This is a genomic window from Hyphomicrobiales bacterium (assembly GCA_039973685.1).
In the GTDB taxonomy this organism is placed as follows: Bacteria; Pseudomonadota; Alphaproteobacteria; order Rhizobiales; family JACESI01; genus JACESI01.
On sequence record JBDWKL010000009.1, the window covers coordinates 1 to 57671 of the forward strand.

General features: G+C 49.4%; 56 protein-coding genes (1 of these 56 running past the window's edge). 20 read left to right on the top strand and 36 right to left on the bottom strand.

Translation table 11 applies throughout. The annotated features are described in order from the left end of the window. Together ABJO30_01295 and shc are read left to right on the top strand one after the other, a co-directional pair. Window positions 1-962 (top strand): histone deacetylase family protein (locus ABJO30_01295; protein ID MEP3231443.1); only part of this gene is annotated, 962 nt, incomplete at its 5' end. A 177-nt stretch (window positions 963-1139) separates the two neighbouring features. After that, a complete protein-coding gene (shc, locus tag ABJO30_01300; GenBank protein ID MEP3231444.1) occupies window positions 1140-3053 on the top strand; it encodes a squalene--hopene cyclase in 1914 nt (637 codons plus the stop codon). 65 nt (window positions 3054-3118) lie between these two features. On the opposite strand, the gene ABJO30_01305 is transcribed toward shc, so the two are convergent. The 4 genes from ABJO30_01305 to ABJO30_01320 form a co-directional block, all read right to left on the bottom strand. Further along, the gene (locus ABJO30_01305) at window positions 3119-3886 is read right to left on the bottom strand and encodes a 3-hydroxyacyl-CoA dehydrogenase (protein ID MEP3231445.1); all 768 of its coding nucleotides are present in this window, start codon (window positions 3884-3886) and stop codon (window positions 3119-3121) included. 154 nt (window positions 3887-4040) lie between these two features. Next, window positions 4041-4841, bottom strand: a complete 801-nt coding sequence (locus tag ABJO30_01310; GenBank protein MEP3231446.1) for a xanthine dehydrogenase family protein subunit M — start codon at window positions 4839-4841, stop codon at window positions 4041-4043. 11 nt (window positions 4842-4852) lie between these two features. Further along, entirely contained in the window at window positions 4853-7219 is a 2367-nt protein-coding gene (locus ABJO30_01315; protein ID MEP3231447.1) for a xanthine dehydrogenase family protein molybdopterin-binding subunit, read from the bottom strand. A gap of 45 nt (window positions 7220-7264) precedes the next feature. Further along, window positions 7265-7753 carry a (2Fe-2S)-binding protein gene (locus ABJO30_01320; GenBank protein MEP3231448.1) on the bottom strand — a complete coding sequence of 163 codons (489 nt, stop codon included), beginning with the start codon at window positions 7751-7753 and terminating at the stop codon, window positions 7265-7267. A 335-nt stretch (window positions 7754-8088) separates the two neighbouring features. Between ABJO30_01320 and ABJO30_01325 the strand changes: the two genes are divergently transcribed. Then, window positions 8089-8373 (top strand): hypothetical protein, encoded by a 285-nt coding sequence (locus tag ABJO30_01325; GenBank protein MEP3231449.1) that lies wholly within the window; start codon window positions 8089-8091, stop codon window positions 8371-8373. A gap of 93 nt (window positions 8374-8466) precedes the next feature. Here ABJO30_01325 and ABJO30_01330 read toward each other — a convergent pair whose 3' ends face one another. Continuing rightward, window positions 8467-10893, bottom strand: a complete 2427-nt coding sequence (locus ABJO30_01330; GenBank protein ID MEP3231450.1) for an FAD-dependent oxidoreductase — start codon at window positions 10891-10893, stop codon at window positions 8467-8469. A gap of 195 nt (window positions 10894-11088) precedes the next feature. Between ABJO30_01330 and ABJO30_01335 the strand changes: the two genes are divergently transcribed. Then, a complete protein-coding gene (locus ABJO30_01335) occupies window positions 11089-11991 on the top strand; it encodes a GlxA family transcriptional regulator (protein ID MEP3231451.1) in 903 nt (300 codons plus the stop codon). Between the two features lie 8 nt (window positions 11992-11999). On the opposite strand, the gene ABJO30_01340 is transcribed toward ABJO30_01335, so the two are convergent. Both ABJO30_01340 and ltaE read right to left on the bottom strand, forming a co-directional pair. Further along, window positions 12000-13631 (bottom strand): ABC transporter substrate-binding protein, encoded by a 1632-nt coding sequence (locus ABJO30_01340; protein ID MEP3231452.1) that lies wholly within the window; start codon window positions 13629-13631, stop codon window positions 12000-12002. 111 nt (window positions 13632-13742) lie between these two features. Further along, window positions 13743-14807, bottom strand: coding sequence for a low-specificity L-threonine aldolase (gene ltaE, locus ABJO30_01345; GenBank protein ID MEP3231453.1), 1065 nt, complete (start codon window positions 14805-14807; stop codon window positions 13743-13745). A gap of 376 nt (window positions 14808-15183) precedes the next feature. On the opposite strand from ltaE, the gene ABJO30_01350 reads away from it, so the two are divergent. The 12 genes from ABJO30_01350 to ABJO30_01405 all read left to right on the top strand — a co-directional run bounded on the left by ABJO30_01350 (window position 15184) and on the right by ABJO30_01405 (window position 25329). Continuing rightward, on the top strand, window positions 15184-15792 hold the full coding sequence (locus ABJO30_01350; GenBank protein ID MEP3231454.1) for a molecular chaperone TorD family protein: 609 nt from the start codon (window positions 15184-15186) through the stop codon (window positions 15790-15792). Window positions 15793-15886: 94 nt separating this feature from the next. After that, entirely contained in the window at window positions 15887-16078 is a 192-nt protein-coding gene (locus ABJO30_01355) for a twin-arginine translocation signal domain-containing protein (GenBank protein MEP3231455.1), read from the top strand. Between the two features lie 83 nt (window positions 16079-16161). Beyond that, the gene (locus tag ABJO30_01360; protein MEP3231456.1) at window positions 16162-19026 is read left to right on the top strand and encodes a formate dehydrogenase subunit alpha; all 2865 of its coding nucleotides are present in this window, start codon (window positions 16162-16164) and stop codon (window positions 19024-19026) included. A gap of 12 nt (window positions 19027-19038) precedes the next feature. Beyond that, a complete protein-coding gene (gene fdh3B, locus ABJO30_01365; GenBank protein ID MEP3231457.1) occupies window positions 19039-19635 on the top strand; it encodes a formate dehydrogenase FDH3 subunit beta in 597 nt (198 codons plus the stop codon). A gap of 182 nt (window positions 19636-19817) precedes the next feature. Then, complete coding sequence (locus ABJO30_01370) at window positions 19818-20969, top strand: formate dehydrogenase subunit gamma (GenBank protein ID MEP3231458.1); 1152 nt, start codon at window positions 19818-19820, stop codon at window positions 20967-20969. Then, window positions 20932-22368 carry a c-type cytochrome gene (locus ABJO30_01375; GenBank protein ID MEP3231459.1) on the top strand — a complete coding sequence of 479 codons (1437 nt, stop codon included), beginning with the start codon at window positions 20932-20934 and terminating at the stop codon, window positions 22366-22368. Before ABJO30_01370 ends, ABJO30_01375 begins: the two co-directional genes overlap by 38 nt. Continuing rightward, window positions 22365-22502: a hypothetical protein gene (locus ABJO30_01380; GenBank protein MEP3231460.1), complete on the top strand. Its 138-nt coding sequence runs from the start codon at window positions 22365-22367 to the stop codon at window positions 22500-22502. Before ABJO30_01375 ends, ABJO30_01380 begins: the two co-directional genes overlap by 4 nt. A gap of 25 nt (window positions 22503-22527) precedes the next feature. Next, window positions 22528-22722 carry a DUF6494 family protein gene (locus ABJO30_01385; protein ID MEP3231461.1) on the top strand — a complete coding sequence of 65 codons (195 nt, stop codon included), beginning with the start codon at window positions 22528-22530 and terminating at the stop codon, window positions 22720-22722. A gap of 3 nt (window positions 22723-22725) precedes the next feature. Continuing rightward, the gene (locus tag ABJO30_01390) at window positions 22726-23454 is read left to right on the top strand and encodes a biotin/lipoate--protein ligase family protein (protein ID MEP3231462.1); all 729 of its coding nucleotides are present in this window, start codon (window positions 22726-22728) and stop codon (window positions 23452-23454) included. Then, window positions 23451-23933: a DUF6505 family protein gene (locus tag ABJO30_01395; GenBank protein MEP3231463.1), complete on the top strand. Its 483-nt coding sequence runs from the start codon at window positions 23451-23453 to the stop codon at window positions 23931-23933. Before ABJO30_01390 ends, ABJO30_01395 begins: the two co-directional genes overlap by 4 nt. Next, a complete protein-coding gene (locus ABJO30_01400; protein MEP3231464.1) occupies window positions 23926-24966 on the top strand; it encodes a DUF6352 family protein in 1041 nt (346 codons plus the stop codon). Before ABJO30_01395 ends, ABJO30_01400 begins: the two co-directional genes overlap by 8 nt. Window positions 24967-24993: 27 nt before the next feature. Next, complete coding sequence (locus ABJO30_01405) at window positions 24994-25329, top strand: hypothetical protein (protein ID MEP3231465.1); 336 nt, start codon at window positions 24994-24996, stop codon at window positions 25327-25329. 123 nt (window positions 25330-25452) lie between these two features. On the opposite strand, the gene ABJO30_01410 is transcribed toward ABJO30_01405, so the two are convergent. The 3 genes from ABJO30_01410 to ABJO30_01420 form a co-directional block, all read right to left on the bottom strand. Then, on the bottom strand, window positions 25453-25878 hold the full coding sequence (locus ABJO30_01410; GenBank protein MEP3231466.1) for a desulfoferrodoxin family protein: 426 nt from the start codon (window positions 25876-25878) through the stop codon (window positions 25453-25455). Window positions 25879-26053: 175 nt separating this feature from the next. Further along, the gene (locus ABJO30_01415; GenBank protein MEP3231467.1) at window positions 26054-27202 is read right to left on the bottom strand and encodes an alpha-hydroxy acid oxidase; all 1149 of its coding nucleotides are present in this window, start codon (window positions 27200-27202) and stop codon (window positions 26054-26056) included. 314 nt (window positions 27203-27516) lie between these two features. Next, window positions 27517-29547 carry a 4Fe-4S binding protein gene (locus ABJO30_01420; GenBank protein MEP3231468.1) on the bottom strand — a complete coding sequence of 677 codons (2031 nt, stop codon included), beginning with the start codon at window positions 29545-29547 and terminating at the stop codon, window positions 27517-27519. A gap of 161 nt (window positions 29548-29708) precedes the next feature. On the opposite strand from ABJO30_01420, the gene ABJO30_01425 reads away from it, so the two are divergent. Further along, a complete protein-coding gene (locus ABJO30_01425) occupies window positions 29709-30269 on the top strand; it encodes a DUF3305 domain-containing protein (protein MEP3231469.1) in 561 nt (186 codons plus the stop codon). A 23-nt stretch (window positions 30270-30292) separates the two neighbouring features. Beyond that, window positions 30293-30982: a DUF3306 domain-containing protein gene (locus ABJO30_01430; protein MEP3231470.1), complete on the top strand. Its 690-nt coding sequence runs from the start codon at window positions 30293-30295 to the stop codon at window positions 30980-30982. 403 nt (window positions 30983-31385) lie between these two features. Here ABJO30_01430 and ABJO30_01435 read toward each other — a convergent pair whose 3' ends face one another. The 13 genes from ABJO30_01435 to ABJO30_01495 all read right to left on the bottom strand — a co-directional run bounded on the left by ABJO30_01435 (window position 31386) and on the right by ABJO30_01495 (window position 42072). Beyond that, window positions 31386-32396 (bottom strand): Gfo/Idh/MocA family oxidoreductase, encoded by a 1011-nt coding sequence (locus ABJO30_01435; protein ID MEP3231471.1) that lies wholly within the window; start codon window positions 32394-32396, stop codon window positions 31386-31388. A 65-nt stretch (window positions 32397-32461) separates the two neighbouring features. Then, on the bottom strand, window positions 32462-32902 hold the full coding sequence (locus tag ABJO30_01440) for a YqaA family protein (protein ID MEP3231472.1): 441 nt from the start codon (window positions 32900-32902) through the stop codon (window positions 32462-32464). Between the two features lie 30 nt (window positions 32903-32932). Beyond that, complete coding sequence (locus ABJO30_01445) at window positions 32933-33223, bottom strand: DUF3144 domain-containing protein (protein ID MEP3231473.1); 291 nt, start codon at window positions 33221-33223, stop codon at window positions 32933-32935. Next, entirely contained in the window at window positions 33220-34044 is an 825-nt protein-coding gene (locus ABJO30_01450; GenBank protein ID MEP3231474.1) for a substrate-binding domain-containing protein, read from the bottom strand. The genes ABJO30_01445 and ABJO30_01450 overlap by 4 nt, the downstream gene beginning before the upstream one ends. Further along, on the bottom strand, window positions 34044-34760 hold the full coding sequence (locus ABJO30_01455) for an ATP-binding cassette domain-containing protein (protein MEP3231475.1): 717 nt from the start codon (window positions 34758-34760) through the stop codon (window positions 34044-34046). Before ABJO30_01455 ends, ABJO30_01450 begins: the two co-directional genes overlap by 1 nt. Continuing rightward, on the bottom strand, window positions 34754-35458 hold the full coding sequence (locus ABJO30_01460) for an ABC transporter permease (protein ID MEP3231476.1): 705 nt from the start codon (window positions 35456-35458) through the stop codon (window positions 34754-34756). The genes ABJO30_01455 and ABJO30_01460 overlap by 7 nt, the downstream gene beginning before the upstream one ends. A 44-nt stretch (window positions 35459-35502) precedes the next feature. Further along, window positions 35503-35871, bottom strand: coding sequence for a hypothetical protein (locus ABJO30_01465; GenBank protein ID MEP3231477.1), 369 nt, complete (start codon window positions 35869-35871; stop codon window positions 35503-35505). 65 nt (window positions 35872-35936) lie between these two features. Continuing rightward, window positions 35937-36623, bottom strand: a complete 687-nt coding sequence (locus ABJO30_01470; GenBank protein ID MEP3231478.1) for a type 1 glutamine amidotransferase — start codon at window positions 36621-36623, stop codon at window positions 35937-35939. A 4-nt stretch (window positions 36624-36627) separates the two neighbouring features. After that, window positions 36628-37452 carry an ABC transporter permease subunit gene (locus ABJO30_01475; GenBank protein ID MEP3231479.1) on the bottom strand — a complete coding sequence of 275 codons (825 nt, stop codon included), beginning with the start codon at window positions 37450-37452 and terminating at the stop codon, window positions 36628-36630. Window positions 37453-37454: 2 nt separating this feature from the next. Further along, window positions 37455-38372 (bottom strand): ABC transporter permease subunit, encoded by a 918-nt coding sequence (locus ABJO30_01480; protein MEP3231480.1) that lies wholly within the window; start codon window positions 38370-38372, stop codon window positions 37455-37457. A 2-nt stretch (window positions 38373-38374) separates the two neighbouring features. Next, the gene (gene potA, locus ABJO30_01485; GenBank protein MEP3231481.1) at window positions 38375-39514 is read right to left on the bottom strand and encodes a polyamine ABC transporter ATP-binding protein; all 1140 of its coding nucleotides are present in this window, start codon (window positions 39512-39514) and stop codon (window positions 38375-38377) included. A gap of 58 nt (window positions 39515-39572) precedes the next feature. Then, window positions 39573-40667 carry a polyamine ABC transporter substrate-binding protein gene (locus tag ABJO30_01490; GenBank protein ID MEP3231482.1) on the bottom strand — a complete coding sequence of 365 codons (1095 nt, stop codon included), beginning with the start codon at window positions 40665-40667 and terminating at the stop codon, window positions 39573-39575. Window positions 40668-40752: 85 nt separating this feature from the next. Then, window positions 40753-42072: a glutamine synthetase family protein gene (locus ABJO30_01495; protein ID MEP3231483.1), complete on the bottom strand. Its 1320-nt coding sequence runs from the start codon at window positions 42070-42072 to the stop codon at window positions 40753-40755. 102 nt (window positions 42073-42174) lie between these two features. Here ABJO30_01495 and ccmA point away from each other — a divergent pair, with 102 nt between their 5' ends. Together ccmA and ccmB are read left to right on the top strand one after the other, a co-directional pair. Further along, a complete protein-coding gene (gene ccmA, locus ABJO30_01500) occupies window positions 42175-42807 on the top strand; it encodes a heme ABC exporter ATP-binding protein CcmA (GenBank protein ID MEP3231484.1) in 633 nt (210 codons plus the stop codon). Then, window positions 42807-43484 (top strand): heme exporter protein CcmB, encoded by a 678-nt coding sequence (gene ccmB / locus ABJO30_01505; protein ID MEP3231485.1) that lies wholly within the window; start codon window positions 42807-42809, stop codon window positions 43482-43484. The genes ccmA and ccmB overlap by 1 nt, the downstream gene beginning before the upstream one ends. A 9-nt stretch (window positions 43485-43493) precedes the next feature. On the opposite strand, the gene ABJO30_01510 is transcribed toward ccmB, so the two are convergent. From ABJO30_01510 to ABJO30_01570, 13 genes are all read right to left on the bottom strand, one after another. Then, complete coding sequence (locus tag ABJO30_01510; protein MEP3231486.1) at window positions 43494-43955, bottom strand: cytochrome c-type biogenesis protein; 462 nt, start codon at window positions 43953-43955, stop codon at window positions 43494-43496. Between the two features lie 8 nt (window positions 43956-43963). Then, the gene (locus ABJO30_01515) at window positions 43964-45949 is read right to left on the bottom strand and encodes a heme lyase CcmF/NrfE family subunit (protein ID MEP3231487.1); all 1986 of its coding nucleotides are present in this window, start codon (window positions 45947-45949) and stop codon (window positions 43964-43966) included. A gap of 28 nt (window positions 45950-45977) precedes the next feature. After that, window positions 45978-46430, bottom strand: a complete 453-nt coding sequence (gene ccmE / locus ABJO30_01520; GenBank protein MEP3231488.1) for a cytochrome c maturation protein CcmE — start codon at window positions 46428-46430, stop codon at window positions 45978-45980. 28 nt (window positions 46431-46458) lie between these two features. Continuing rightward, window positions 46459-47604 (bottom strand): c-type cytochrome biogenesis protein CcmI, encoded by a 1146-nt coding sequence (gene ccmI / locus ABJO30_01525; GenBank protein MEP3231489.1) that lies wholly within the window; start codon window positions 47602-47604, stop codon window positions 46459-46461. Between the two features lie 143 nt (window positions 47605-47747). Continuing rightward, window positions 47748-48716, bottom strand: a complete 969-nt coding sequence (gene denD / locus ABJO30_01530) for a D-erythronate dehydrogenase (protein MEP3231490.1) — start codon at window positions 48714-48716, stop codon at window positions 47748-47750. A 3-nt stretch (window positions 48717-48719) separates the two neighbouring features. Then, window positions 48720-49556, bottom strand: a complete 837-nt coding sequence (locus ABJO30_01535; protein MEP3231491.1) for an isocitrate lyase/phosphoenolpyruvate mutase family protein — start codon at window positions 49554-49556, stop codon at window positions 48720-48722. Between the two features lie 11 nt (window positions 49557-49567). Then, window positions 49568-51202 (bottom strand): AMP-binding protein, encoded by a 1635-nt coding sequence (locus ABJO30_01540; GenBank protein ID MEP3231492.1) that lies wholly within the window; start codon window positions 51200-51202, stop codon window positions 49568-49570. Between the two features lie 80 nt (window positions 51203-51282). Next, window positions 51283-51780 (bottom strand): hypothetical protein, encoded by a 498-nt coding sequence (locus ABJO30_01545; GenBank protein ID MEP3231493.1) that lies wholly within the window; start codon window positions 51778-51780, stop codon window positions 51283-51285. A 173-nt stretch (window positions 51781-51953) separates the two neighbouring features. Next, entirely contained in the window at window positions 51954-53657 is a 1704-nt protein-coding gene (locus ABJO30_01550) for a methyl-accepting chemotaxis protein (protein ID MEP3231494.1), read from the bottom strand. Window positions 53658-53829: 172 nt separating this feature from the next. Beyond that, a complete protein-coding gene (locus ABJO30_01555; protein MEP3231495.1) occupies window positions 53830-56142 on the bottom strand; it encodes a 3-hydroxyacyl-CoA dehydrogenase NAD-binding domain-containing protein in 2313 nt (770 codons plus the stop codon). Continuing rightward, a complete protein-coding gene (locus ABJO30_01560) occupies window positions 56139-56687 on the bottom strand; it encodes a hypothetical protein (GenBank protein MEP3231496.1) in 549 nt (182 codons plus the stop codon). The genes ABJO30_01555 and ABJO30_01560 overlap by 4 nt, the downstream gene beginning before the upstream one ends. Window positions 56688-56690: 3 nt before the next feature. After that, the gene (locus ABJO30_01565; GenBank protein ID MEP3231497.1) at window positions 56691-57479 is read right to left on the bottom strand and encodes an alpha/beta hydrolase; all 789 of its coding nucleotides are present in this window, start codon (window positions 57477-57479) and stop codon (window positions 56691-56693) included. Beyond that, window positions 57479-57671, bottom strand: the 3' portion of a protein-coding gene (locus ABJO30_01570; protein MEP3231498.1) for an O-acetylhomoserine aminocarboxypropyltransferase. It continues 1142 nt past the right edge of the window; 193 of the gene's 1335 nt are visible here — the last part of the coding sequence; the start codon falls outside the window, past its right edge — the gene reads right to left on this strand; its stop codon occupies window positions 57479-57481. The genes ABJO30_01565 and ABJO30_01570 overlap by 1 nt, the downstream gene beginning before the upstream one ends.

The following is a 57671-nucleotide window of genomic DNA, read 5'->3' on the forward strand; positions in this document are numbered from 1 at the left end:
AAGTAACGCGCTCTGCTGAACAGCCAGAACGCGCCGACCGCTTGAAGACAGCGCTCGACCGGCTTGATGTTCCGGTCCTACCTGCCAAAGATTTCGGCCCCGGCCCCCGCGCTGCGGTTCATACGCCTGACTATTTGAATTTCTTAGAAACAGCCAATGAAGAATGGCAACGCCTCCCCGGTGGCGCGTCCAAAGAGGTGACCGCGAACATTCATCCAACCCGCTATCAAGGCACTTACCCCAAAGGAGTAGTTGGCCGCGCGGGATGGCATATGGCAGATACCTCCTGCCCGCTTGGCGAGAACACCTTCAAAGCCGCTTGTGCCTCTGCCAACACAGCGCTTACCGCTGCTGAATTGGTACAATCGGGTGACCAACATGCCTATGCGCTTTGTCGCCCACCCGGCCATCATGCTTATGCTGATATGGCAGGCGGGTTTTGCTTTTTGAACAATTGCGCCATTGTCGCGCAGCAGTTGCGAAAGCATCACGACCGCGTCGCCATATTGGATGTTGATGTGCATCACGGGAATGGCACACAGGGCATTTTTTATAACCGCCGCGATGTGCTGACAATTTCAATGCATTGTGATCCCGCCAATTATTATCCATTCCATTGGGGACATACCAATGAGCGTGGCGCGGGTGATGGCGAGGGTTTCAACCTTAATTTGCCTATGCCACCACATTCTGAGGACGATGTTTTTCTCAGTACGTTGGAGCAGGCAAAACGGACGATTTCCGCGTTTGCACCCTCTGTTCTTGTGGTCGCACTGGGGCTTGATGCGTCAGAGAAAGACCCGTTGCGCGGCTTAAGCGTTACAACAAAAGGTTTTGAGCAAATTGGGCGTTCGGTTGCTGAAATTGGGCTGCCGACAGTTTACGTTCAAGAAGGTGGGTATTTGTCTGACATATTAACAGATAACCTTGCAGCTTTTTTGGCAGGTGCCACGGCGACTTAAGCAAAACGGCCACAAGCGTTGCCGTTGTTTACCCCAATTCACGAAATTGCTCCCTTTGCCATCAAAAAGCTAGAATTTGGTCGCCATTCTAAGTAGGCTAAAGCAACATTAAGGTTGCTTTTTGCATACCCGAAAGGTATGCGGCTTCATCGCTATTATTAGTGTAACAGGTTATCGATGACGATTCACATTCAAGAGATTGAGGCTGTAGTCACATCTCAGCGCGCTGCGCTGTTTGATGAGCAGAAGGACGACGGCCACTTTGTCTTCGAATTGGAGGCCGATGCCACCATCCCTTCTGAGTACATTTTGCTGCGCCATTTCCTTGGCGAAATTGATGCGGAACGGGAAGAAAAAATTGCCCGTTATATTCGCACAGTGCAAAATGAAAATGGCTCATGGCCACTCTTTCACAATGGTGAAGGAAACATCTCTGCCAGCGTAAAAGGCTATTGGGCCTTAAAACTAGCAGGCGATGATATAGACGCAGACCACATGAAACGTGCGCGCGAATGGATACTTGCACAAGGCGGTGCATCCACTGCCAATGTATTCACTCGCATCGCAATGGCCCTGTTTGGTCAAGTGCCGTGGCGTGCTGTTCCCACTATGCCGGTACAAATGATGTTGCAGCCGGTCTGGTCACCGTTTCACATTTCCAAAATGTCTTACTGGGCACGCACCGTTCTTGTGCCACTGCTCGTTTTGTTTGCCAAAAAGGCACAGGGCGACAACCCAACAGGCAGAGACATCCGCGAACTCTTCGTTACCCCGCCTGAAAAAGAGAAAGTCTACAATGTGAACCATACTGGTTCTTATTGGGGCACTGCGTTCTTGCAACTTGATAAGTTTCTTCGCTTCATCGAACCGAATGCTCTAAAAGCTGGCAAGAAAAAAGCGATCAACAAAGCAGTTGAATTCTTTACCGAACGGCTAAATGGCCAAGACGGCCTCGGAGCTATTTATCCTGCTATGGCCAACGCGGTTATGGCCTATCGTGCTCTTGGCTATGCTGATGACCATCCAGATATGGTGACCGCACGTGAAGCTGTTGAAAACTTGCTGACTGAGCGGGAAGATTCGATTTATTTCCAGCCTTGCCTCTCGCCTGTTTGGGATACATGTCTTGCCGCTCACGCGATCTTAGAATCAGGTGAGCGCGACGACCCAAAATTGAAAGCGTCGCTTGATTGGCTGAAAGAACGCCAGATTCTTGACCTTCGCGGTGACTGGGCTGTTCGCCGCCCTGACACACGACCAGGCGGCTGGGCTTTCCAATATGAAAATGCGCACTACCCTGATGTGGATGACACGGCAGTGGTGATCCTTGCGATGAACAGGCAAGGAAGTTCAGATTACAATGAAGCGATAGAACGCGGCTGTGAGTGGTTGCTTGGTATGCAATCAACATCCGGCGGCTGGGGTGCTTTCGAACCTGAAAACGAGCACTTTTATCTCAACCACATTCCATTCGCTGATCATGGTGCTTTGCTCGACCCGCCAACAGTGGATGTGACGGCGCGCTGTGTCGGTGCACTCTCTCAGGTAGACAGCAAACGCTACAAACGCGCTATTGCTAAAGGTGTCGAGTTTATCAAGCGCGACCAAGAAAAAGATGGCTCTTGGTTTGGGCGTTGGGGTGCTAATTATATTTATGGAACATGGTCCGCTCTTGTTGCGCTTAAAGGCGCTGGCGAAGACATGAACCAACCCTACGTTCAAAAAGCGGTCCAATGGCTAAAAGCACAACAGCGCGAAGATGGCGGTTGGGGCGAAGGTCTTGAAACTTATGACGTGACGAAAAAAGGCTACGGCGAAGCATCAACCGCATCACAAACCGCATGGGCGCTAATGGGCCTCATGTCTGCTGATGCCGTTGAAGATGAAGCTGTCCAAAAAGGCGTTAGCTACCTCACCCAAGCTCCAAAAGATGGCGCACGGTGGGATGAGCAAAATTGGTCTGGAACAGGCTTCCCGCGCGTATTTTATCTAAAATACCACGGCTATGCGTCCTACTTCCCACTATGGGCCGTTGCACGCTACCAAAACTTAATGGCGTCCAACGACCGTGAGGTTAAGTGGGGGCTTTAAGCAGGAATGCTTGAGGTTCACAAACGCGCGCGCTGATCTACCAAATTTATTCGCTCAAACAGACCCTATCTCGGTGCCATTCTGATCGCGCCGTCAAGGCGGATTGTTTCGCCGTTCAGCATTTCATTTTCTGCAATCGCCATCACCAAATTTGCATATTCTTCTGGCTTGCCGAGGCGTGAAGGGAATGGAACTTGTTTGCCAAGCGCATCTTGCACTTCTTCAGGCATAGCAAGCAGCATTGGCGTGCCGAAGATACCAGGTGCGATTGTCATAACGCGGATACCATCGCGTGAAAGATCGCGGGCCATAGGTAGCGTCATGCCTGCAACCGCTGCTTTTGAAGAACCGTAGGCCACTTGACCCACTTGACCATCGAAGGCTGCAACAGAGGCCGTATTGACGATCACGCCCCGTTCGCCATCAGCTGTTAGTGGATCGGCTTCAGCCATCAATTGAGCTGCTTGGCTTGCTACGTTGAAGGTGCCGACCAGATTGATGTTGATGACCTTCTGGAATAAAGCCGCATCGTGAACCACACCTTTTGAAACTGTCTTTTGGGCAGGCGCGACGCCAGCACAGTTTACGCAGATGCGCAGAGTGCCGCATTCTTCTTTGACCGTTACCATCGCCGCTGCAACGCTTTCAGGGCTTGATACATCGACTTCAATGAAAATGCCTTCAATATCTTTGGCAACGGCAACGCCAGCCTCTTTATTCATATCAAAGATCGCAACGCTTACGCCCTTTGCCGCAAGAGCACGCGCTGTTGCTTCGCCAAGGCCAGATGCGCCACCAGTGACAATCGCTGCCAATTCATTGTTCAGTTTCATGGTATTTCCTCAGTTATGTTGCCTGCATATTGCCTAGGCGCGACGCTTTAACAAGGTGCTAGAGCAGAAAACCAATTCGCAAAGCGGCAAAACCTTATGATCATAAAAAATCCCGACTTAAAGCCGGGATTTCGTTTTTGCTATTTAATCAAATCTAGCCAGCAGCTGAAACCGCACGGCCTGCCATTACTTTTACAATATTGGCCCGATAATCAGCCGATCCATGCATATCTTCCATGAGCTCGTCTGCATCAATGGAGATGCCTGCAATGGCATCAGCACTAAAGTTTGAACTAAGCGCTGCTTCCATCTCAGAAGCACGGAAGACACCGTCAGCGCCCGCCCCTGTTACAGCCACACGAACGGAGCCGTCTGCAAGTTCAGCTACGAAGGCACCTGCCAGCGCATAGCGTGAAGCAGGGTTATCAAACTTTGCGTAGGCTGCCCGTTTTGGTTTTGGAAAAGAGATTGAGACAATCACTTCATCATCTTCCAAGACGGTGCCAAACATGCCTTCAAAAAAGTCATCTGCGGCAATGGCACGGGTATTTGTGTTGACCGTTGCACCAAGCCCCAAAACGGCACTTGGATAATCAGCCGCCGGATCATTGTTTGCAACAGATCCGCCGAGCGTTCCCATGTTGCGCACCTGCGGATCACCGATGCCGCCTGCTAGAGCGGCAAGGGCTGGAATAGCGCTTTGCACATCCACTGATCCCGCAACCGTTGCGTGAGTGGTGCCAGCACCAATAGTGACACTATCACCGTTAACAGTGATGCCCTGCAATTCTGGCAGGCCAGCCACGCTGATCACATCAGTTGGAGCGGCAAGGCGTTGTTTCATGGTTGGGATGAGCGTTTGCCCGCCGCCTAGAAACTTACCGTCGTCAGAAGACCCCATCGCGGAAACAGCGTCTGCGAGAGAGGATGGTTTTTGATATTTTGTTTCATACATCTTTTTTGTCCTTACTCTGCTGCTTCAGCCGTGCTGGCTGCTTGTATTGCGGCCCACACTTTTTGTGGTGTTGCAGGCATGCTCAAATCATTGTTGCCAATTGCATTTGTGATCGCATTGATCACCGCTGGTGGAGAACCAATAGCCCCCGCCTCACCGCAGCCTTTAATGCCGAGCGGGTTGGATGGTGATAATGTTTCATGATGCGACACTTGGAACGACGGAAGGTCATCCGCGCGTGGCATACAGTAATCCATGAAGGATGCTGTCTCGAGTTGGCCGCTTTCACTATAGCTTGCCCCCTCAAGAAGTGCTTGGCCGATACCTTGCGCCAAACCACCATGAACCTGACCTTCAACAATCATCGGATTGATGATTTTGCCGAAGTCATCAGCTGCCACGAAATCAATGATATCAGTGACGCCTGTTTGCGGATCAACTTCTACTTCGCAGATATAAGTACCTGCTGGGAAGGTGAAGTTTGCCGGATCATAAAACGCGCCTTCTTTAAGGCCCGGTTCCATGCCCTCTGGCAAATTGTGCGCGGTGTAAGCACCAAGGCAGACTTCATGCCAGTCAAGTTTCTTATCCGTACCGGACACTTTCACTTCGCCGTCTTCGATGACGATGTCGCCTTCATCTGCTTCAAGCAGGTGTGCTGCGATTTTCTTAGCTTTCGCTTCCACCTTATCAAGTGCTTTGACGATGGCTGAAATACCAACAGCGCCAGAACGGGAACCATAAGTACCCATACCAAACTGCACCTTATCCGTATCGCCGTGGACGATTTGGATATTGTCTGTTGGTAGACCGAAACGATCAGACACCACTTGCGCGAATGTCGTCTCGTGGCCTTGGCCGTGACTGTGCGAGCCTGTCAAAATTTCGATGGTGCCGACTGGGTTCACGCGAACCTCAGCAGATTCCCAAAGACCAACACCAGCACCTAACGAACCAACAGCCGCCGATGGCGCAATGCCGCAGGCTTCGATGTAGCAAGAAAAGCCAATGCCGCGCATTTTGCCTTGTGCTGCTGAGGCGGCTTTACGGGCTTCGAAACCATCATAGTCAATCGCCCCTTTCGCAGCCTTCATCGACACGCCAAAATCACCGGCGTCGTAACACATGATAACAGGTGTTTGGTGCGGGAATTCTTGAATGAAGTTTGCTTCACGCAGGTCAGACGGATCAACGCCCAATTCACGCGCTGCAGTCTCCATCATGCGCTCAATGAGGTAGGAGGCTTCTGGACGCCCTGCCCCACGGTAGGCATCAACTGGCACTGTATTTGTGTAGAGCGTTTGCACATTCGCGTGGATGTTTGGAATGTTATATTGGCCCGACAACAATGTTGCATAAAGATAGGTCGGCACAGATGATGAGAACAACGACATGTAAGCGCCAAGGTTTGCTTTCGTCGTAACCTTCAGCCCTGTAATCTTGTTGTTTGCATCAAACGCCATTTCAGCCGTTGAAACGTGATCGCGACCGTGTGCATCCGTCAAGAATGCTTCGGTGCGGTCAGATGTCCATTTAACAGGCCGTCCGCCAATTTTCATGGAGGCCCAAAGACACACAATTTCTTCTGGGTAGATGTAAATCTTAGACCCAAATCCACCACCAACATCTGGCGCAATAACGCGCAGTTTATGCTCTGGTGCGACTTGATAAAACGCAGACAAAACAAGCCGTGCCACATGTGGGTTTTGGCTGGTTGTATAGAGCGTATAGTGCTCTTCTGCTGCATCGTAAGCAGCATTGGCAGCACGCGGCTCCATCGCGTTTGGCACCAAGCGGTTATTGGTGATTTCCATACGTGTTACATGAGAGGCTCCAGCGATCGCTTCATCAGTTGCGGCTTCTTCGCCGATTTCCCAATCATAGATCAAATTGCCTGCCGCTTCTGGGTGAAGCTGTGGCGCGCCATCTGCTTGAGCCGCCGCCGCTGTTATCACAGCTGGAAGCACGTCCCAGTCAACATTGACAGCTTCAACGCCTGCTTCCGCAATTGCCTTTGAGCGACCGATCACAACAGCGACAGCCTCACCAACAAACCGAACTGTTTCAGGTGCCATAGCAGGCCATGCGCCCATGTTCATTGGGGAACCATCTTTAGAATGGATCATCCAACCACAAATGATGTTGCCAATGCCATCACCAACCAATTGCTCGCCGGTCAAAACATCAATCACGCCGTCCATCGCTTTTGCAGCAGATGCGTCGATGGATTTTACTTTGGCGTGAGCATGTGGTGAGCGCACGAAACGGGCATAGAGTTGACCTGGCAAGGTGATGTCGTCCGTATAACGACCGCGCCCTGTGATAAATCTTTTATCTTCTTTGCGCACCACGCGTGCGCCGATACCTTGAGCTGACATTTTCGTTTCCTCCCGAAACTAAAGTCAAAAAATAGATGAGCAAAACTACTCGGCGGCTTCCGGCATACCTGCCATCGTTTCAGACGCGGCTTTAATCGCCTTTACGATGTTGTGGTAACCAGTACAGCGGCAAATGTTGCCTTCCAGTTCTGAGCGAATGGTCGCTTCATCAACAGGACCACCATGGCGTTTCACCATATCAACAGCTGTCATAATCATGCCTGGCGTGCAGTAACCGCACTGTAGGCCGTGATGTTCGCGGAACGCTGCCTGCATTGGATGAAGGTCCATCCCATCTGCCAAGCCCTCAATCGTTTTAACTTCCGCGCCTTCTGCGTGAGCAGCCAACATTGTGCAAGACTTAACCGCCTTGCCATCCACATGAACAACACAAGCGCCGCATTGGGATGTATCGCATCCAACGTGTGTGCCCGTTAATTCCAAATTTTCCCGCAAATAATCTACCAACAAAGTGCGGTCTTCGACATCTGCCGACCTAACCTCACCATTGACCGTCATCTTAACTGTGGTCATTTTCGATCCTCCTCCAAAACCTCGAAAGTAGAGTGTGGAACAAATTTAACCTTCATTGCAAGGGGTTGCGTGGTCTATTTATTCAAAGCCGATCAACATTGGCGTGAAGAGTGATGCTGGACCACGGTATAGTGGTGATCAATACCAAGCGTCTGCGCACTCTGACTTCTTACGTTTAATGGTGTCCTTCAAAGCATCATCAACAGCTGCATCAATGATAAATCCCTCTGGACCTGTATCAACACCACCAAGCATTTTTTGATAAACGACTGGACACGCCTCGAGATTGCATACAAAATAAGCATACAACTATAAATACATATCAGGGGACATCCATGGATCTTTCACTTATCATTCAGCTCGCATCTGGTGCTATTGGCGGCAACGTAGCAGGTAAACTTATTCCAAGCATCAACCAAGGTGGGTTGATCAACTCAATCGGCGGCATTGTCGGCGGTGGCGTGGGTGGCCAAATTCTAGGTGCAGTGCTTGGTGGGGCAGCGCCTGAAGCAGGTGGTGCTGACATTGGTGGCATTATCGGCAGCCTTGCAGGCGGCGGCGTTGGCGGCGGCGTGGTGCTTGCAGTCATCAGCTTTGTTCGCAACAAGCTTGGCAAATAAACCAACTCAGATTTAAACAAGAAAATGCCGTGGTGGACAGATATCCACCACGGCATTTTTGTCAGTAGACCTTACTAAGTAAGGGGCCGTAAGCTAGCCACGCATGCGCTCATAGTTTGCATCAAACAATGGCACGGTCTGAATAGTGGCTTTCAGCTTTTCTCCCAGCAATTCAATTTCAAAGCCGCCTGCTTCACTTGCAATCTCTTTCGGGATGTAACCCATCGCAACTGATTTTTGACTGTGATGAGCAAAACCGCCTGATGTTACCCAGCCTTTAACTTCGCCATTGTGATAGACAGGTTCGTCGCCAATCACATCCGCATTCTTTGCTTCAATAACAAAGGCACAAAGGCGCAGCTTACCGCCGTCCTCGCGCTCTTGAATTGCCGCAGCCTTACCAATGAAGTCAGCGTCTTTGCCATAAGCAACAAAACGATCAAGTCCCGATTCAAGCGGGCCATATACGGGGCGATATTCACGCGCCCATGTGCCGTAGTTTTTCTCAAGACGCATCGCATTCAATGCACGGCCACCGAACAAGGAAATACCAAGCTCTTCGCCTTCGCTCATCAACAGGTCAAAGACCATACGTTGATCTTCTGGCTTGATCCAAATCTCATAACCCATGTCACCGGTAAAGCTGACACGACCAACAAGACATTTCGCCATGCCGATATAAAGCTCACGAATATCCATAAACTTAAAGGCGGTTTTGGAAACATCCGCGTGTGTCACTTTCGCCAGCAGATCGCGAGCTTTCGGGCCAGCGATTGTGAGACCTGTTAAACTGACGCCAAGCGCCTCAACCACAACGGACCCATCATCTGGCAGGTGCTGTTCAAACCAGCGCATGTGGTATTCTTCCGCGATACCAGAACCAGCGATGAACCATTTGCCATTACCGAGGTTTGCAAGTGAGAAATCGCCAATCACTTTGCCGTTTTCTTTCAGCATCGGCGCCAATGTCATGCGGCCTTCTTTTGGCAGCTTGCATGCTAGAATGCGGTCAAGCCATTCAGCTGCCCCCGATCCTGTGATGGTGTAATTGGCAAAGCCTGAAATTTCACCAAGTCCAACGCCTTCACGCACGCCCTTCACTTCGTTGGCGACATGTTCAAAGTCGGTTGATCGGTGCCAAGAGAACTCATCCTTCACCCCTTCTGGCGCAAACCAGAGCGGAATTTCAAGACCATAGGCTTGGCCCCATTGTGCGCCATGCGCTGACAATTTGTCGTAGATCGCGGTTGTGCGAAGCGGACGGCCTGCTGGCAATTCTTCGTTCGGGAACTTGATTGAGAAGCGACGTGAATAGTTTTCCTGCACTTTTACATTGGTATATGCAGGTGTTGCCCAGTCACCATAACGGCCAATATCCATCGCAAAGATATCATAACCTGGATCGCCCTCGGTCATCCAATTTGCAAGGGTCAAACCAACGCCGCCGCCTTGGCTGAAGCCCGCCATAACCGCGCAGGCACACCAATAACCCGGTAAACCACGCACAGGACCAACCAACGGGTTACCGTCTGGTGCAAAGGTGAAGGGACCATTGATGATTTGTTTGATACCCGCGCGCTCAAACGCTGGGAAGTGTTTAAAGCCAACTTCCAATGATGGCGCGATACGGTCGATATCTGGCTCAAGCAGCTCGTGACCAAATTCCCATGGCGTAGAGTGAACAGACCATGGCACACAGGCTTTTTCATAGGTGCCCATCAACATGCCGCCGCGCTCTTGGCGCAAGTAAAGTTCACCATCAAAATCGACGGCGTGGAAAACTTCTTTGCCAGTAGTCTTATTAATCTCGGCAACTTCCGGCATATCCTCAGTGATGAGGTACATATGCTCCATCGCCATAAGCGGAAGGTTTAACCCCACCATCTGTCCAACTTCACGCGCCCAAAGGCCACCAGCATTGACGACATTCTCGGCGATGATTTCACCCTTATTGGTGATAACGCGCCATGTGCCATCGCGGTTTTGTGCAAGGTCTTCCACTTTGGTAAAGCGTTCAATGTCGGCACCCAGTTTACGAGCAGCTTTTGCATAAGCGTGGGTAACCCCTGATGGGTCAAGGTGACCATCAACATAAGTTCTCACACCACCCACAAATTGGGACGGATCAAGAAGTGGCATTAATTCGTGCGCTTCTTCCGGTGTGATCAAATCAGCTTCAATGCCAAGATAGGTGCCCTTCGCAACAAGCCCTTTAAGCCAGTCCATCCGCTCAACGGTGGAAGCCATCATCACGCCACCTGTTAGGTGCACGCCAGTTTCTTGGCCGGAGGCTTCTTCAATCTCTTTATAAAGGTCGATTGTGTATTGCTGGAGCTTGGCAACATTGGGGTCACCATTGATTGTGTGCATGCCGCCTGCTGCGTGCCACGTTGAACCAGAGGTCAACTCATCGCGCTCTAAAAGAACAATATCCGTCCATCCTGCTTTCGCTAGGTGATAAAGGACTGAACAGCCAACGACACCACCGCCGATAACCACTGCACGCGCATGAGTTCTCATTTAATTTCCTCCAACTGGCCTAAGGCCAAAATTGCACTCTTCATCAGTGCTTTCTTATCGGCTCGCCCAAGCGAACCGCTTTTTTAAAGTATCAAGTCAGATAAATTTCAGAAAATGCTTTTTCTCGACGCTTTTTTTTGCTTTTGTGACAATATGACAGAAAACTTCGGCTTCTTTTTAATTGGAGACTTTTCCATGATGAGCGTGGCGGCGGCAATTGAACCGCTGCGGGCTGCCAATCGTCATTTAGGCAAGACTGTTTATGCATGGCATTACTATAGCTTAGACGGTGAAGCGGTTCATGCGTCAAACGGCATGAAAGTCGATGTTCAAAGCGCGCTCAGCGATGCGCCTGTTCTGGATAGGCTGTTTGTTTCTGCAGGGCTCACCACCGACACACCAGAACGCTCACGCATCAACGCAACCCTGCAACGGGCGTCTAAAAGTGGGATCAATATCGGGGCCTTATCTGGTGGTACATTTTTACTTGCTCGGGCTGGTCTTATTGGTGACAGACGATGCACGGCCCACTGGGAGTTTTTGCCAAGCCTTCGCGACGCTTTTCCAGCGCTCAATGTGGAAGAGACCCTCTTCGTCAATGATGATAAATTGCTCACCTGCTCTGGTGGTGCTGCCAGCATGGATATGATGCTGCATCTCATCTCCATGAAGCATGGCGAAGAGACAGCTAGATTTGCCGGCAATCAGTTTCAGCATGATCGTTTACGCGAGGGCGGAGAGAGCCAGCGCGGTGGGCGTACAAACCGGAATACTCACCTGCCAGACCAAATGCAGCTTGCCATGAAACTGATGCAAGACAATATCGAGCGACCACTAACAATCTCTGATATTTCAGAGAGATGCGGCATCCATACAAGACGCTTAGAGAGACACTTCAACCTCTGGCTCAAGACCACGCCGAAGGCTTATTATCAAATACAACGTCTCGAATGCGCCCACGATATGCTGCTGCATTCTAACAACCGATTGGCCGATATTAGCCAGATGACGGGATTTTCAAGTCAGCCAAGTTTCAGCACGGCATATCGCAAACAATATGGTGAAACCCCGAGACAAACGCGCATGAGCGCCCGTTAGGCGAAGGCTTAACTTTCGTCGATCCAAACCTTGTCAAAATCCATCTCAAAAGTTGGATGCATGGTGTAGTTTTTAACCGCCTCAACATGGTGGCAATAAAGCGAACGCCAAAAAGGTTGAATGATCACGCCAGACTGCTGGAGAATGGATTGAATATCCACCATCACCAAACGCCGTTTTTCAGGATCAACAATCGCGAGCGCTTCATTGAGCTTTTGATCAAATTCAGGGTTTTCAAAAGCCGTCTCATTCCATGCTTCGCCAGAACGATAAGCAAGCGCCAAGACTTGAACGCCCAATGGCCTCATCGACCAATTGGTTGAGGAAAAAGGATGGGTTGCCCATTTCGACCAAAACTCTGACCCGGCAATGCTCTTGCGTTTAACCTTGATACCAGCGCCGCGCAGTTGGGTTGCAATGGCATCCGTGGTTTGTTCGCGCCAATCGCCTTTGACGGAAATAAGTGTATGCGTGAAACCGCTTTGCCCCGCCTCTTCCAGAAGTTTTCGAGATGCCTCTACATCGCGTTTGGGCGCAGGCAATTTCGCATATTCTGGATGAATGGGCGCGACATGGTGGTTTTCCGCCACCTTACCAAGGCTCGCGATACCAAGCTGAAGGACGATGTTGTTATCAACGGCCAATTGAAGGGCACGGCGCACACGCTCATCATCATAAGGCGCGGTTTTCGCGTTGGTTCGGCAAACAATAGTGGCCGCCGTATCGACCTCAGATTTAACAAACCCAAGACGGTCTAACACATTGACGAAATCGCCTGTGGTTTCGAAATTGACATCAACGATTTGAGTTTCGAAAAAGTCGACTTCAGTAACGGGATCAGTACCAGGATCAAGGAAATCAACACCATCTAAAAACGTCTCCCCACCCCACCAAGAATTATCCAAACGGCGACGCACTGAAGCACGGTCACCCACAACATGCTCTTGCATGACGAACGGACCAGTACCAATTGGAAACTTAGCATGATCACCATCATGCGCTTTTTCAAAATCACGATGAACAATCAAAGCAGGATAATCAGCCATGCCGGGAATAATGGTGATGTCAGGCTGCTTGAGGTTGAGCATCACCGTGTAATCATCAAGACGCTCAACAATGCCCTCAGCTAGCTGCTTGGTTTCAGAATCAATCAATGTCGCAAAACGGCCCGCCATGGAGTTGCCAATGACTGTTTTATCGCACCAGCGCGTGATGTTAAAAATCACGTCGTCTGCATTAAAGTCATCGCCGTTATTCCATTTCACACCTTTGCGTATGTGCAATGTATAAGTTTTGGCATCCTCTGAGATGTCCCAGCTTTCAAGCAGCTTGCCTTCAAAGGTGAAGTTGGTTGTATATTTAACCAACGGGTCCAAGAACTGGCGCCCCATATTGCCCATAACAGGCCAATCGTAAGTACGCGGGTCTTTGATTTCGAGGATCGCCATCGAGACGCGCAATATGCCGCCTTTAACGCCACGTAGGTCTTGAGTATCCGCACGGGCTGGAACCGGCAAACCGATCATCGAATAGGCCGTTGCAGTGGTCGCGCCAAACATGCTGGCCAATGCCAAAAACTCGCGCCTATCCAAATTCCCTGTTTTCACATTCTTTGAAAGGTCAGCAATTTTCTTTAGCATTTTTTTGCCCGACCTGCTTAAGGACACAGCGACAACTCCGATTTATCTAGGTTAGGACGAATACGCCAAAAGGCGTTTTGATCTATACTCACCATCACACCGCAACGCGACTTATGAAGCAACAGCAAAATACTGATCAATTGATGATTTTATTTGTGACAGTGCATCATCGTCGACATCTAAGTGGGTGACACAGCGCATAATATCAGCTGGTGAACCGAGAATAATTCCCCGCTCCTTTAAGAAGTTATACAAAGGATCGCGGTGCTCATTAGAAATTGAGAGAAACACCATGTTCGTGTCCAATCGGCCTTCATGAACAGTGATCTCATCATAGTGCGATAGAATTTCGGCTAAGTTACGAGCCCGACGATGGTCATCTGCGAGGCGGTCTACATGGTGCTCCAAGGCATACCGACCAGCTGCCGCCAGAATACCAACTTGCCGCATTCCACCCCCTAAGAGCTTTCGATTACGCCGTGCCTTTTGGACGAAGTCTTGCCCGCCCGCTAAGACAGACCCAACTGGTGCGCCCAACCCTTTGGAAAGACAAAGCGACACCGTATCACAACAGGCAACCAGCTCTTTTGCCGAACGATTGGAACGAACAACAGCATTCATCAAACGCGCGCCATCCATATGAACAGCCAAGCCTTCACTCTTTGCAAAAGCAGCAAGGCTCTCGATGTTGTCTTGGTCTTGCAAGCGGCCATAGACCGTGTTCTCCAGACATAAAAGACGGCTGATTGGAAAATGTGGGTCGTCGGGTTTGATGGCGCCTTTCAAATCGTCGAGAGAGATCGCGCCTTTGTCATCAACCGGTAATTGGAACGGTGCAATGCCGCCAAGCACCGCCGCACCCGCCGCCTCGTAGCGCGCCACATGATTACAAACGCCTGAAATATATTCTTCACCTCGATTACAGTGGCTCAACATGGCAATCAAATTACTTTGCGTGCCCGACGCAACAAAGACGGCTGCCTCTTTTCCCAAAAGGTTAGCCACCTCTTCTTCTAAAAGGCGAACAGTCGGGTCATCCCCATAAACATCATCCCCCACATCAGCCGTGGCCATCGCCTCGCGCATCGCAGTCGTTGGCTTTGTCACCGTGTCACTGCGCAAATCAATTGCGTTGGCAAAATTGCCTGTGTCCGACGCTGCTGGGTACACGTTCATTCTCCTGTTCAAGACATGTTCTTAGATTGAATAGAATCCTGATTTGATATGCAAATACAATCGCTTAATGAGCATTATAGTGCAGAATTTTGTCAAATCGATTGAGCCACCAATACAATCATACAAATTTCAGAAACAAATCAATTGATTACATAAAAACAACGACCAACATATGCTGCAAAGCAACAAAAATATTGCTGCATTGCAACCAGAATTTATAGGTATATTTCCCGTAAAAAATAAAAGATTTTATGTCGAGTAATTTAGTAACCCATTGTTTTGTAATAATATTTTATAATTTGATAAATATTCTTCCTATTGCTAATCGAAAAAAATTATGGTTTCTTTTTGGCACGACATACATGCGGAGGATGGAATGCAGGCTTCGGGAGCAGCCACAGTATCGAAGATTTCAGATGAGGATCGGTTGCGGGCGCAACTGTACACTCTGCTGGGGCACCTGCTTGCAAACGAACCATCCGAAGAAATGCTAACAATAGTTCGCGGCCTTGAAGGCGACGATAGTGATCTTGGCAAGTCATTCCAAAAGTTAGCCGCACAAGCTGAAAAAGCAGGCGTTGATCAGGCCCGCCACGAATACAATGATTTATTCATCGGCATGGGTCGTGGTGAACTTGTTCCTTATTGCTCCTATTACCTAACCGGTTTCTTGAACGAAAAGCCGCTCGCCAAACTGCGCAACACAATGCGCGAGCTGAACATTAAACGTGCTGAAACGGTTAAAGAGCCGGAAGACGGCATTGGTTCGCTAATGGAGATGATGGCAGGGTTGATTGACGGTAGCTTTGGTGAGCCTGCTGACAAAGCCACGCAGAAAGAATTTTTTGACCAGCATATAGGGTCATGGGCCTCATACTTTTTCAAAGATTTGGAAAAAGCTGAGACCGCAAAACTTTACAAGCCGGTTGGTGAAATCGGCAAACAATTTATGGAGATTGAAAACGCAGCTTTCTCAATGGAGTGAGAGGTTACGTTTTTCGGGGGGGCTGATGCTAGCCTCGCCGCGGCTTATTTGGCTGAACAGGAGACAATAGCATCGATTAACGAGGAGGTGCCTTATGGCCCATAAAGACGAAGTGACGGCAGACCGCCGTTCTTTCCTCAAGATGGCAAGTGTTGGAACACTTGCTAGTGGCGCAGCTGCACTTACTGGCGGCGCGGCGCAAGCGACTGAGGAAGTTGAAGTCCAAGGCTCTGGATATAGAGAGAGCGATCACGTCAAGAAAGTTTATGAATTATCACGGTTCTAAAGAACCGCGTTGATTTGTGATTGTCCGACCATTGCGGTCGGTTGTTGGAGAAACCGGTCCATTTTGGACCACTAGGAGGTAATATGCTTAGGAAGAAGACAGGTGGGGTTGCGAATGGCCCCCGTTTGTCATCTGCCATTGCAGAACTGGCAAACACCGGCCTTGATCGCCGGGCGTTTTTGAGACGATCCGGTCTCGCCGTCGGAGGCATTGCTGCGGCAAGTGCTGTGACCGTCGGTACAGTTGAGAAAGCTCAGGCTCAATCATCTGCGGAAAAAAAGGTCGTAAAATCAATTTGTACACACTGCTCAGTGGGTTGTACTGTTGTTGCGGAAGTTGAAGACGGCGTATGGGTTGGGCAAGAGCCTGGCTTTGATTCACCGTTCAACCTTGGTGCGCATTGCGCCAAAGGTGCTGCTGTCCGCGAACACGCTCACGGCGAACGTCGCTTGAAATATCCAATGAAATTGGTAAGCGGCAAGTGGGAACGTATGAGCTGGGATGATGCGATTGAAGAAGTGGGCGGTAAGCTCGATTCAATCCGCTCTGAAAGCGGTCCTGATTCCGTCTATTGGCTCGGTTCTGCCAAGCACAACAATGAGCAGGCTTACCTGTTCCGCAAATTTGCTGCCTACTTCGGCACAAACAACGTGGACCACCAAGCCCGTATTTGTCACTCAACCACAGTTGCCGGTGTTGCAAACACCTGGGGCTATGGCGCGATGACAAACTCCTATAATGACATCCACAATTCACGGTCAATCTTCGTGATCGGTGGCAACCCTGCTGAAGCGCACCCTGTGTCTCTTCTTCACCTGATGAAGGCGAAAGAAGAAAACAATGCGCCTGTTATCGTGTGTGACCCACGCTTTACCAGAACAGCTGCCCACGCAGACGAGTATGTCCGTTTCCGTCCTGGTACGGATGTGGCGCTTGTTTGGGGCATTTTGTACCACATCTTCGACAATGGCTGGGAAGACAAAGAGTTCATCCGTCAGCGTGTTTGGGGTATGGACCAAATCGAGGGTGAAGTTAGAAAATGGAACCCAGAAGAAGTTGAACGGGTAACAGGCGTTCCGGGCTCACAGCTCAAACGCGTTGCACGTACACTTGCTCAAAACCGTCCAGGCACCGTTATCTGGTGTATGGGTGGCACACAGCACACCAATGGTAACAACAACACCCGTGCATACTGCATCTTGCAGTTGGCGCTCGGTAATATGGGTAAAGCCGGTGGCGGTACCAATATCTTCCGTGGCCACGATAATGTACAAGGTGCAACCGACCTTGGCGTTCTGTCCCACACATTGCCTGGTTACTATGGCCTGAAAACAGGATCATGGAAGCACTGGGCTCGTGTTTGGGAAACAGACTACGATTACATCCTTGATCGTTTCGAAAACAAAGAAATGATGGAAGGCAAAGGCATTCCGGTGTCTCGCTGGATCGATGGTGTTCTCGAAGATGCTGACAAGATTGACCAGCCGAACAATGTTCGCGGTATGGTTTTCTGGGGTCACGCACCAAACTCACAGACACGACTACCTGATATGGCGAAGGCCATGGAAAAACTCGACGTTCTTGTCGTGATTGATCCATACCCAACCATGGCAGCTGTTATGTCTGAGAAGAAGGATGGTATTTACCTGCTTCCAGCTTCTACACAGTTTGAAACATACGGCTCAGTTACAGCTTCAAACCGCTCTATCCAGTGGCGCGAAACTGTGTTTGATCCATTGTTTGAATCACTGCCAGATCACATCATCATCTATAAACTTGCGAAGAAATTCGGTTTTGCTGATGAGATGTTCAAAAACATCAAAGTGGAAAATGACACGCCGCACATTGAGGATGTCACCGCTGAGATCAATAAAGGCATGTGGACTATCGGGTATACTGGCCAGTCGCCAGAGCGCCTACGTTCACACATGGCAAACCAGCACACCTTCGACCGCACAACGCTTCAAGCTGTGGGCGGACCGAATGATGGTGAGTATTACGGTATGCCTTGGCCATGTTGGGGTACTCCAGAAATGGGTCACCCAGGCACGCCAATTCTTTACGATCCATCCAAACCAGTGGCTGAAGGTGGTTTGACCTTCCGTGCGCGCTTTGGTGTGGAACGTGATGGTGACAACCTTCTTGCTGAAGGCTCATGGTCTGCTGGCTCAGAAATCGAAGACGGTTATCCTGAGTTCACAATGGCTATGTTGCAAAAACTTGGCTGGGATGGCGATCTAACCGATGATGAGCGTTCAGCAATTGACGCTGTTGCCGGTGAGAAAACCAACTGGAAAACTGACCTTTCAGGCGGTATCCAGCGGGTTGCTATCGAGCATGGTTGTGCACCGTTTGGTAACGCGAAAGCGCGGACCGTGGTCTGGACATTCCCAGATCCAATTCCGCTCCATCGTGAGCCACTTTACACAAACCGTCGCGATCTTGTGGAAGATTATCCGACCTATGAGGACCGTCAGGCTTACCGTCTGCCGACTGCTTATGCGTCAATCCAGAAGAACGACTTCTCCAAAGACTTCCCAATGATTTTGACCTCTGGTCGTCTCGTTGAATATGAAGGTGGCGGTGAAGAATCTCGTTCTAACCCTTGGCTTGCTGAATTGCAGCAAGACATGTTTGTCGAAATCAATACATCGGACGCCAACACTCTTGGTATTCGTGATGGCAAGCAAGTTTGGCTGTATGGCCCAGAGGGTGGCAAGGTTAAAGTCATGGCACTGGTTACCGAGCGGGTTGCAAAAGGCGTTGCCTTTATGCCGTTCCACTTTGGTGGTCATTTCCAAGGCGTCGACCAACGCGACAAATATCCGAAAGGTGCAGACCCATACGTCTTGGGTGAGGCATCAAATACGGCACAAACATATGGCTACGATTCGGTTACCCAAATGCAGGAAACCAAATGTACGCTATGTCGCATCGAAGCTGCGTAGGAGGAGTATACAATGGCTAGAATGACTTTCCTTTGTGACGCTGAACGCTGCATTGAATGCAACGCTTGTGTCACAGCATGTAAGAATGAAAACGAAGTGGCGTGGGGTATTAACCGCCGTCGCGTGGTGACGTTGAAAGACGGTCAACCAGGCGAGCGCTCTTTGTCGATTGCTTGTATGCACTGCTCCGACGCTCCATGCTCGGCTGTTTGTCCGGTAGATTGTTTCTACCGCACAGACGACGGTGTGGTTCTGCACTCTAAAGACCTCTGCATTGGCTGTGGTTATTGCTTCTACGCGTGTCCATTTGGCGCGCCGCAATATCCGCAAGTGTCAAACTTTGGTACACGCGGCAAGATGGACAAATGTACCTTCTGTGCTGGCGGTCCTGAAGAAGACCTGTCGCAAGCAGAGTTCGTCAAATACGGTCGCAACCGTTTGGCGGAAGGCAAATTGCCACTTTGTGCGGAAATGTGTTCCACAAAAGCTCTACTCGCTGGTGACGGCGATGTGGTCTCAGCTGTTTACCGCGAGCGCGTTGTCGCCCGTGGCTTCGGTTCAGGCGCATGGGGCTGGGGCACAGCTTACGGAACGAAAACCGGTGGCTAAACCAGTTAACTCACCAGCATGCTTTAAGAGCTTAAGCTGTTGATTTGACACCTAAGAGGCGGCTTTTCGTTCCAGAAAAGCCGCCTTTTTGCTAAAATCGACAAGCGCTGCAAAAAGCGCGTCTTTAAAAGATTTCAAGCGTCAGTCTTAAAATAAAAGACAACGCAATAGGGAGTGTATCCGTGCCTTACGATACCAATTTGAATACACACAAAAACCGTGCACCGCGTGCTGCCGTGAAGCAGCGTTCTGTCGGCCAGTGGATGGCTATTTTATGGCTAATGGCGTCAGTGCTTTTCATTGGTGCGCTTTTGCTTGCACCCACAATGAGCCACGCGCAAACAGCTGAAAGCCCTGTGGCAGGCAATGTGCCGGGTGGCTCTTCTGGTGCAACGTCAGATTCAGAATTATGGCGAGCACTCAAGGGTGGCGAAAAGCTTACAACCCAAAACAAAGACCCAAATGCTGGTGTTGCCATTCAAACCAACGGCCAAGAATGGCGGATCATTAAAAACGGATCTTACCCCACCTATTCAGCTTGGGGCATTCTTGGAACCATCGGCATTTTATGTTTGTTCTTCGCGATCCGAGGGCGCATCCGCATTGGACATGGCGGCCCGACTGGCGAAACCATCTCACGCTTCAAATTGATCGAACGCCTCGGCCATTGGCTGCTTGCTTCAAGCTTTATCATTTTGGCGCTAACGGGATTAAACTTGGTCTACGGTAAAGACTTACTCTTGCCGCTGATTGGCAAAGAAGCCTTTGCATCCATCACCATATTTGGAAAACTGATCCACAATTACGTGGCCTTCTCCTTCATGTTGGCTCTCATTTGGGTTGCGATCGCCTGGATTGCCTACAACATCCCTCACCCACGTGACCTTATGTGGTTCCTGCGCGGGGGCGGCATTTTGGGCGGTGGACATCCACCAGCTAAAAAATTCAATGCTGGACAGAAGGTGATTTTCTGGGTGGTGATCTTGGGCGGTCTGTCCTTGTCACTTTCTGGTTGGACACTCTTGTTCCCCTTCACAACCGAACATTTCGCCTCCACATTTGGCGTCGTGAATTCAATATTCGGTAGCGAATTGCCAACCGCTTTGTCCCCCTTGCAAGAACAGCAATTGGCTCAGCTATGGCACGGCATCATGTCAGTTATCATGACCTGCATCATCATCGCGCACATCTATATCGGCTCCATCGGTATGGAAGGCGCTGCTGCTGCCATGACAACAGGTGATGTTGACCGCACATGGGCGTCTGAACACCACAGCCTTTGGGTTGAGGAAGAAGATGCAAAATCTGACCGCGCAGTCCAAGCGGCGGAATGAAACGAGTGATCGCGTCATGGGCGTTGTGGATCACCAGTTACTAAAATTTAAAAGCGCGGCCTTTGCTGTCGCGCTTTTAACTGTGCTTGCACCAAGTGTTGCAAAAGCCAACCCATTTCCTGACAAGTTAGAAGGCCACGGCGGACCAATCCGTTCCATTGCCGTGTCTGATGACGGCAAAACCGCCCTCACCGCTTCATTTGATTATGGGATTATCGTTTGGGATTTATCACCCCACGGCGCGAAAATACGCCACCGCCTTTCAGGCCACGATGCTGCCGTCAATGATGCCGTCTTCGTATCTGGCTCAAACGAAATCGTCTCCGTATCAGATGACGGTAGCTTTGCTATTTGGAACAGTGAGACGGGCGAACTTTTAGAAAAGATGGCCGACACGCCGGTCAAAGTTCTCGATGCAGCCACGTCACCAGATGGCAAGATGGCGGCAATTGCACGTTGGGACGGCACCGCCCGCTTGTTTGATATAAAAGCGCGCAAAGAAATCGCGAAACTTGAAGGCCATCGCGGCAACGTTAATTCTGTCACATTCTCAACAGACAGCAAAACGGTTTACACTGGTTCATATGATGGCACCGTGCGGGCATGGCGTTCTGATGATGGTGCGCTTATCGATCAGGTCTATAACCACGGTTGGGGCATCAACGTCATTGCCGCAGCCCCTGACAACACGCTCTTCTTCGGCGGCTTAGATGGCACTGTTAGTGCTGTCGACGCAAAAACGGGCACGCTGAAAAAAGAGCTTTCAAAATTCGACCGCCCCGTCCTCGCCCTCACCTTGTCACCAGATGGCAAGACCTTGGCAAGTGGCAATGGCGCTGGTTTCGTCAACCTATATGACACGACAACCCTCACCCAAAAACGCGACGCAGCAGGATCATTCGGCCCTATATGGGGCATTGCCTTCACTGGTAACAACGATGCGCTTTATCTGGTGGGATTGGATGATTTTGCCAGCTGGCACCCGCTTGGCAAAGGCGCAAAACTGAAGCCTGTCAAAAGCAAATTCCCGCGCCGTTTTCAATTATCCAATGCTGAGAGCGAAGGCCAATTAGAGTTTCAGCGAAAATGCTCTGTCTGTCACACTTTAACGCCTGATGGCGCGAACCGCGCGGGGCCGACGCTCTATGACGTCTTTGGCCGCAAGGCTGGCACCTTGGACGGATACACTTTTTCAAAGGCTATTATCGCGTCAAATATCATCTGGAATGCCAAAACCATCGCACAATTGTTCGATGATGGGCCTGATGTGATGATACCTGGGACAAAAATGCCTGTTCAACGATTAAAATCGATTGAAAGACGCGACGAACTGGTAGAGTTTTTAAAGAAAGCAACAGCACCACAGGGTGCTGTAAAACAGGGAGATACAAAACAATGAAATCTATTATTGGCGGTATCGTCATTATGGTCATCGTCGCCTTTGTTGGCGGCTCACTCTTCAATGCAACATTCAGCCAAACCGCTGGTGAAACACATGTTTCGCAAAACGGTTCTGTTCGGTTGGGTAACTAGGGCTTGGTCCCAAAGAAAGAACACTATGTCAGAAGAAACATTCAACATGTCGATGCGCAAATTTCTCAAGCAAGTCGGTGTGACATCACAGCAAGAAATTGAACGCATCGTGCGCGACAGCAATCTTGCTGGACAATCAAATTTGAAAGTGAAAGTTGTCCTCACCGCAGAAGGCACAGACCTAAATCATGTGGTCGATGGCAACATTGAGCTTGGCTGATTAATGACCCCACAATTCCCACCCATGATGAGCGGCCACGAATTAAAGGCCGATCAAAGCCCTGCCCGCAAAGCAGTTGGCGGTGCTGTAAAAGGTAAATACAGCGCCGGTGACATTTTGTGGGTACGCGATGAAGATACCCTTGATTGCGCCATCGTGTTGGAACCTGAGGTTTCACGCGAAGAAGCATTGTCGATGGTGTTCACCAAGATGGTGGCCATTGGTGACGCGGTGGGTGCCATCGCACCGCCAGAAATCGCCATCACGTATCATTGGCCCAACAAGGTGCTGGCAAACGGCGCCTTGATTGGCAAAGTTGACGCGATCTTCAGCGAACGTGACCAAGACGGTTCGCCCGTTTTCATGGTGCTCGCCATCAATCTCAAAGTCCGACCAACAGCGGATAATATTGATCCAGGCCTTGATGAAAGCCAAACCACTTTATGGGACGAAGGCTGTGGCGATCTTGACGCGCTTCAAGTACTCGATTCAATGGCCCGCCATTTCATGACATGGATCCACACATGGGAAGAAGAAGGCATGCAGCCCATTCTCACCCAACTTGATGGCCGAATGGAACAAGGTCATGCCCTCTCAGTTGGCGGTGAGAACGGGAGCTTTCTGGGGTTAGATGAGCATGCCAATTTGATCTTGAAAAAAGAAGCAGGTGGCAGTGCTGTGATAAAAGCCATCGATGTGCTCAACACCAGCCTTGAGGCGCATCTGCCATGAAGATGTTAAAGACCATCCATTTTGACCAGACCGACGGCAACGTTTACGAGCATCCTGCTGGTACGGACGAATGGGCAATTTCCGGTGCCTTCGCTTTTTCACGGCTTGAAGAAGATGAGATCAAGGGCAAACTGAAACAAGCTTTTTCAAACGGCTTTCTGTCACTGGAAAATTTTGGTCGTGCAACCTTTGCAACAGTGGCTGAGATTGAAGCTGATCAGAAAACAGAACTGACCGAAAAGCTCGCTCAACATTTTCATGAAAGCTATGGCGCACCATCGACCAATGTCGCTTTGCCTGTTGCTGGCCACGAGATTGAGTACATTGAATCCCTATGTGCGGAACACCCAATCAACACCGTGTTTACTGTCCGTCGTTTTTTTGATGACAACGGCGATATGCGCGAAGAATTTAGAACCGTTACGCCACCATCCGAGCCGATCCACACGAAGATTTGGGAGATCGTCGAAGATGAATGATCAAGCTGACACCACACAAGACTTCTGGAAATCAGCGGGTTTTCATCTCGTCAACAAAAATGCCGATGGCTGGCTAGAAGTCACCGCCGACTTGCTGCGTGCTTATTACACGCGGCCAGAAATTCACCCAATTGACGAATCCTGTGCGGATGAGCACCGCGTGTTCGAAGCCTTGATGAGTGATCCGTTTATGACGGTCAGCGATGAAGACATTGCCACCATCAAAGATGCAGCGGCACAAGAAAACTACCGCGTCATTCTGGGCTATCGTGATTTTCTCATCAAGCACGGTTCTATTGAAGCAGCTTATAGCGCGCTGTTTAATAGCGGTGAGAACATCACCATCCCGCCGATTTTCATTGATCAACTGACCCATCTGATCATGCGCAATGTCATGGATGGCACACACGATCCAATGCAGCTACGTGCTGCCGAACTTTTCTTCCGCGATCAAAAAGTCACCACTGACGATGGCCAACTGATGTTTGCCGACAGCGAAATCCTCGACATGCGCCAGAAAGACGGTGGTCTTGGTGGATTGGGCGCGCTGATTGCAGAAAGTGGAACGCCCTTGCGCGATGTGTCGCTCGATATTTTAAGCGAGGAAAACAAGGACACCTATAAAGAGCGTTCTGACCGTTTCGATACAGCGATCGATTTCCGCTTTACAGAACCCGCCAATGACGCCTTTGCACGGGTGATTGAGAAGTGGGTCGGCCACTTCTTCAAAATCCGCGTGCGGGTGCAGGCCATGCAAACCATCAAGGATGATGCATGGCGTTGGCATGTTGGGCTGGACGCTGCGGCCAATGATTATCTCAATAAGCTTTATCAAGGCGAGATCGAGTTTGACCCGACGACCACGAAACTCGCAGGACTATTCAGCCTCACATTTCTAAATCGTAACGACGCAGATAAACGCCTTGGCGATAAGCCCGTTTATCTAGGGCTTGCGATGGACAGCAATAATGAGGTTAAATTAAAACCACAAAACCTTTTGACCAATCTACCGGTGCGAAAGGCGAACAGCTGAGACACTCAGCCTACAGGGAGAGAGCAAATGACAACGGCAAATGACGAACGGTTCCTTCATGGCATACCTGCGCGATTTATAATCGGTTTGATCGGCGTGGTCTGTCTCGGGTTTATCGTAACCCACTGGAATGAAGAAGTGATGGCACTTGGAAGTTCATCGTCAAACGATAACGCTGTGCAAGCCTCGCAAGCAACAAACGGCGGGCGCGTATCAGAAGCGAACCCAGAACTAGCCGCCTGCCTCGACGAGCGCCTCGGCCATGTAGCACAAATGCAAGAAGACGGCGTGATCAGCGAAAAACAGGCAGCAGCCTTCTCACAACGCGCAACATCGCTTTGTAACGTGCAGAACCCATCTTAATACGCCCATTTTAAACGCGCTGGATCAGCCATTTAGAAGGCTATCAAACGTTACAGTTGCAAAGCTGATAAACAAAAAAGCCCCGACATGATATCGGGGCTTTTATTATCGATTAAACGGGGCCTATACCTTGAAGCCAGTGATCCATACATCGTGTAAGTTACACATGGACAGGGCATAAAGTTGACCGCTTTGGCCTTTGAGGCTGTGTTGAGTAATTGGTGCGTCTTTGTCTGGATCGAATAGCTTTTCATCGACCAGCTGGAAATTTTCATCCAACAATTGATGCTTGACGATGTAGTGTTCAAAGCCACGCATTTCATGACCCGTTACGATTTCAATATTTGACGCCGTGCGTTCAATCGTAGGTGCGTGCCCTTTTTCTTTTCCAGCCCAGCGTCCTGGGTTTTCAGATGTAAAAAAGACAGTGCCAGCAAGTGGGCCATTTAGACCAGCCTTTTCTCCTGCTTGCGCACTAATCGTATTCAAGATGACAGGTGCAGTAGTACCAACAAGTCCTGCCTTCAAAATAATTCGACGATTAATCATCCTTATTATCCTCCTAGTTTTGGTTTCTCCTCATTCCATAGTGGGCTGGTATCAAAACTTGTCTAGGGGCAAGAAGCCTGTTCTCACGTGCTTTTGAAAGGTTGTTATAATCTGCTCCACACAAACGGCATCTAATAGCAAAATTGCCAAACCATGCATTGAGCGAATATGCGACCTATCGCCTTATCTTCACATGGCTTTGGTTCAATTCAGAAACCTCAGAACACCCCATCAACCGCATATCGCGTTCCAATTCCGCACGCATAAGGCCAAGGGCGCGATCCACACCAGGCTGTCCGGCGGCTGCAAGTGGATAAAGATAATAGCGCCCAACACCGACGGCTTTCGCCCCTAGAGCAAGCGCTTTGAGAACATGGGTGCCACGCTGGATACCGCCGTCGATAATCACATCAAGCTTATCGCCAACGGCGTCGACGATCTCACTCAATTGATCAAAGGCCGTGCGTGATCCATCGAGTTGTCGCCCTCCATGATTTGAGAGGATAATGCCCGTGCATCCAATGTCTGCAGCACGCTTTGCATCTTCAACGCTCATAATACCTTTAAGGCAAAATTGTCCGTCCCATTCTGCAACCATTTTGGCAACGTCATCCCAATTCATTGATGGGTCAAGCATATCGGTGAAGTAGCGCCCGATAGACATTGCTCCACCACCCATGTCGACATGTTCGTCCAATTGCGGCAATCGGAACCGCTCATGGGTCACGTAGTTGATGCCCCACATAGGCTTCATTGCAAACTGGGCAAGGCCGCCGAGTGTGAGGCGGAAGGGGATGGAAAAACCAGTGCGCAGATCACGCTCACGGTTTCCGCCTGTAATCGAATCCACCGTCAGCATCATCACCTCAATGCCCGCCTCTTTCGCCCGCTGCATCATTGCTGAGTTAAGGCCGCGATCTTTGTGGAAATAGAATTGATAGACTTGTGGATTGGCGTGCTTTTTACGCAGTTCTTCCATACTCACCGTACCAAGAGAGGAGACGCCAAACATGGTGCCGTGTTTTTCAGCCGCCGCCGCAACTGCGCGCTCGCCTTGGTGATGGAATAATCGTTGCAGAGCCGTCGGCGAGCAATAGACAGGCATATCGAGTTTTTGCCCCATCACCTCAACTGATAGATCAACATCACTCACACCGCGAAGGACATTTGGAACCAAATCACAATCGTCGAAGGAAGATGTATTACGGCGCATCGTGCCTTCATCATCAGAGCCGCCATCAATATAATTGAATATCGGCCCAGGCAGACGCTTGCGCGCAAGGGTTCTAAAATCATGGTGATTGTGACACTGCGCCAGACCCATTGATAACTCCTATTCAATGACGATTATTATAATTGGTATATCCTATAAGCTAAAATTGGTAAATAAACTAGACCAATAATTAAATAGGTTAGTTTTTCACAACCACGAGGTCACACGAAAGCGGAAGCGATCGTTCAAGACTCGGCTGAAGACGCCTCTACAGCGTCCAATATCTGTTTAGGTTATGCGGCTAATGCGGCCCAACACCCCCTCAATAAAATCAAAAGGGTTGAGATCGCGGACCAACGCTTCTCAATAATACAAGCAAGCAAAGATAAAAGGCGGGGTAATTTACCCCACCTCTTTGATGTGTCTTAGTGCTTGATCAGGAAGTCTTCCATCGATAGCCCCTGCTCTTCGCTATCAATGTAATCTTGCGTCGTACGAATACGAGGACGCTCGCCTCCAGTGAACGGATCACCGCCTGCTTCTGCTTGGGCTTCCACGCGGCAATCACCGCACATTTTGATAAGCTCTGAACGGCTTTCGTCGGCGAACATATAGTGCTTGCCTGCTAGCTGGTCAGAGATGCGGTTGATGGTTGATTTGGTCGCGAAGGGTGTGCCGCATCGAATACACTCGAAAGGCTCTTCTTCCTTTAGGGTGATCGGCTGCATGGCGGCGGCTGAAAAATCAAGTTGCGGTTCAAGAGTGAGCGCTTTTTCAGGACAGGTCTTTACGCATAACGAACATTGCACGCAGGCTTGTTCAACAAAGCGCAATTTCGGTTCGCCCGGTGTGTCCATCAACGCATTGGCCGGACAGGTGGAAACGCACGCCATACACAAAGTGCAGGCTTCCAAATTCATCGCAACACGGCCATAAGGCGATTGCTCAGGCAAGGCGATTGGGCCTTCAACGTTTGAGCTTTCTGCAAGTTTTGCAACGGCCATGCGGGCAAGACTGCGCTTCTCACCGCTCGCTACAAAACTATGCGGTGCACGTTCGCACGCATCAAGATCATAGAGCAGGTTTTCCAAAAGCTCAGGATCAGGTTCAGTTGAACACTGCAGCGAACCACCTAGCTCTAGGCCTGAAAGCATTGCTTCAACAAGTTCGATTTCAAGATTAAGACCGGACAATTCATCTTGCTTTTGTGGATCACATAAAAACACGATATCACCGAAGCCTGCCACCAAGGCTGCCAACATTTCTGTATGGCCAAACACAGTTGGTGAATGGACAGCCATTGGCAATGTGTTCGCCGGAAGCCCACGCGAGAACCGAGCCATCGCGTCAATGATTGGCGTTCCAAAACTATCATCATGCACCAAAAGCACAGGCTTTGTGCCACCCGCGCTATGGTAGGTTTCGCTCAATGTCATCAAGCGTGTGACCATATCTTGACGGGTCGGGAAATTATAGGAGATCGCGCCTGTTGGACAAACCGAATGGCAAGAACCACAACCACCGCAAACCAGTGGGTCAATCTCGACATTCTCACCATTAGGCGTGATTGCACCTGCAGGGCATACATCCAGACAGTTAGAGCAGCCTGTTTTTTGGTTGCGCGAATGGGCACAGATATTGGCGTCATACTCCACATAGATCGGCTTTTCGAACTCGCCAACCATATCGCTTAGATCGAAGACTGCCCGCATCAAGGCTGCTTGGTCGGTCGGCTCGACATGCACATAGCCATCACGCTTTTCGTGCCCCACCATAAGAGGCGTATCGCCACTCACATCAAGGATAAGGCTGCATGTTGAATTGACATCGTCTTTTGCCATGATGAAGCTTGGCTCGTGGCGCGATGAAGGCACCAAGGCGGCGTGGTCATCAACGATCACTTTAAACCCGCCGAATGCGCCTGCAACCGATTTAATTCGGCCTTTGTAAATCGCAAAATCGAGTGTTTGGGGCAACACCACATCACTGGCATCTGTAAGGATTAGTGTGACAGATAGGCGCGACGATAAAAGCTTAGCTGCTTCCAAGGCTTCTTGACCACGACCATAAACAAGGCACAAGCCATCTGATTGAATGGTACGAAGGCGCGGTGGTTCTGCGTTATGAAGTGCTTCTTTAATGAGGGCAGCAATCTTAGGCGTCGTTGACGCTTCATCCGTGCTCCAGCCTGCCCGTTCGCGAATGTTGACGAACCGTGGTGTTGCTTGAAGCCCCTCTTCCTCGATGATCTCACCGAACAAAGGCGCTTCCTGCGTACAGGCGATAATCAATTCGCCCTCGCCAGTTGCCTCGCGCTCAAAAGCGCTTAGGTCACGCCGACACAAATTTGAATGAACCTTGAGGTCTCCAACACCCAGAGCATCACCAAGTGCTGCCCCATCAAGTTCCATAGTTTTTTCGCAATTACAAACCAATATACGCGACGTCTCGCCCATTCAGTCCTCCCAAACTGTTTGAAGCGATAGAGAACCACGCCTTTGACCGTTTAGCAAACATTGCGCGCCAAAAAACTCAATTTAATCAGAGTGCTGTCAATTCTAGGATGACAAGCGGGTTCATTTGAGGCTAGACTTTACATACATTCGGGAGGAAACCGATGGGCGATCATCAAACCGAAGACATTGAAGACGTACTAACGAAGCGAGAACTATCAATTCCCCTTGGTATAGTCTTAGAAAAACGAAAATCCACGCACCCTTGGGGTGATTGGATTTTGCGGCCTGTGTCCGTGTTACCAGGTGCTGGCCCTGTCAATGATTGGGTGTCGTTGCACAAGCATGAAGGTGTTGAGCATTTTCACATCGCAACCTTGCCGCTCACCCTTCACCGCAAAGAGACGGAAGCTTTTAAAATCAACATCGAAAGCGAAAGCCCGCACCTCTATGTGGTTATGCGCGAAGATGATGAGAGCGAAGAGCGGCCAGTTAGTGTGCATGTGGTGACCGCTTCCCCTTATGACGCTCAAGATTATATGGATACATCTGAAGACTTGATCGAGAAAGTCCCGATGCCTGACAGTATTTTGGAATGGATCAAAGCCTTCATCAATGAGCACCATGTTGAGGAAACATTCAAAAAGCGACGTCGGGATAAATTGAATGTTGAAGATCAGAAATTCGGCAAACAGCCAATTTTCACTTCACCAACCCGCCATTAATCAGGATATTTGCAGGATCAATCATGGCGACAGAAGATGACAAAGGTTTTTTCTCACGTTGGTCCGGCCGCAAACGGGCCATAGCGGCAGGTGATGATGTTGTTCAAGATGATCCACACTTAGCGCCGCCCGTTGATCTGGTAGAGCCTGAAAACGCCGAAGAAGAAACCGCGCGTCTAGCTGAATTGACCGCCAACCGCGAAGCAGCAGAAGCAATTGATATTGAGGCGCTCGACTACGATTCTGATTATTCCACGTTCTTCAAAGAGGGTGTGCCACCGTTATTAAAACAAAAAGCCATGCGGCTTTTATGGCGCTCCAATCCTGTCCTCGCCAATATTGACGGGCTTTGCGATTATGATGAGAATTTCGGTGATCCATCGCTTATCTTGGAAAAATTCGAATCTGCTTACCAAATTGGCAAAGGTTACTTTGTCGAAGATAAAGAAGATGTCGAAGAAGAAGTTGCCTCTGATGAAGCCCTCGAAGCGGACTTAGAAAATACTGAAGGCGATGACAACTTAGCTGACGCAAGCGAACAAGAAGAGACTGCAGACGACGAAGTTACTGAGCCTGAATTGACCACGAATGATAATGTTGAGCTTGCTCAAAATGAGACTGATGATCAACTCGCGAGCGATTTTGAGCTAGAAGAAGTGGCACTAGAACGCCCCCGCGTCTCATTACGCAAGAGACTTCAGTTCGAGAGTTAGCCTTATAACTGTCTGTTATTAAAACAAATTATCCAACATCAACGCTCCAACAACCAATCACGCTGCTGTGACTAACGGTGAGGTTTTGCTTTCGCTTGTTTGATTTGCATGTGTGAAAGGATGCGTCCATCTTAAGTACAAGAGAAGTAGGCCCATTGGCGCCAAATTTCACTTTGCATTGAGGTAGATTATGAAAACACTTTTGATCTCAGCTTTCGCTTCCGCCGTTCTTGTTGCAGGTGTGGCTTATGCTGATAACGCCCCAACATCACAAGCGTTGCTAGAGACTTCTATCGCTACGTCAAAATAAGACCCCGCCAAAGCAATGGGCCAAATCTCCGGAAATACTATAAAAGCGGTCATACCGCTTTTTCTTTTGCCTAAATTTTGAAACCAACGGCAATCAAAGAACGACTTTCTGTCCACTCTCATTGGATTGATAAATCGCGTCGACGAGCTTTAAAATAGCGAGATAGTCGCGGCCAGTATTTTCAAACCGGCCCGCACCCTTAAATGCATCAACGACGTGTTGCTGCAGCGTATAGACGCAATCACCAGCGAACCCATCGTTGGTTTCTGGACCTTGATAAAGCACCGTGCTTTCAACCGCGCCAAACGCTCGCAACCGCACCACCCCCTCACCATCAAGCGACAAGGTGCCTTTGGTGCCCTCAATTTGACATTCACCAAAGGTTTGTCGGCAATTGCAGCTTGCGTGGTCAAGGTGGCGATTACCATCAAAAAGCGCCTGTTTGCCACCATCAAATTCCATGATGAAATAGCCAGCATCTTCGCCCTTAATATCGTCATTCATACGGCGAAGGTCCGCGTAAATGCTGGATGGTTTCCCCATCAAAAAACAAAATGTATCAACCCAATGAACGCCTGTTTCATGGATCAGGAACTTTTCCATTGATTGGAAATAGGGCTGCCGATCAAGATAAGCCTCGCACCCTTGGCCATCACCTGTGCGAAGTTTGAAGGTAAGTTGATGAACATCCCCCACCTGCCCCTTATCCATCGCGTCTTTCATGATACGATACCAAGGTTGAAAGCGGAAGTTCTCATGGATAATAAGCGGAATACCTGCTTCTTCGCATAGGTTCACCGCCCGTTCGGCTTCTTCAATCGACCTACAAAAAGGCTTTTGGCAAATCAGAAGATCAACGCCAGCGCTTACGCATTCTTGGATCAATTCATAATGCGTATGAGGCGGGGTGATGATATCGACCACATTAGGCGCATGGTTTTTGACCATCGTTTTAATGTCTGAATAGGCAGCAAGGCCTGTCTCTTTCGCCGCATCAATATTTTGATCAACGGCTGCAACCAAGGCTACGCCGTCAATGCGTTTCCATGCCTGATGGTGAAATTGGCTAAAATACCCAGCGCCAACACATGCAACCTTTATCACACCCACTGATCCTATTTTCTAAGCGGCCTTATTATTTCAAACTTACCTGTTCGCCACAAAAGACACTAGCCAACCCATTGAAGAGCGAGTGCTGCAACCAATAGGTATCGAGCGAATTTGGCAATTGCGACCAAAGCAACAAAGCTCCAAAGCGGTTCTCGCAAGAAACCAGCAACCACGGTCAAAGGATCGCCGATAACAGGCACCCAGCTTAACAGTAAGCTCCAGCGCCCATATTTGCGATACCAACCGCTCGCCCGCTCCATGCCTTCAACCGACACGGGAAACCATTTTCGATCGTGAAAACGTTCAAAGCCGCGTCCCAGCACCCAATTGACGATAGCACCAAGCGTGTTGCCAAGGCCTGCGGCCAATATCAGCAGACTCACAGAATAATCACCCCCTATTATAAGGGCAGCAAGACCAAGTTCTGACTGAGCAGGTAAAATCGTGGCGGCAAGGAACGCGACCGAGAATAAGCCTGCATAAACGGCAATATCACTCATGAAAAAATTGCCACGGCAGGCTTCAAAAGATTAAACGTTTGGATCGGCGAGATGATTTCGAAGCATTTCACCATAGGTTTTCATCATCTCATTCACGTATGCTTCTTGATCATCAACCTCAACAATGTTCTTGCCAACATGAGCGTTGTATCGCGAGGCGGCATAAAGAAATGCCATGTGAAGATCCGTCGCTTTGACCTTTTGGTTTTGCCGATTGGCGACATCAATGAAGCCATCAGCAACCTTTAAAAAGGCAGCCGTATCGAGTGTACCCTCAGCACGGGCCGCACGACGCTCTTCGCGATTTCCGTCATCTTTCATGATGCATCCACTTTTTTAGCGTTTGGGACAAACAAGGTCTGCCCGTCAATTTGATAGGTGCCGATTAGCTTTTGTGCTTTCTCACTTACCAACCATGCTTCCAACTTCTTGGCCAAGCTTGATTTGATGTGAGGGTGTTTCTCAGCGTTCAGCGTCAACAAAGCATATTGGTTGAATAATTTCGGATCACCCCAATTCAACAAAGCTAGGTTGCCTTTGTTTTTGAAGTTCAGCCACGACGCACGGTCGGCCAGAATATAGGCGTTCATGCCGCTTGCAATGTTCAGCGCCGCCCCCATTCCAGCACCAACTTCGCGGTACCAGGAACTATCATGAGCCGCAGTATCAAAGCCTGCCGCTTTCCAAAGTGAGATTTCACGTTTGTGGGTACCGCTTTCATCGCCGCGAGAGACGAAGGGTGATTTTGTGGTCGCGATATTCTTGAGGGCTGTATGGGCGTTTTTGCCATCAGCTAGTTTCGCCGGATCGTCCTTTGGTCCGATGAAGACGAAATCATTGTACATAATCTCGGTGCGGCGCGTTCCAAAACCTTCTTCAATGAAAAGCTCTTCAGCCTTTTTAGAATGAACCAGAACCGCATCCACATCACCTTGGCGGCCAAGCTTCAAGGCTTGTCCTGTGCCAACCACAAGCAGATGCACGTCAAGCCCCGTGTCTTTCTTGATCGCAGGTAGAAGCACATCTGACAGGCCAGAATTATGAAAAGATGTCGTTACAGCAAGGCGCATCGTGTCAGCTGCGTTTGCAAAAGAACTCATCCAAAAGAAGCTGAGCGACAACACCCAAGCAAGCATACGCATTACACAATTTCTCCTTCAACAAACCGTCGCGCTTCATCGCTTTGCGGTTTCTTCCAGAAGGAGTTTGCCTCAGTATTTTCAAGCAGTCGAGCCTCATGTAGGAAAATAATATTCTTCGCCAATCGTCTGGCTTGCCCCATATCATGGGTGGTCATGATAATTTCAACACCATCAAGAACAGCTTGCTGGATCAACGCTTCAATATCGCGCATTGCCTGTGCATCAAGGCTGGCCGTCGGTTCGTCGAGCAAGAGCAGATCAGGCTTCGTCACCAAGGCGCGGGCAATGGCGAGCTTTTGTGCTTCGCCGCCAGAAAGAAACGTCGCCCGTGTTGTCTCGCTGCCCTTCAAGCCAACTCGTTCAATCATCGCCAGAGCGCTTTGTCTCGCTTCATCACGCGCAACACCGCGAAGCGACAGCGGGTAGATCACATTATCTAAAGCCGAACGCCTCAGCATGATTGGTTTTTGAAACACGAAACTCTGCTTGCTACGCACCTGCTGAATATCATCGACGGCAAAAGCCACACGCCCTTGTCGTGCTCTTTCCAGCCCATGGATAAGCCGTAGCAAGGTCGTCTTACCAGCGCCATTAGGACCGATGATCATTGTCGGCCCGCCAGCATCAATGGTGGTGGAAACAGGCCCAACCAAAACTTTCGAGCGTTTTGAAACGACAGCCTCTTCAAGGCGGATGGGAAGGAGTGTGCTCACCATGTTCCCTCCCGTTCTGTTTTAGAGACAGTGTGGATCAAAAGGTTCAGCACGACAGCGATCATGATCAAGACGATGCCCAGCGCTAAGGCGAGCGAGAAATCGCCCTTCCCTGTTTCAAGCGCGATAGCGGTCGTGAGCACGCGAGTTACATGATCAATGTTACCGCCAACAATCATAATCGCACCAACCTCACCAATTGCCCGCCCAAAGCCTGCAAGCACTGCTGTTAGCAAAGCGCGACGGGCATCAAACAATAAGGTGATTACGCGCTGCCAACGGCTTGTGCCGATGGAGATCAGCAAATCATGATAATTCGCCCATAGATCGCGGATGGATTGGTGAGTGATTGAAATGAGGATCGGAAGAATAATGATAACCTGAGCAATCACCATTGCTGTTGGGGTGAACAATAAGTCCAACACACCAAACGGACCAGAGCGCGACAGCAAGATATAAACCACGAGGCCTACAACAACCGGCGGCAAGCCCATGAAAGCGTTGATGATGGCAATGACATAGCGGCGAAAGCGAAAGCGGCGCACAGCAATCCACGCACCAAAGGGAAGACCGATTAAAGACGCGATCACCACAGCAGTAATTGTCACTTGCAGGGAGCGCCAGACGATTTCCATTAAATCCGCATCGAAACTGACCAAAAGCCAGAATGCGTGACTGAGTGCTGCAATGATGTCAGCCATGTCGTTTAGTCCGAAGAGTTACGCCGTAGTTCATCGTGCTTGATCTAGTCTTTCTTCAATGTTTCAGCGTAAGCGACTAAGGGATCAATATCATCAATTGTCAAAAAGATAAGCACTGTTGTTGGAGGATCTTGAGGATAATCAAAACCTTCAATCCGCACCACAGAAGGATGCGGCCTGCGCACGTGGAAGGTTTGGAAGCGCTCGCGCCAATCATCCAGCTCATTGACCATGAGTTGAAACGACGGTGTCGACGAAATACCGCCCTTGGGATTGATGTCTCCCACCACATGGCAACGCGTGCAATGCTGGCCAGCGGTCTTCTTACCAGCCGCAATTTCAGCATCATTGGCATGAGCTGTAGTCGCACCCAACAAGGCGAATATAGGTAGTATGAAACGCAACTTCCTCATCTGTCCTCCCAACAGCTGATAGGACACAGGTTAAGTGAGAACGAGGAATTTGCAAGTATCTCTGTTTAAGCTTTCAAAAAGTCGCGAATATAGGCAGCAATGCGGTCGTTATCGACCGAGGTGCTAAGGGTTTCGATCGCGTCATTTGATAGCTCATCACTAAAAGTCAAACCGCGACGAACCTCAATGAGATCACTCATGAAATCGGCATTAAATTCTGGGTGTGGTTGGAAGCTGATTGCTTTGCCTTGGTAGCTAATTGCCGCATTTTCGCAAAACGGCGACGACCCGATCACTTTTGCATCGTTTGGTAGTTCAACCACTTGGTCTTGGTGCACAGCATTAATGCGGATTGGTTCTGGTCCATTACCGAGATCAATCTCATAATCATGAACGCCAAGCCCCCATCCGCCGTCAAACTTCACCACCTTGCCACCGAGTGCTTGCGCCATTACCTGATGCCCGAAGCAAATACCCACAAGCGGAACATTCGCAGCATAGGCGTCGCGAATAAACTCTTCTAAAGCTGGAATGAAAGCATGATCTTCATAGGCACCATGCGCTGATCCGCTTAGGACATAGGCATCGCATTCATTGACGTTTGAGGGGAACTTTTGATCAACGACAAAATAGTCTTGAAATTCGAATCCGTCAGAGCCAATCAGCCGTTCGAAAAAACCGCCATACTCGCCATAGGCCTCGACGAGTTCTTCACGCACGTGGCCTGTTATTAGGATACCAATTTTTTTCATGCGTCTAAGCCTGACTTTGAGCCAATTTCAATCGTTTTTCTTGCCGCCACATCAACACACCAGCAACAATAACGCCAAGCGCTACGGCACCAATGAGCAGCGTTGCAACCGCGTTGATTTCGGGTGTAACACCAAGGCGAACCTTTGAGAAGATTACAATTGGCAAAGTGGACGAAGAAGGGCCAGAAACGAAACTTGCAATAACCAGATCATCGAGCGATAGGGTGAAAGCGAGCAACCAACCAGATATCATGGCAGGCATAATGGTTGGCAATGTTATATCCCAAAACACTCTTGCTGGTCGTGCGCCAAGATCCATCGCGGCTTCTTCGATGGAACGGTCAACCGACACCAAACGTGATTGCACAACAACCGCAATATAGGCCATGGCGAAGGTGGTGTGAGCGATGATGATCGTCGATTTACCGCGTCCTGCGGGCCAGCCAAATGCGGCTTCCATCGCGATGAAAAGCAAGAGCAATGAGAGGCCCGTAATCACTTCTGGCATAACGAGCGGTGCGGTCACCGCACCTGACAAGGTCAAGCGCCCGCGAAACTTTTTGAAACGAACGAGTGCGAAGGCTGCCAATGTTCCAAGCACGAGAGCAAGGCTTGCGCTGATGAAGGCGATTTCCAAGGAAAGATAGGCAGCATTGAGTATCTGCTCATTCTCCAGCAACGCCCCATACCATTTCACTGAAAAACCAGACCAGACTGTTGCAAGGCGCGATTCATTAAATGAGTAAACAACAAGCCACACAATCGGCCCATATAAAAACGCAAAACCCAGTGTGACTGCAATGAGGAGGGAACTAGATCGACGTTGCATCGCTATGCCTCCTCTTTTTGTTGTGCGCGAAGGAACATCGTTGGCAACACAATGAGGAGCAGCATCACAACAGCCACGGCAGAAGCAACAGGCCAATCGCGGTTGGAGAAGAATTCATCCCACAAGACACGGCCAATCATCAATGTATCTGGTCCACCAAGGAGCGCTGGAATAACAAACTCACCAACGGCGGGAATAAACACAAGCAGCGAGCCTGCCATGATGCCCGGGATGGACAGAGGAAGCGTTACCGTGAGAAACGCCTTAACAGGTCGCGACCCAAGATCGGCAGCGGCTTCCAACAAGGTGCCATCGAGTTTTGCAAGGTTCGCATAAAGCGGCAAAATCATGAACGGTAGGTAGGTGTAGACGATGCCGAGATACGTCGCAAAATCGGTTTGCAAAAGCTGCAAAGGTTCATCGATGATACCAAGGGACAAAAGCGCTGAACTCAAAATACCCTTCGGCTTTAAAATTCCGATCCACGCATAAACCCGCAGCAGGAATGACGTCCAAAAAGGCAAGATGATCATCAGCAACAAGATCGCCCGAAAAGCCCCCTCTTGCTTCGCGATATAATAGGCCATCGGGTAGCCGATCAACAGGCAGATGAGCGTGGAGAAGAAAGCAATCGTTACGCTCTCAAGATAGGCTTTATAATAAAGGCTGTCCTCGATCAGATAAGCGTAGTTGCCAAAATTGAGGGTGAATTTCAGGAAATTATCATCGGACCATTCAAACAATGGGAGATAGGGAGGCCGCGCAAGCGCTGCCTCTGAGACAGAAATTTTCAGAACAAGAAACAGCGGTAAGATGAAAAAGACGAACAACCAGATGAGCGGCACCAAGACAACCAGAGTGCGGCCTGACGGGATGAACCGCCCTCGCCCCAGTCTTGCCGTTCCAGCATCATCAGCCATGCTCATGAGACAAGCACCACGCCAGCGCTATCGTCCCAACTGACGTATACATCTTCTTCCCATGTGATCGCATCTTGGCGTCGGTCGGTATTGGGTGTTGTCACTCGCAGCATTTTACCCGATGCAAGCTTGATCAGATAGACTGACTGCCCCCCCAGATAGGCGATGTCGTCGACTTTGCCTGCGCAAACATTATGCTTCTGCTTGGGCTTCGTGCGGCTGATTTTGATTTTCTCTGGGCGCACAGCAAAGGCGACCTTTTGATTAAGCACGCAGGAAATTGAATGCCCAACCCGCAATTCACTCTCCGCTTCAGGGGAGCGAACGCCTGTTGCTTTTTCATTGTCGGTTGAAATCACACCCTCAAACAAGTTCACCGACCCTACGAAATCTGCAACGAAGCGGCTTTGTGGATATTCATAAATATCGCGCGGCTCACCCACCTGAATGATGCGGCCCTTATCCATCACACCAATACGGGTAGAAAGCGTCATCGCCTCTTCTTGGTCGTGGGTTACAACGACGAATGTAACGCCCAATTCTTCTTGAATGTTGACCAGTTCAAATTGTGTTTCTTCGCGCAGTTTTTTGTCTAACGCACCAAGCGGCTCATCAAGCAACAGGAGCTTCGGTTTCTTCGCCAAAGCTCGCGCAAGAGCAACACGCTGACGTTGACCGCCAGAAAGCTGATGTGGTTTTCTTTTGGCAAATTCCTCAAGCTGAACGAGTCTCAGCATCTCTTCTACGCGGGTGTTGATCTCAGCCTTCGCCATGCCATCACGCTTCAAGCCGTAGGCAATGTTATTCATAACACTCATGTGCGGAAACAACGCGTAAGACTGGAACATCATATTCACAGGGCGCTCATAGGGTGGCACGCCTGTCATGTCTTGTCCGTCAATTTCAACAGTGCCGCCTGTTATGTCTTCAAAGCCAGACAACATCCGCAAAAGCGTAGACTTGCCGCAGCCAGAACCGCCTAACAAACAGAAGAGCTCGCCCTGATAAATATCCAAACTGATATTGTCGACAGCAGTAAAGGCGCCATAATTTTTGGTGACATTTTGTATTCGAATAAAGGGGGTAGCACTTGGATCAGTCCAAGGTTTGTTTAGCGTATACTGGCCCAACTGCTGTTCCATTTTACCCTCACCTTTAAAAAAGGCGGCATTTTAAAAAGTGCCGCCCTTTCAAACTAACTTACTGGCCAGTTTTGATTTTAGTCCATGCACGTGTTTGTGAACGCTCATAACGAGCGGAACGAACCGCCGCAGCTGTGAGCTTATTCTTCACTTCGTCTGATGGGTAGATTGCAGGATCGCCTGTTACGTCTTTGTCGATCAGATCGAACGATGCTGAGTTGCCATTCGCATAATAAACGTAGTCTGAAATCTCAGCAATGATGTCTGGGCGCATGATAAAGTCGAGGAACTTGTGCGCATTATCAACATGCTTGGCATCCGTTGGAATTGCCATCATGTCAAACCAGATCAACGTGCCTTCTTTAGGAATTGTATAACCTATTTCAACACCTTTATCAGCTTCCGCCGCACGGTCACGCGCTTGGAAAACATCGCCAGACCAACCGACAGCGATACATGTGTCGCCGTTTGCTAGATCGGAAATATACTGACTTGAATGGAAATAACGAATGCTTGGGCGGACTGCTTCCAGTGCTGCTTGAGCTTTTTCAAGATCAGCTTTGTCTTCAGAGTTTGGATCAAGATCAAGCGCATCTTTCACACTTTGAAGCACATCATCTGGCGCATCCAAAAAGGAAACACCGCAATCAGCAAACTTAGATACAACATCTGGTTTCAACACCAAATCCCAGCTATCCGTCGGCGCGTCTGCCATACGTTCAGCGATCAATTTTGTGTTGTAGCCAATGCCAACTGTGCCCCACATATAGGTAATTGCATGCTCGTTGTTTGGATCGTGTAGAGCCACGCGCGCTGCAATTTCAGGGTCTAAATTTTTCCAGTTCGGCAACTTGCTCTTATCAAGCTTTTGGAAAACACCGGCTTTAATTTGACGCGCTAGAAAGCTAGAGCTTGGCACAACAACATCATAACCAGTGCTGCCAGCAAGAAGCTTTGCTTCCAAAACTTCGTTTGAATCAAACACGTCATAATTGACTTTAATGCCTGTTTCAGTTTCGAATTTTTTTATTGTCTCTTCAGCAATATAATCCGACCAATTATATATATTCAAAACTTTCTCATCAGCAGCTAACGCTGAGTAAGAAAAGAACATCGCAGTTGCGACACTGCCCAATAAAATTTTGCTTTTCACGACTTTCTCCCCGGTGCAGTCAAAATTGATCTTTCACTATAAACATTTACGACACTTGGGAAAGCCTGAAAAATATACAGTGCTATCAAACAGTCTCCACATAAGTTTCGTATTCGAATTTAGAAATCTGTGCACCAAAGATAACCTGCTCTTGCTCTTTGCACGCCACCACCATGCGCATCAAACGTGGATCAAAAAGTACGTTATTTTTATCAAACATCTTGAAGGCACTCACGGCCTGCACCCAGTTCAATGGAAGTTCCGAACGGTCTGCATCATAAGCGTTACCAACCACCGGTTCACTTGGCACCAATTCCTCATTCATCCCATAAAGCGCAGCACCCATTATGGCTGCTAAAACCATGTAAGGGTTCGCATCTGCACCCGCGACGCGGTGTTCTATACGGCGGGCTTTTGGCGGTGAATTGGGAACTCGCAGTGCCGTGAGGCGGTTATCATATCCCCAAACTATTTTCGTTGGCGCAAAACTGCCAGGTAAGAACCGACGGTAAGAGTTTGCGTGAGGGGCAAACAAAAGCATATGGCTTTGCATAAACATTTCTAGCCCAGCCAAAGCATGGCGCATGACAGGTGTTCCCTCGTCGCCACCATTGTCAAAAATATTATTGCCATCAGCATCCAACACACTGAAATGCACATGCAACCCATTGCCTGCGCCATCGCCAAATGGCTTGGCCATAAAGGTTGCTTCCAAACCGTGTTTTACTGCAACGCCTTTGATGATGCGTTTTAAGAAATACGTATTGTCGGCAATTTTCACAGCACCTGGTTGGTGTTTCAGATTGATCTCATATTGCCCAGGACTGGCCTCAGAGATTGCAGCACCAAGACCAACACCCCAAGCATCCGCGGTCTCATAGACTTCCTTGAAGAACGCTTCCTTCTCCTGCATCGCATCAATGCATTCAACGGCGGCACTCGTTTTCAAGCGGCCATCACCATCAGGTTGGAACGCTCCGTCATTACGTTTTACCAGATGAAATTCAAGCTCTGTCGCTGAGACAACCGACAGGCCTTTTGCAGCATATTCTGCCTCAATCTTCGCAAGGGCACCACGCGGGCAAACCCCATTGGGGGTTCCACCCTCTTCCACCATCATGATTGGGATCAGGCTGGTCGGTTCATCAAACCAACTCTGAAGTAATGTGCCGCGATCTGTTGGGCGAAAATAGCCATCCGCATCACCATTATCGAACACCTGCGCACTATTCTCGATGTCATTGCCCCAAATATCCACACCGACAATGGAAAGCGGCATACGAACGCCGTCTTTGATGGAGGATTTGATATAGTCGCCCGTCAAACGCTTGCCACGCAAAATACCGTTATAATCAACGATCGCCATCATGGCTGTTTCTGGATCATCTTTGGGTTTGGAGCTCATTTTGCATTTACGCCATAGTATGGTTAGAAGAAGCAACGTTATAGCCACGCACCAAAAAAGAAAATCCCCTATTTTTCAATGCCGCAAAACCACCACCTCTCTTTGACACTCACATTAAAAAACCTCGCCTGTGTGCGTGGCGACAAGCTTTTGTTTGAAGGGTTTTCGCTCGAAGCGACGGGGGGTGAGATCGTGGAAATAAAGGGCCCGAACGGGATTGGAAAATCAAGCCTTCTGCGCATTATCGCAGGGTTAGCGCCTGCTTATGAGGGCGAAGTGGTTTTGACCTCAGATGAGGAGACTGATTTAGCAATCGAAGATCACGCTCATTTTCTCTCGCACCAAAATGCCTTGAAAGAAGGATTGAGTGTCTCGGAGAATTTGACCTTTTGGCACCAGTTTTCCATAGATCAAGGCCTATCGCCAAACCAAGCGCTTGAACAAGTCGCCCTTCCTCATTTGGCAGATCTTCCTGTCGGCGTTTTATCCGCTGGACAAAAACGGCGCGTTGCCTTCGCCCGTCTATTGGTTGATCGCCGCGCAATTTGGCTGCTTGATGAACCGACAGCTGCCCTTGATGCAAGTGCGGATAAATTGGTGGGGGACTTGATTTCAAATCATGCAAAATCCGGCGGCATCGTGCTTGCCGCGACCCACCTTCCCTTGCAAATTGATACCCCTAAAGTGAGCGTTAAAACCGTTCAGTTGGGCGAATATCAAGGAGGGCAAAGCTAATGGCGCTTTGGACTCTCTATCGCTTTGAAACGCGCCTTGCCATGACATCCGGCGGCGGCATGCTAACCGGCGTCATCTTCTTTCTATCGCTTGTCACCATGATCCCATTTGCCATTGGGCCGGACCTACCACTGCTTGCGAAAATTGGGCCTGCGATTTTGTGGATCGGCGCGTTGCTTTCAACATTGCTCGGGCTTGATCGTCTATTCAAAATTGATCAAGAAGACGGAACGCTTGATGCTTTGCGCCTGAGCCATCAGTCACTGGAAATGATTGTGTTTGTAAAGTGCATCGCCCATTGGACTGTCAGCGTCTTACCCCTCGTTGTTGCTGCCCCATTGTTTGGGCTTTTGCTTAACATGGAAGTTGCGGGCATGGCCTCGATTGCTGGCACATTACTGGTTGGAACACCTGCGCTTACCTTCTTAGGAGCGATTGGTGCAGGCTTAACCGTTGGGCTTCGTCGTGGTGGGCTGCTTCTGCCAATCTTGATCTTGCCACTTACGATACCCGTCGTGATCTTCGGCGTTGCGGCAAGTGTTGCAGGTAGTCAAATTGGGATTGATGCAGCGGTTAATTTCAAAACGCCGTTTTTGTTCTTATGTGCAATGACGTTATTCAGCGCCGTATTATCCCCCATTGCGAGCGCATGGGCGATCCGTTTGAATGACAGCTAGCGCAGAAGCCTAATCGAGCTTCTTTAAAATCTCTTCGAGTGCTGTTTCTTCTTCGTCTGATAATTCAGCAGATGCTGCAATATCCTCTTGTGAGCGCTTTCTCAAAAAGAACAACACCAATAGGCCGAAGATTAGAGCCCCAAAAGGTGATCCCCACAACAACAATGTGTGCCCCCCGAAGCGAGGTTTCAACAAGACGTATTCACCGTAGCGATCAACAATAAAATCGACCACTGCCTCATCATCATCACCTGCCGTCAATCGCTCACGCACAAGCACGCGTAGGTCTTTTGCAAGCTGCGCATCTGAATCGTCGATTGATTGGTTTTGACAAACAAGGCAGCGCAGTTTCGTCGAGATTTCTCGTGCGCGTAGTTCTAGCGCTGGGTCGGCCAGCACTTCGTCTGGGTTTACCGCTCTTACAGGACCAACCAGCATAAAGGTCATAAGTAGAAGAACGAGGAACCGCATAACCAACCCTACTCCGCTGCCTGCAAGGAGGCCACTTTAGCATCCCCGCGTTTTGGAACACCAATGCGCAACCTTCGATCTGCAAGAGATAAAGCGCCACCGATGAACATCAAGATCGTACCATACCATATTAACGTAACATAAGGCTTCCAATAAGCCCGAACCACCGTTGTACCATCCTCACTCACATCACCAAGCGACATATAAAGCTGCGAGAAGCCGTAAGTTGCAATGCTCGATTCAGTTGTTGGGAATTGGCGGGCTGGATAGACGCGTTTTGCTGGTTCAAGCTGATCAATCAGCTTGCCATTATAACGCACATCAAAAACCGCGACGTCTTGAACGTAGTTTGCATGACGCTCTGGCCGGATGGCTTTGAAAGTCATTGTATAACCAGCCGTCTCAATCGTCTGGCCAATTTTCACCTCTTCAAAAACTTCAGTGCCATAGGCCGTCACCGCGACAGCGCCAAGCATGGTGACACCCATGCCCGCATGACCGAGCGCTGCCCCATAACTTGCACGCGGCAAATGACGGAGGCGGCGTAATGTCTCGCTGAAATCCACCTGAAACGCTTTCGCCCGCCATAAAACTTCTGAGATTGATCCAACAATCATCCAGACGCCAACGGCAATACCAAGAGGTGCTAAAACAGGGCCGTCATTGGTCATCACATAAACGATGAAGGCCGCAAGGATCGCAAGGCCGAGTGCTGCAAGCAGCCGCTGCATAACGCCTAGCAGATCACCGCGCTTCCATGTCATGAACGGGCCAAATGGCATGGCGAGTAAAAGCGGAATGGTAAGTGGTATCATCGTTAGATTGAAGAAAGGAGGACCGACGGAAATCTTAGCACCCGTTACCGCTTCATAGCCAAGGGGATAGAGCGTGCCGATTAGGACCGTCAAAGTCGCAGCAGACAAGAATAGGTTGTTCAACACCAACGCCCCTTCACGACTAACTGGTGCAAACAGTCCGCCTTGGGTGAGCGAAGAAGAACGCCATGCAAACAGAGCTAGCGAGCCACCGATAAAGATAATCAAGATACCCAAAATCACGATACCGCGCGTTGGGTCTGTGGCGAACGAATGAACCGACGTCAAAACACCTGAGCGCACAAGGAACGTGCCGAGCAGGCTGAGTGAGAAAGTGAGGATTGCAAGCAGAACCGTCCACACACGCAGTGCGTTTCTCTTCTCCACAACGATGGCTGAATGCAACAGCGCCGTGCCCGCAAGCCACGGCATGAAGCTGGCATTCTCAACCGGATCCCAGAACCACCAGCCGCCCCAACCAAGTTCATAATAAGCCCAGTAAGAGCCCATAGAAATACCGATGGTAAGGAACATCCAAGCAAGCAACGCCCAAGGCCGCACCCATCGCGCCCATGCACTATCAAGCTTGCCTTCCAGCAAAGCGGCAATCGCAAATGAGAAGGTGATCGAGAAGCCGACATAACCTAGATACAAGAGCGGCGGATGGATTGCGAGCCCGATGTCTTGCAACAGTGGGTTCAAGTCTTGGCCCTCAACAGGCGCAGGGCTCAAGCGTTCAAACGGGTTTGATGTGAAGATCAAGAACATCAAGAAAGCAACGCCAATCCAGCCTTGAACACCAAGCACATTGGCTTTCAGTTTTATCGGGAGATGACGACCGAATGCTGCGACCAAAGCCCCAAAAAACGATAGGATTACAATCCACATCAACATGGAGCCTTCGTGATTGCCCCATGTGCCTGAAATCTTAAAAATCAGAGGCTTATCTGTATGCGAATTTTCATAAACATTCTTGATGGAAAAATCAGATACCAAATAGCCATGCATCAAAATGGCAAAGGAAAGCCCAACCAGCAAAAACTGCATCAAGGACAGTGGCCCAGCCGTTTCCATCAACCGCTGGTCACCAATACGCGCGCCCCATATTGGCACCACTGATTGCAGCAGCGTCAAAACAAGGGCGAGGATCAGCGCATAATGTCCAAGTTCAACAATCACAGTATCTGGTCCTCATGTCGTCCAAAGCTTAGTTCGTTTTCGCCGATGGGTCTTTCCAAACGCCTTGTTCTTTCAAAGCTTCGGCGACTTCCTTCGGCACATAGTTCTCGTCATGTTTGGCAAGCACAGTTTTTGCCACAAAGATATTCTCACCATTGGCTTCACCATCCAGCACCACGCCTTGCCCCTCGCGGAAGAGGTCTGGCAAAATGCCTTCATAGCGTACTTTAATGATGTTTTCAGTATCCGTCACGGTGAAGCGGTGATTGGTGCCATCTTTGACCCAACTGCCATCTTCCACCAAGCCACCAATACGAATTTTCTGCCCCTCAACCAAGCCTTCGCGGGCAATGTCTGATGGCGATTTAAACAGAGTGATTTGATCATTGAGCGCCGTAAGCACAAGCCCAACCGCCACACTGAGGACAACGCCTGCAATGCCAATCAAAATCAGTCGGTTCTTCTTTTTTGCCTTACGCATAAGCGATCAAACCTATCTTTCTATTTAGCTAAAGCCCTTGAGCCTTTGCCGATTCGTTTAAACTATCTGTCGCGCTTTCATTGCCTGAGAAATGGGCCAAAGCACGACTTAGCGCATCTTTTGCCTGATCTTTACGACCCAGCACCATATAAGCCTGAACGAGACGGTTCCATCCTATCAAATCATCAGGTTCGTCATTCAAGCGATTGGCCAGTCGTGAGACCATGCCCTCAATCAATTCATTACGCTCAACAGAAGACAATTGCTTTGCGGCGTCAACCTGCTCATCTGTCGGGTTTTGCTCTTGCGCTTTAAGGGAAGCCAAAGCGTTTTTTGCTGTAGCAAGCCATGGTGGATTATCACTTCCAAACCGCTCGATCAAATCCGTCCAAGCCGCGATGCCTTCTGCCGTCTTATTTTGTTGCGTCAAACCAACGGCTAGAAAGAAAAATGCGGTCGCATCATTGGGCGCGTTTTGGCTCGCCTGCTCAAGCACCTCAAAAGTCTCACCGCTAACATTCCCTTCGTTCTTGGCTATCAGAACTTGCCCAAGACCTAACTGTGCCTGCCCCTTAGAAGCCTTGTCATCACCAGCGAGCGCTAGCCATTTGCGAAAAGCATTTTCTGCGTCCTCCAAGCGATTCATGCGGCGATAAATTGGAGCGAGAGCTTGCCAGCCCTTTATGTCATCTCCATTGGTCTCAAGATGTTTTTCAATCTGCGACACAATCAAGTTGATGTCTTGGTTTTCAGGTGGCTGAGAAAGACGGGCTGAAATGGGTTGGTCTGGTAAATTGGGACTGCCCAAATACTGATAAGCACCAACAGCCAACACAGGGATAAGTATAATGCTAATCCAAGGATAAAGCCGACCCGTCTTCGTTGCCGATTCGTCGTCTTGGGCCACGGATTGTTCAAGCGTCAAAAGACGGCGGCCAAGTTCAGCCCTTGCACCCTTTGCTTCTTCATCATTGAGGAGGCCACGCTCGCGGTCACGTTCGATCTCATCAAGCTGATCAATCAAAACGTGGCGCGTGCCTTCCTGAGTGTCGTCTGTTCCTGCAAGGTCGCCCTGTCGCGGTTTTTCGCGCACTAAAGGCCAGATAGCTGACAAGATGCCAGCAAGGGTCAAAATTCCGGCGACAATCCAAAAGAATAAAGAGTGAATTTCCATGATCTATTCGTTTAATTTTACTCGCCAAGGGGTGCGGAAAATCAGCGCCCAACAAGGCCTAACCGCTCAGCCCTAGGTATAGACTACTTGCTCCAAAGGGCAACTAACTTAGGCCTAAACTAGATGTTACTAAGGGCTCTTTTTTAGGAATGCGACGGAGCGTCATCTTGCAGATAAATTTCGATGATTTCATCAAAGTTCGCATCGCCCTGAAATCCCATTGCGATGGCAGTTGTTGCAGCAAATGCTTTTGGCCATCCCATAACGATGTTTTTAATCGCATCATCGGCTTCTTCTTGAATGAGGTTTGTAGCGATAGAACCTGCTGCCCGCTCAAGAGCCGCAATCATTTCTTCCACCGAGGCGCTAACCCCAGGTAGGCTCAGAGCGCGAGATTTTGGCAATCCATCGGTTTGAACGCTGCCTGCATGAGCAAGGTTAAAAATCGCACGCCGAGGGCTTTGGAACCAATGGCGGACAGTGCGCGGCACAGGCAAAATTGCCTTCTCACCATTTAACGGCTCGCGGATAATACCAGAGTAAAAACCTGATGCGGCCTTATTGGGTTTGCCCGGTCTCACGGTGATTGTCGGCAGCCTTAGTGATATTCCATCAATGAAGCCTTTGCGGGAATAGTCCGCCACCATCAACTCACCCATCGCCTTTTGCGTACCATAACTTGAAAGTGGCGTCAGGCGTTGGTCATCTGGAATGAGGTCTGGCAACGGTGTGCCGAATACTGCGAGGGAAGACGAAAACACGAAACGTGGGCAATAGCTGCCATCTACAGATTGTTTGCGAATTGCTTCCAGCAAATTGCGCGTCCCGTCGAGATTGATCGCATTTCCTTTTTCGAAATTCTCCTCCGCCTCGCCTGAGACGATGGCTGCTAAATGATAGATCACATCTGGCTTTGCGTCGATCAACTGGCTCGCAGCCTCAGCGTTTGAAATATCAGCAACCTCTATGCGAACATCACCATCAAAGCCTTCTGGATGAGCAGGCGCAAAAATATCAGCGAGAGTAAAAGTAGAAACACCACCCCGTGCCACCAGTTGGCCAACCAATTTACGGCCCAACATGCCGCTCGCCCCTGTAATCAAAACATGCATGGTTTAAATCATCCCTGCTTTGCGGGCTTTAAACACTTTGCCAATCGTTCTGATCTTCGTCAGCGAAGACAAGTCGCCCTCTTCCAACATGGCTTGCGTTGCCAAATAAGCGCCATCCATCGCCGCATTATAAAGCATGGAACCAAGGCTGATACGCACAGCACCTGCCGCTTCTAATTCTGAAACAGAATGATTGGCGAAAGCACCAGCGGCAAGCGCATTGATCGGTGCAGTGGTTGCGGCGCGCACTTTTTCAAGGGCTGCTAGGTCTGGCAATTGTGGGGCATAAATACAATCAGCACCGACTGCTTCATAGGCTTTGAGGCGGTGGATTGCTTCATCAACATCATAGGCATTGATCATGACGCCATCGGCTCGTGCGCAAAGTTGGAATGGAAAACCTGCCGCGCGGGCGGCTTCAACACCTGCCTTGATGCGAGCGACAGAGAGATCGAAATCGATCACAGGATTGCCGTTCACCATATTGACGTCTTCGATCGAACAACCAGCAAGACCTGCATCAATCGCGGCTTTCACCGTGAGCGCTACATCTTCAGGGCTTTCGCCATAACCAAACTCAAAATCACCGCTAACCGGTAGGTCCGTCGCCTTTGCAATTTCGCCCGCATGAGCAACGGCAAGGTCGCGGCTAACCGCATTTTTACCGTCGAATGTGCCGATGGTTCCCGCATGGCCCGCACTGGTTGTCGCCAGCGCTTTAGCCCCTTGGCCTGCAAACATTTGTGCTGACCCAATATCCCAAGGGTTAGGCAGGATGAACGCTTTTCCCCCTTGGTGAAGCGCTTTGAAGGTTTCTGCTTTTTCTGCCTGTGTCGCCATGATTTGAACCTTTATGTTGTGAGTTTTTTACGCAATTCAAATTTTTGTATTTTGCCCGTCGCCGTTTTTGGCAACTCTTCGAAGTAAACCGATTTAGGGCATTTAAACCCAGCCAAATGTTCCCGCGTGAAAGCGATAATTTCGTCTTCTGTCGCCTCTTCTCCCGGTTTTAGCTCAAGGAAAGCAGCTGGTGTTTCGCCCCATTTTTCATCGGGCTTTGCGACCACTGCAGCCAACAATACGGCTGGGTGTTTTGTGAGAATACTCTCAACTTCAACGGATGAAATATTCTCGCCGCCTGAAATGATAATGTCTTTCAGACGATCTTTGATTTGGATGTAATTATTCGGATGGATCACTGCCAAATCGCCAGAGTGGAAAACGCCGCCCTTAAAGGCTACATCGGTTGCCTCAGTATTTTTGAAATAGCCTTTCATCACGCAGTTTCCGCGCAATACAATCTCGCCAATGGTTTCACCATCACGAGGCACAGGCTTACCCGTTTCAACGTCCCAAATATCAACGGGCGTCATATTATTAAAAGCAACGCCCTGTCTTGATTGAAGCGCTGCTTGTTCTTCGATGGGAAGATCACCCCATGCTTCTTGCCAGCAACATTCGGTCACGTGGCCATAAGTTTCCGTCAGCCCATAAACATGGGTCACGTTGAGACCAAGCTTACTTGACGCTTCCAAAATGGCAGGCGGTGGCGGGGCGCCAGCGGTATAGACATTGACCTCATGATCAAAATCTCGGCGCTCATCATCTTTTGCGTTGACCAACAAAGAGAGCACAATCGGCGCACCGCCAAAGTGGGTGACTTCATGGTCTGCGATGAGGTCGAACATGTCTTTTGCAACGACATTACGGCAGCACACAATGGTCGCCGCCATCGCCGTCATCGCCCACGCATGGCACCAGCCATTACAATGGAACATCGGCACGATATACATATAGGTCGGGTGAAGTGGAACAGGCCAGCTCATGATCGTGCCTGTCGCCATTAAATGAGCACCACGGTGATGATAGACCACTCCCTTAGGGCGGCCAGTAGAGCCAGACGTAAAGTTAAGCGCCATGGCTTCCCATTCATCTTCTGGCATAATGATGTCAGCAGCAGGGTCGCCTGTTTCGAGCAATTCCTCATAGGTCATGTCACCGAGGCATTCACCACCCTGTGGCAAAGGCATGGCTTGCTCATCAACAATATCTACCACAACAATATCATCACGCCCTGAGAGCTTGATCGCTTCTTTTACCGTGTCTGAAAACTGCGTATCTGCAAGAACAACTTTGGCCTCACCGAATTCGAAAATATACCCGACCGTATCAGCATCAAGACGCACGTTGATGGTGTTTAAAACCGCGCCCGCCATGTTGACGGCATAATGCGCTTCAAAAATTTCTGGCGTGTTGAGCGCGAGCACAGAAACCACATCGCCCTTTTCAACTCCAAGCTTTCTCAATGCGGAAGATGCCCGCACGCACCGCTCATATGTCTCGGCCCATGTATAGCGACGATTGCCATATACGACCGACTGGCGATTAGGGTAGATATCCTTTGTACGGATCAAAAATGAGAGCGGTGTCAGCGGCTCATAGTTGGCGGCGTTCTTATCAAAAACTTCAAAATCAGCACGGCTCATTTAGTGCCCTCTCCCAGTCGGTATTTCGTAAAATTATAGGTACGGAAATGTATGACGAGGTCAAGCATTCTTGCACATGATCATTCAAAATATTGGTTGACCTCTTCAGGCGAATAAAAATACCACTTCGAGGGTTTAGGGTGCTTTATTGGAATGCGATAAGAGTCAAAATCCGACTCGATCGTCGTCCCATCAAGCGGAAAAATACCAGCTGGCTCTACACCACAAGTTTTCAACGCGTTCCATACCTGTTTGGGAGCTTCGTTCCTACGAGCAGATTTAAAGAACAATCGATCAAAACCTAGACTCTCATAGGCAAGACTTTGCGGGGCGCGGGTATTAACGATCACAAGCCATGCTATGGTCGAGCCGAACTTACCCGCAATGACTTCATATCTATGACGTCCGTTACTATAAGGATAAGCATAACCGAAACGATATCCTAGGCTTTTGCTGTTCCCGATATAGCCTTGTTGGTTGTTGACGCATTCAATCAGTTCCGTGCCAACAAGATTCCTTTGAGCGTGATCTGGCTGACTGGCCCCCATCAGAGAGATAAAGCAAGTCACAACAAACAAAATGAGGCTCGAGCGTAGCATTCCAATTAGATATGTATTGGGTGCTAGCGTTGCTAGTGGAAAAGAACGATTTAAGTTTAACTAAGCAGCGCCATCAAGATAACATTGAATGAAAAAAGGCGTGCTGAGAGCACGCCTTTCAACCAATTTTGATACAAGCTATTTGTTTGTTACTAGCCGTAATTTTTTACCTTCTCGAGGAAGCCTGTAATCTTGACGAGGCTGTCTTTCGTGGCGCCGTCAATTTGGGATGCTATTTGCTGAACTTGCGCAGCGTTTTCACGCGTGCCATCTGCAGACGTCGACATCGTGGACATGCTTTCCGACACATTGCGTGTGCCGTCCGATGCGCTCATCGCATTTTTTGCAATTTCTTGGACCACGTGCCGCTGCTGTTCAACAGCTGTCGCAATAGAGCTGGTGATTTCATGCATTTCCACAACCGTTTTCGTTACCGAAGTGATCGCCTTGGAAGCTTCCATGGTCTCGGCTTGGATCGAAGAAATTTGATTGCTAATCTCTTCTGTCGCTTTTGTTGTTTGAGTTGAAAGACCTTTAACTTCCGAAGCAACAACTGAGAACCCTCGACCAGCTTCCCCAGCCCGCGCCGCTTCAATGGTCGCATTCAAAGCTAACAGATTTGTTTGCTCAGCAATGTCATTGATTAACCCGACGACTTCGCCAATTTTAGAAGCTGCGATTGTTAACTGTTCAACCTTTTGACTGGTCTCGCCACCTTCAGTTGCAGCCTTGGATGCAATTTTAGATGAGGCGTCAACCTGATTGCCAATCTCGGCAACCGAAACGCTAAGTTCTTCCGTCGCTGATGCGACTGTATCTACACTGGTTGACGCTGTCGTTGCACCGGTCATAACAGCACGGCTCTCGTTCAACGTGCTGTCGGCCATGCTGTTCAGTGCGTCTGTGGAAGATGTGAGTTCAGAAACCCCGTCTTTAACCACATTCATGATATTCATAATCTCATGATCGAATGCAGAACATTCATCCTGCAAGGCTGCATTTCGTTGTACCAATTCCTCTTCTTCGTCACGGCGAGCCGTCAGCAAGGTTTGACGTTCTTGTTCATTCTCAATGAATACTTTAACCGCCTTGGCCATTTTGCCAATTTCATCTGGTCGGTCCGCATCAACAACAGCAAGATCAGATTTGCCGTTAGCCAATTCTTGCATGATAAAGGTCAAACGACTGATCGGCTTCGCGATATTGCGGAATGAGATAATTGCGAGAATGAAAGCCAGCAACGCGCTGCCCAAACCGAAAATAGTTTGAATTTTCACCTGAGCCCAAAACTGTTCGTTTATGTCATCTACATAGACGCCAGTGCCAATAAACCAAGACCACCCGGCGATAGGCTCACCCCATCCGTATTTATCAAACAAAGGGTCTTCGCCATTGACCTGAGACGCACCGGGTTTAGCCCATTGATAGCTAACAATATCACCGCCGCGTTTAGCAGCATCGATCAATTCTTGGATAAGAAGAACACCATTCTTGTCCTTTAGATCGTATAGATTTTTTCCAATGAGCTTTTCTTTGATATGGAATTTATTGACCCCATCATAGTCGTAGGCAAAAATATAATTGCCGTTGTCAAAACGCATGCCCTTCAAGGCAACGAAAGCTGCATTTTCAGCTTCTTCACGCGTCATCTCACCCGCTTTTTCCTTCGCAACAAACTGGTTCACGATACCAGCTGCCGTTTGGGAAATATGTTGAACCGCGAGAGTACGCTCCTTTAATATCGATTGGTATGTCGCTTGAATGGTGAATACCATCAACCCTGAAATAACCAACATTAAAAGCACAACCGGAAGAATGATCTTCCCTGACAAGGATATTTTATTAACAAAAAGCACGTTCATCACCTAAAACATAGAATTAATTCTCATAATGATAGATAATTATGGTTAATTAAAAATAACCTTAAGCAAGTGCCTCTTGGGTGATTACGTGATCCTCTAATTTCTTAAACGCAGGCGCATTTTTATTGACCTCAACATTCAGCTTTTGGAAATCAATAAATAAAGACTAATTTCGCAAAGTGCCCTCGCCATTCAACATCGCATCAATGCGGGCTTTGGTTTGAGTAGTCTTTGCCAAAATCAAAAAGCTTGAACGTTCCAAGTCATACAGATCTTGTTCCGTTGCATCGCGAGGCTCAGCATCTGGGCCACCTGTCACAATACGAGCAATGGCACTTGCAACTGTCACATCATGCGGCATGAAGATGCCATCGTCACGGCCCTTCTCTAAGAAAGCGACCATCTCGGCATAGACCTTACCGCCAACCAAATGGAAGCTTGGTTCTTGCGGCGGCGTATAGTCACCTGCCAACTCTCCGACGATGCGCACAGCACCATCGACCAAACGATCGCGGTTCATTACTTCCTCGTCACGCTCAGGCAAGAAGTAGCAATATTTGGCAGACTGATTTGGCGAGGCTCCTGTTTGGCTGTACCCGACTTGATTGAAAGTGTTCCATGCAGCTTTCTCCCAATCACCCGTTTTCTCATACCAACGATGAAGCGTTTCTTTGACACCGCCGCCACCTGGCACAACGCCAACGGTGCACTCCACCAAGCCCATCACGGTGTTGGTGTGAGCCAGCACCTTGTCGCAATGTGCAATCACCTCATAGCCACCGCCAAGGGTTAAGCCAGAGGGCGCGCCGACGACGGGCTTGTTGCAATATTTTAGCGTGCGGCAGGCTTGCTGAAAATCGTTGAGGAAGACATCAATACCGTCCCAATCTTGTGCTGCCATCATCTCTTGAAAACGGACAAGATTGACGCCCGCTGAAAAGTGTTGACCGTCATTGTGAATGATGATCCCGCGACCTTTTGAGTTGGCTGCTTCTTCCACGATCTTCATGCAATCAGCATCAAGCGCATTGGCTTTGGTGTGGAATTCAACAAGGTGAATATCGCCGTCCAATTTGAACAGGCTTGCTGATGGATTCTCATTGACGGGTACGAGCGTCTGGCGGGTCATATGGAAGCGCACAACACCGTCTGGCAAGTTCACCGGACGATACGTGCGGTCTGCATGACGCACCAAAAGCGCGCCGCCTTCTGCCTTATAAATTGGCTCGCCCGCGCAGTCTCTCAGATAGTCTGGAATATCCAAACCTTCTGCCTCACAACGCTTGGTGAAAGCATCAACACCGAGCTCATCTAACATCTCAAACGGACCTTTGACCCAGTTATAGCCAAGCTTCATCGCATCATCGATATCTTGCGGTGTTTGGGTGACATCTGGAATCAAGTGGGCTGAATACCTCAGAACTCGATTCAAGAAGTTCCAACAAAATTGTGCTTCAATATCAGTACCTTCTGCTAGATAACTTAAACCTTTTTGCTCACCTAATACCGCACGTTCAGGTAGGCTATCAGCGCGAGGACGATAAGATTTTGATTCAAGATCATAGGCGTATTTAGTGCCGTCTTCATCTTCTTTGTAAAAACCACCTAAGCCCTTTTGGCCCGTATAGCCTTCTGCACATAGATTGTTGATGATGGCGTTTTCTTCACCCACTGGATGGAAGGCATCGCCCTGCGGTAAGATGGAGCGTAGCGAGCGCACCACGTCGGCCATGAGGTCAAGACCAATCAAATCATAAAGGCCGAAGCAACCCGTTTTTGGAATACCCATCGGGCGACCCATTAGGGCGTCTGCTTGCTCAACAGTGAGGCCAAGCTTCATCGCTTCATCAATGCCCACTTGCAGCGCGAAGACGCCAACGCGATTTCCGAGGAAGCCTGGTGTGTCCGCACATTGCACGACGCCTTTACCGAGAATACGGTCGCAAAAATCGGCGGCTGTATCCATCACCCAATCAGCAGTCTTCTCACCGCGCACAAGCTCCAGCAAGCGCATGTAACGGACTGGATTAAAGAAGTGCGTAATACAAAAACGCTCAGCAAATTTCGCGTCCATTTCTTCAATCAAAAGCGAGATCGGAATGGTCGATGTATTGGACGCGACAATGGCCTCGTCTTTGATCAGCGGCTCAAGACTTTTATAAAGCTGGCGCTTAATATCAAGACGTTCAACGATCGCTTCAACGATCAAATCACAGTCGCCCACCATCGCAAGATCATCGTCGATATTACCAATCTCGATGTTATCAAGCACGCCCTTATGAACAAGCGCTGGCGGATCAGATTTTTTCAAACGATCAAGCGCGCGTTCTGTCACTGCGTTACGGCTATCCCCATCTGAAGCAATATCCAGCAGCACAACTGGATAACCAGCATTAGCCACCTGCCCCGCAATACCAGACCCCATGGTGCCTGCGCCAATGACACATACTTTTTTGATTTTATCGCCTGGCTTAATCATGCTTGCCACCGTCCCTCTCGAATAAATTCAATCACATTGGTCGCATCATTTTGTTGAAGGTCGTCAACGATCTGGAATGCTCTGTCTTGATATTGCATCGTAATTGGCGCGCGTTTTGTGCGGCCTGTGGAGTTGCTGGAGAAGAGCTTCGAGCTTTTCTTGTATTGCCAACCGATCACATCAATTTCGGCCACTTCAAACTCTTCGCTGTTTAGCACGACGTCCTTTTGCAGCTTTTGATAGCGCACCCAGCCGTCTTTGCGTTCAAGCGTTTCAAAACCAAAGCGCACCCATTCATAGCGCTGCCATGCACCGTGAATGTTCAAGCTCATGCCAAATAAAATAAAGGCGAAAACAGCGAGCGCTGGAATGTCGTCATGGAAAGAACGGCCAAAGTCTGAGAACAGCACAACGACAGCGGCAAACACCATTAAGGCAGCCGTGGCTCCCATATCAAGGAGTGGACGTTTTGTGTCGAGGGCGCGAATGGTGAGTGTTTGCTCACCCTTGGCTTTAGCCAAATGGAAACGGTCTGGATCGGTCATGACTTATAAAAACGCTCCGAGCGCTTCGTTCACTTCACGCGGATTTTCTGGCGGCAGCATGTGACCAGCGCCCTTGACGACGACAAGCTTATTGTCCGTCAAAGCTTCGGCCAGTTTCAAACCACCCTTAAGCGGAGTCATTTTATCTTTTTCAGCCAAAATGCAAAGAGTCGGGCACGTGATTTTACCCGCTGCTTCAAGACCAGACTTGTATGCATTGCAAGCATTTAGGTCTGCTGCCAAAGCACCCTCAGCGTTCGATGCCATCAACTGCTTGCCTGCACCGATGAGAGAGGCACCAGGCACCGTATTATCAAAGCTGTGACCAAATGCGCCAGAACCCCAAGACATCATGGCGCTGATGGCTTTTGGTTCTTTGGTTTCGGCCATATTCACCAGATGATCATTCACCGGCACAGCAAAAGAGCCTGCGATGAAAGCGATTTTCGATACGCGGTCGGCATAGCGAGCACCGAGCTCCAAGGCCACGAGGCATCCTTGGCTATGACCAACGATAATGGCTTCAGGCACTTTGATGGCGTCCATAAGGGCAATCACCCAATCCGCCATATCTTCGATGCTCGTAAGCGGCGCGCCAGCTGATAAGCCGTGACCCGGAAAATCGGGTGCCAGCACATTGTAGCCCCAATAAGAATAGGTGCGCACTTGTTGGGTCCATGAAAGGCGGCTTTGGCCTGAACCGTGTAGGAAGATGACCAGTGGTTGGTCTGCTTGATGATCTTTGCCACCTGTTGAGGCGAAGACTGCTGAACCGTTGATGTCTATCCGCATTATTCCGCCGCCTCTTGTGCCTGTGCGCTTGCAACCTTTTTCGCTGCCCGCAATCCTTTGTCAAAATCTGCTTTGAGATCGTTGATGTCTTCAAGACCAACAGACAAACGGATCATGTCTTCTGACAAACCACCGATAATCATGTCTTCTTCTGAGATATGACTGTGGGTTGTGGAGGCTGGATGGATGACC

Coding starts and splice junctions, on each gene's coding strand:
- ABJO30_01470 (MEP3231478.1), bottom strand. CDS start 36,623: ATGAAAAAAATTGGTATCCTAATAACAGGCCACGTGCGTGAAGAACTC.
- ABJO30_01555 (MEP3231495.1), bottom strand. CDS start 56,142: ATGATTAAGCCAGGCGATAAAATCAAAAAAGTATGTGTCATTGGCGCA.
- denD (MEP3231490.1), bottom strand. CDS start 48,716: ATGCATGTTTTGATTACAGGGGCGAGCGGCATGTTGGGCCGTAAATTG.
- ABJO30_01465 (MEP3231477.1), bottom strand. CDS start 35,871: ATGAGGAAGTTGCGTTTCATACTACCTATATTCGCCTTGTTGGGTGCG.
- ABJO30_01445 (MEP3231473.1), bottom strand. CDS start 33,223: ATGAAAGATGACGGAAATCGCGAAGAGCGTCGTGCGGCCCGTGCTGAG.
- ABJO30_01450 (MEP3231474.1), bottom strand. CDS start 34,044: ATGCGTATGCTTGCTTGGGTGTTGTCGCTCAGCTTCTTTTGGATGAGT.
- ABJO30_01330 (MEP3231450.1), bottom strand. CDS start 10,893: ATGAGAACTCATGCGCGTGCAGTGGTTATCGGCGGTGGTGTCGTTGGC.
- ABJO30_01380 (MEP3231460.1), top strand. CDS start 22,365: ATGAAATCTATTATTGGCGGTATCGTCATTATGGTCATCGTCGCCTTT.
- ABJO30_01540 (MEP3231492.1), bottom strand. CDS start 51,202: ATGAGCCGTGCTGATTTTGAAGTTTTTGATAAGAACGCCGCCAACTAT.
- potA (MEP3231481.1), bottom strand. CDS start 39,514: ATGGAACAGCAGTTGGGCCAGTATACGCTAAACAAACCTTGGACTGAT.
- ABJO30_01325 (MEP3231449.1), top strand. CDS start 8,089: ATGGATCTTTCACTTATCATTCAGCTCGCATCTGGTGCTATTGGCGGC.
- ABJO30_01535 (MEP3231491.1), bottom strand. CDS start 49,556: ATGGCGACACAGGCAGAAAAAGCAGAAACCTTCAAAGCGCTTCACCAA.
- ccmB (MEP3231485.1), top strand. CDS start 42,807: ATGGCGCTTTGGACTCTCTATCGCTTTGAAACGCGCCTTGCCATGACA.
- ABJO30_01510 (MEP3231486.1), bottom strand. CDS start 43,955: ATGCGGTTCCTCGTTCTTCTACTTATGACCTTTATGCTGGTTGGTCCT.
- ABJO30_01310 (MEP3231446.1), bottom strand. CDS start 4,841: ATGTATGAAACAAAATATCAAAAACCATCCTCTCTCGCAGACGCTGTT.
- ABJO30_01385 (MEP3231461.1), top strand. CDS start 22,528: ATGTCAGAAGAAACATTCAACATGTCGATGCGCAAATTTCTCAAGCAA.
- ltaE (MEP3231453.1), bottom strand. CDS start 14,807: ATGAACGTGTACCCAGCAGCGTCGGACACAGGCAATTTTGCCAACGCA.
- ccmE (MEP3231488.1), bottom strand. CDS start 46,430: ATGCGTAAGGCAAAAAAGAAGAACCGACTGATTTTGATTGGCATTGCA.
- ABJO30_01335 (MEP3231451.1), top strand. CDS start 11,089: ATGATGAGCGTGGCGGCGGCAATTGAACCGCTGCGGGCTGCCAATCGT.
- ABJO30_01420 (MEP3231468.1), bottom strand. CDS start 29,547: ATGGGCGAGACGTCGCGTATATTGGTTTGTAATTGCGAAAAAACTATG.
- ABJO30_01315 (MEP3231447.1), bottom strand. CDS start 7,219: ATGTCAGCTCAAGGTATCGGCGCACGCGTGGTGCGCAAAGAAGATAAA.
- ABJO30_01430 (MEP3231470.1), top strand. CDS start 30,293: ATGGCGACAGAAGATGACAAAGGTTTTTTCTCACGTTGGTCCGGCCGC.
- ABJO30_01395 (MEP3231463.1), top strand. CDS start 23,451: ATGAAGATGTTAAAGACCATCCATTTTGACCAGACCGACGGCAACGTT.
- fdh3B (MEP3231457.1), top strand. CDS start 19,039: ATGGCTAGAATGACTTTCCTTTGTGACGCTGAACGCTGCATTGAATGC.
- ABJO30_01425 (MEP3231469.1), top strand. CDS start 29,709: ATGGGCGATCATCAAACCGAAGACATTGAAGACGTACTAACGAAGCGA.
- ABJO30_01565 (MEP3231497.1), bottom strand. CDS start 57,479: ATGCGGATAGACATCAACGGTTCAGCAGTCTTCGCCTCAACAGGTGGC.
- ABJO30_01390 (MEP3231462.1), top strand. CDS start 22,726: ATGACCCCACAATTCCCACCCATGATGAGCGGCCACGAATTAAAGGCC.
- ABJO30_01455 (MEP3231475.1), bottom strand. CDS start 34,760: ATGGTGAGCACACTCCTTCCCATCCGCCTTGAAGAGGCTGTCGTTTCA.
- ABJO30_01560 (MEP3231496.1), bottom strand. CDS start 56,687: ATGACCGATCCAGACCGTTTCCATTTGGCTAAAGCCAAGGGTGAGCAA.
- shc (MEP3231444.1), top strand. CDS start 1,140: ATGACGATTCACATTCAAGAGATTGAGGCTGTAGTCACATCTCAGCGC.
- ABJO30_01320 (MEP3231448.1), bottom strand. CDS start 7,753: ATGACCACAGTTAAGATGACGGTCAATGGTGAGGTTAGGTCGGCAGAT.
- ccmI (MEP3231489.1), bottom strand. CDS start 47,604: ATGGAAATTCACTCTTTATTCTTTTGGATTGTCGCCGGAATTTTGACC.
- ABJO30_01475 (MEP3231479.1), bottom strand. CDS start 37,452: ATGCAACGTCGATCTAGTTCCCTCCTCATTGCAGTCACACTGGGTTTT.
- ABJO30_01340 (MEP3231452.1), bottom strand. CDS start 13,631: ATGCTAAAGAAAATTGCTGACCTTTCAAAGAATGTGAAAACAGGGAAT.
- ABJO30_01440 (MEP3231472.1), bottom strand. CDS start 32,902: ATGAGTGATATTGCCGTTTATGCAGGCTTATTCTCGGTCGCGTTCCTT.
- ABJO30_01415 (MEP3231467.1), bottom strand. CDS start 27,202: ATGGGTCTGGCGCAGTGTCACAATCACCATGATTTTAGAACCCTTGCG.
- ABJO30_01495 (MEP3231483.1), bottom strand. CDS start 42,072: ATGAGCTCCAAACCCAAAGATGATCCAGAAACAGCCATGATGGCGATC.
- ABJO30_01480 (MEP3231480.1), bottom strand. CDS start 38,372: ATGGCTGATGATGCTGGAACGGCAAGACTGGGGCGAGGGCGGTTCATC.
- ABJO30_01405 (MEP3231465.1), top strand. CDS start 24,994: ATGACAACGGCAAATGACGAACGGTTCCTTCATGGCATACCTGCGCGA.
- ABJO30_01400 (MEP3231464.1), top strand. CDS start 23,926: ATGAATGATCAAGCTGACACCACACAAGACTTCTGGAAATCAGCGGGT.
- ABJO30_01360 (MEP3231456.1), top strand. CDS start 16,162: ATGCTTAGGAAGAAGACAGGTGGGGTTGCGAATGGCCCCCGTTTGTCA.
- ABJO30_01350 (MEP3231454.1), top strand. CDS start 15,184: ATGCAGGCTTCGGGAGCAGCCACAGTATCGAAGATTTCAGATGAGGAT.
- ABJO30_01460 (MEP3231476.1), bottom strand. CDS start 35,458: ATGGCTGACATCATTGCAGCACTCAGTCACGCATTCTGGCTTTTGGTC.
- ABJO30_01375 (MEP3231459.1), top strand. CDS start 20,932: ATGCAAAATCTGACCGCGCAGTCCAAGCGGCGGAATGAAACGAGTGAT.
- ABJO30_01355 (MEP3231455.1), top strand. CDS start 15,887: ATGGCCCATAAAGACGAAGTGACGGCAGACCGCCGTTCTTTCCTCAAG.
- ABJO30_01410 (MEP3231466.1), bottom strand. CDS start 25,878: ATGATTAATCGTCGAATTATTTTGAAGGCAGGACTTGTTGGTACTACT.
- ABJO30_01305 (MEP3231445.1), bottom strand. CDS start 3,886: ATGAAACTGAACAATGAATTGGCAGCGATTGTCACTGGTGGCGCATCT.